General features: G+C 69.8%; 54 protein-coding genes (2 of these 54 running past the window's edge). 22 read left to right on the top strand and 32 right to left on the bottom strand.

Annotation, left to right across the window (positions count from 1 at the left end; genetic code table 11):
• The 3 genes in view from AB0383_RS29410 to AB0383_RS29420 are tightly spaced (each overlapping or abutting the next) and all read right to left on the bottom strand, a layout consistent with a single transcriptional unit that may run on beyond the window.
• On the bottom strand, positions 1-1438 hold the 5' portion of the coding sequence (locus AB0383_RS29410) for an FtsX-like permease family protein (RefSeq protein WP_366189086.1). The gene continues 836 nt to the left of window position 1, outside the view; 1438 of the gene's 2274 nt are visible here — the first part of the coding sequence; its start codon is at positions 1436-1438; its stop codon lies off the left edge, out of view.
• Positions 1435-2115, bottom strand: coding sequence for an ABC transporter ATP-binding protein (locus AB0383_RS29415; protein WP_364172397.1), 681 nt, complete (start codon positions 2113-2115; stop codon positions 1435-1437). Before AB0383_RS29415 ends, AB0383_RS29410 begins: the two co-directional genes overlap by 4 nt.
• On the bottom strand, positions 2112-2636 hold the full coding sequence (locus AB0383_RS29420) for a PadR family transcriptional regulator (protein ID WP_220244197.1): 525 nt from the start codon (positions 2634-2636) through the stop codon (positions 2112-2114). Before AB0383_RS29420 ends, AB0383_RS29415 begins: the two co-directional genes overlap by 4 nt.
• 290 nt (positions 2637-2926) lie before the next feature.
• On the opposite strand from AB0383_RS29420, the gene AB0383_RS29425 reads away from it, so the two are divergent.
• On the top strand, positions 2927-4108 hold the full coding sequence (locus AB0383_RS29425) for a thioester domain-containing protein (protein ID WP_366189087.1): 1182 nt from the start codon (positions 2927-2929) through the stop codon (positions 4106-4108).
• A 63-nt stretch (positions 4109-4171) separates the two neighbouring features.
• Here the strand turns inward: AB0383_RS29425 and AB0383_RS29430 are convergent, their stop codons facing one another.
• The 12 genes from AB0383_RS29430 to AB0383_RS29485 form a co-directional block, all read right to left on the bottom strand.
• On the bottom strand, positions 4172-4405 hold the full coding sequence (locus AB0383_RS29430; RefSeq protein WP_366189088.1) for a hypothetical protein: 234 nt from the start codon (positions 4403-4405) through the stop codon (positions 4172-4174).
• A 13-nt stretch (positions 4406-4418) separates the two neighbouring features.
• Positions 4419-5411 carry an alpha/beta hydrolase gene (locus AB0383_RS29435; RefSeq protein WP_364172388.1) on the bottom strand — a complete coding sequence of 331 codons (993 nt, stop codon included), beginning with the start codon at positions 5409-5411 and terminating at the stop codon, positions 4419-4421.
• 97 nt (positions 5412-5508) lie between these two features.
• A complete protein-coding gene (locus AB0383_RS29440; protein ID WP_366189089.1) occupies positions 5509-6762 on the bottom strand; it encodes a LuxR C-terminal-related transcriptional regulator in 1254 nt (417 codons plus the stop codon).
• The gene (locus AB0383_RS29445) at positions 6645-7430 is read right to left on the bottom strand and encodes an ATP-binding protein (protein ID WP_366189090.1); all 786 of its coding nucleotides are present in this window, start codon (positions 7428-7430) and stop codon (positions 6645-6647) included. Before AB0383_RS29445 ends, AB0383_RS29440 begins: the two co-directional genes overlap by 118 nt.
• 1 nt (position 7431) lies before the next feature.
• Entirely contained in the window at positions 7432-8373 is a 942-nt protein-coding gene (locus tag AB0383_RS29450; RefSeq protein WP_366189091.1) for an aldo/keto reductase, read from the bottom strand.
• A 14-nt stretch (positions 8374-8387) separates the two neighbouring features.
• The gene (locus tag AB0383_RS29455; protein WP_366189092.1) at positions 8388-9692 is read right to left on the bottom strand and encodes an epoxide hydrolase family protein; all 1305 of its coding nucleotides are present in this window, start codon (positions 9690-9692) and stop codon (positions 8388-8390) included.
• 320 nt (positions 9693-10012) lie between these two features.
• Entirely contained in the window at positions 10013-13513 is a 3501-nt protein-coding gene (car, locus tag AB0383_RS29460; protein WP_366189093.1) for a carboxylic acid reductase, read from the bottom strand.
• A gap of 237 nt (positions 13514-13750) precedes the next feature.
• Positions 13751-14308 carry a class I SAM-dependent methyltransferase gene (locus AB0383_RS29465; RefSeq protein WP_366189094.1) on the bottom strand — a complete coding sequence of 186 codons (558 nt, stop codon included), beginning with the start codon at positions 14306-14308 and terminating at the stop codon, positions 13751-13753.
• Between the two features lie 428 nt (positions 14309-14736).
• The gene (locus AB0383_RS29470; protein WP_364172378.1) at positions 14737-16215 is read right to left on the bottom strand and encodes an LCP family protein; all 1479 of its coding nucleotides are present in this window, start codon (positions 16213-16215) and stop codon (positions 14737-14739) included.
• Between the two features lie 259 nt (positions 16216-16474).
• Complete coding sequence (locus AB0383_RS29475) at positions 16475-18037, bottom strand: AMP-binding protein (protein ID WP_364172376.1); 1563 nt, start codon at positions 18035-18037, stop codon at positions 16475-16477.
• 16 nt (positions 18038-18053) lie between these two features.
• Positions 18054-19175 (bottom strand): DUF5938 domain-containing protein, encoded by a 1122-nt coding sequence (locus tag AB0383_RS29480; protein ID WP_364172374.1) that lies wholly within the window; start codon positions 19173-19175, stop codon positions 18054-18056.
• A gap of 66 nt (positions 19176-19241) precedes the next feature.
• Positions 19242-20045, bottom strand: a complete 804-nt coding sequence (locus tag AB0383_RS29485; RefSeq protein ID WP_364172372.1) for an SDR family NAD(P)-dependent oxidoreductase — start codon at positions 20043-20045, stop codon at positions 19242-19244.
• Positions 20046-20171: 126 nt separating this feature from the next.
• On the opposite strand from AB0383_RS29485, the gene AB0383_RS29490 reads away from it, so the two are divergent.
• From AB0383_RS29490 to AB0383_RS29500, 3 genes are all read left to right on the top strand, one after another.
• Positions 20172-20795: a TetR/AcrR family transcriptional regulator gene (locus AB0383_RS29490; protein ID WP_364172370.1), complete on the top strand. Its 624-nt coding sequence runs from the start codon at positions 20172-20174 to the stop codon at positions 20793-20795.
• A gap of 126 nt (positions 20796-20921) precedes the next feature.
• Complete coding sequence (locus tag AB0383_RS29495; RefSeq protein ID WP_364172368.1) at positions 20922-21977, top strand: Dyp-type peroxidase; 1056 nt, start codon at positions 20922-20924, stop codon at positions 21975-21977.
• On the top strand, positions 21974-22771 hold the full coding sequence (locus tag AB0383_RS29500) for a family 1 encapsulin nanocompartment shell protein (protein ID WP_366189095.1): 798 nt from the start codon (positions 21974-21976) through the stop codon (positions 22769-22771). The genes AB0383_RS29495 and AB0383_RS29500 overlap by 4 nt, the downstream gene beginning before the upstream one ends.
• Before the next feature lie 45 nt (positions 22772-22816).
• On the opposite strand, the gene AB0383_RS29505 is transcribed toward AB0383_RS29500, so the two are convergent.
• The 3 genes from AB0383_RS29505 to AB0383_RS29515 all read right to left on the bottom strand — a co-directional run bounded on the left by AB0383_RS29505 (position 22817) and on the right by AB0383_RS29515 (position 25560).
• Positions 22817-23746: a trypsin-like peptidase domain-containing protein gene (locus tag AB0383_RS29505; protein ID WP_366189096.1), complete on the bottom strand. Its 930-nt coding sequence runs from the start codon at positions 23744-23746 to the stop codon at positions 22817-22819.
• A 123-nt stretch (positions 23747-23869) separates the two neighbouring features.
• Complete coding sequence (locus tag AB0383_RS29510) at positions 23870-24373, bottom strand: MarR family winged helix-turn-helix transcriptional regulator (RefSeq protein WP_366189097.1); 504 nt, start codon at positions 24371-24373, stop codon at positions 23870-23872.
• Positions 24370-25560 (bottom strand): MFS transporter, encoded by a 1191-nt coding sequence (locus AB0383_RS29515; RefSeq protein ID WP_366189098.1) that lies wholly within the window; start codon positions 25558-25560, stop codon positions 24370-24372. Before AB0383_RS29515 ends, AB0383_RS29510 begins: the two co-directional genes overlap by 4 nt.
• 67 nt (positions 25561-25627) lie before the next feature.
• On the opposite strand from AB0383_RS29515, the gene AB0383_RS29520 reads away from it, so the two are divergent.
• Both AB0383_RS29520 and AB0383_RS29525 read left to right on the top strand, forming a co-directional pair.
• A complete protein-coding gene (locus AB0383_RS29520) occupies positions 25628-26617 on the top strand; it encodes an ArsR family transcriptional regulator (protein ID WP_364172359.1) in 990 nt (329 codons plus the stop codon).
• A 104-nt stretch (positions 26618-26721) separates the two neighbouring features.
• Positions 26722-27282 carry a M15 family metallopeptidase gene (locus AB0383_RS29525; protein WP_364172357.1) on the top strand — a complete coding sequence of 187 codons (561 nt, stop codon included), beginning with the start codon at positions 26722-26724 and terminating at the stop codon, positions 27280-27282.
• Here AB0383_RS29525 and AB0383_RS29530 read toward each other — a convergent pair.
• Entirely contained in the window at positions 27279-27503 is a 225-nt protein-coding gene (locus AB0383_RS29530) for a hypothetical protein (RefSeq protein ID WP_366189099.1), read from the bottom strand. The two genes, AB0383_RS29525 and AB0383_RS29530, sit on opposite strands and share 4 nt — an antisense overlap.
• A 304-nt stretch (positions 27504-27807) precedes the next feature.
• On the opposite strand from AB0383_RS29530, the gene AB0383_RS29535 reads away from it, so the two are divergent.
• On the top strand, positions 27808-28338 hold the full coding sequence (locus AB0383_RS29535) for a DUF4232 domain-containing protein (RefSeq protein ID WP_366189100.1): 531 nt from the start codon (positions 27808-27810) through the stop codon (positions 28336-28338).
• A gap of 78 nt (positions 28339-28416) precedes the next feature.
• Positions 28417-29298, top strand: coding sequence for an ion transporter (locus AB0383_RS29540; RefSeq protein WP_366189101.1), 882 nt, complete (start codon positions 28417-28419; stop codon positions 29296-29298).
• 214 nt (positions 29299-29512) lie between these two features.
• Here the strand turns inward: AB0383_RS29540 and AB0383_RS29545 are convergent, their stop codons facing one another.
• Positions 29513-30220, bottom strand: a complete 708-nt coding sequence (locus AB0383_RS29545) for an NUDIX domain-containing protein (protein ID WP_364172348.1) — start codon at positions 30218-30220, stop codon at positions 29513-29515.
• Positions 30221-30406: 186 nt separating this feature from the next.
• Here AB0383_RS29545 and AB0383_RS29550 point away from each other — a divergent pair, with 186 nt between their 5' ends.
• From AB0383_RS29550 to AB0383_RS29560, 3 genes are all read left to right on the top strand, one after another.
• A complete protein-coding gene (locus AB0383_RS29550) occupies positions 30407-31318 on the top strand; it encodes a 5'-methylthioadenosine/S-adenosylhomocysteine nucleosidase (RefSeq protein ID WP_364172346.1) in 912 nt (303 codons plus the stop codon).
• Positions 31318-33492, top strand: coding sequence for a hypothetical protein (locus tag AB0383_RS29555; protein WP_366189102.1), 2175 nt, complete (start codon positions 31318-31320; stop codon positions 33490-33492). The genes AB0383_RS29550 and AB0383_RS29555 overlap by 1 nt, the downstream gene beginning before the upstream one ends.
• Positions 33493-33728: 236 nt before the next feature.
• A complete protein-coding gene (locus AB0383_RS29560) occupies positions 33729-33956 on the top strand; it encodes a hypothetical protein (protein ID WP_364172344.1) in 228 nt (75 codons plus the stop codon).
• Positions 33957-33969: 13 nt separating this feature from the next.
• On the opposite strand, the gene AB0383_RS29565 is transcribed toward AB0383_RS29560, so the two are convergent.
• Positions 33970-34404, bottom strand: coding sequence for a cupin domain-containing protein (locus tag AB0383_RS29565; protein WP_364172342.1), 435 nt, complete (start codon positions 34402-34404; stop codon positions 33970-33972).
• Positions 34401-34928 (bottom strand): molybdenum cofactor biosysynthesis protein, encoded by a 528-nt coding sequence (locus AB0383_RS29570; protein ID WP_220244170.1) that lies wholly within the window; start codon positions 34926-34928, stop codon positions 34401-34403. Before AB0383_RS29570 ends, AB0383_RS29565 begins: the two co-directional genes overlap by 4 nt.
• A gap of 113 nt (positions 34929-35041) precedes the next feature.
• On the opposite strand from AB0383_RS29570, the gene AB0383_RS29575 reads away from it, so the two are divergent.
• Positions 35042-35821, top strand: a complete 780-nt coding sequence (locus tag AB0383_RS29575) for a hypothetical protein (protein ID WP_364172341.1) — start codon at positions 35042-35044, stop codon at positions 35819-35821.
• On the opposite strand, the gene AB0383_RS29580 is transcribed toward AB0383_RS29575, so the two are convergent.
• The 6 genes from AB0383_RS29580 to AB0383_RS29605 all read right to left on the bottom strand — a co-directional run bounded on the left by AB0383_RS29580 (position 35787) and on the right by AB0383_RS29605 (position 42473).
• Positions 35787-36014 (bottom strand): hypothetical protein, encoded by a 228-nt coding sequence (locus tag AB0383_RS29580; protein WP_364172339.1) that lies wholly within the window; start codon positions 36012-36014, stop codon positions 35787-35789. The genes AB0383_RS29575 and AB0383_RS29580 overlap by 35 nt on opposite strands.
• Before the next feature lie 168 nt (positions 36015-36182).
• Positions 36183-37538: a ricin-type beta-trefoil lectin domain protein gene (locus AB0383_RS29585; RefSeq protein WP_364172337.1), complete on the bottom strand. Its 1356-nt coding sequence runs from the start codon at positions 37536-37538 to the stop codon at positions 36183-36185.
• 384 nt (positions 37539-37922) lie between these two features.
• Positions 37923-39341 carry a GH1 family beta-glucosidase gene (locus AB0383_RS29590; protein WP_364172335.1) on the bottom strand — a complete coding sequence of 473 codons (1419 nt, stop codon included), beginning with the start codon at positions 39339-39341 and terminating at the stop codon, positions 37923-37925.
• A gap of 2 nt (positions 39342-39343) precedes the next feature.
• Complete coding sequence (locus AB0383_RS29595) at positions 39344-40189, bottom strand: carbohydrate ABC transporter permease (protein ID WP_366189103.1); 846 nt, start codon at positions 40187-40189, stop codon at positions 39344-39346.
• Complete coding sequence (locus AB0383_RS29600; RefSeq protein WP_366189104.1) at positions 40186-41169, bottom strand: sugar ABC transporter permease; 984 nt, start codon at positions 41167-41169, stop codon at positions 40186-40188. The genes AB0383_RS29595 and AB0383_RS29600 overlap by 4 nt, the downstream gene beginning before the upstream one ends.
• Positions 41166-42473 carry an ABC transporter substrate-binding protein gene (locus AB0383_RS29605; RefSeq protein WP_366189105.1) on the bottom strand — a complete coding sequence of 436 codons (1308 nt, stop codon included), beginning with the start codon at positions 42471-42473 and terminating at the stop codon, positions 41166-41168. The genes AB0383_RS29600 and AB0383_RS29605 overlap by 4 nt, the downstream gene beginning before the upstream one ends.
• A 171-nt stretch (positions 42474-42644) precedes the next feature.
• On the opposite strand from AB0383_RS29605, the gene AB0383_RS29610 reads away from it, so the two are divergent.
• Positions 42645-43673 carry a LacI family DNA-binding transcriptional regulator gene (locus AB0383_RS29610; protein WP_364172330.1) on the top strand — a complete coding sequence of 343 codons (1029 nt, stop codon included), beginning with the start codon at positions 42645-42647 and terminating at the stop codon, positions 43671-43673.
• Here the strand turns inward: AB0383_RS29610 and AB0383_RS29615 are convergent.
• Together AB0383_RS29615 and AB0383_RS29620 are read right to left on the bottom strand one after the other, a co-directional pair.
• On the bottom strand, positions 43651-43959 hold the full coding sequence (locus AB0383_RS29615; protein ID WP_364172329.1) for a hypothetical protein: 309 nt from the start codon (positions 43957-43959) through the stop codon (positions 43651-43653). The genes AB0383_RS29610 and AB0383_RS29615 overlap by 23 nt on opposite strands.
• On the bottom strand, positions 43949-44110 hold the full coding sequence (locus AB0383_RS29620; protein WP_364172327.1) for a sigma factor-like helix-turn-helix DNA-binding protein: 162 nt from the start codon (positions 44108-44110) through the stop codon (positions 43949-43951). Before AB0383_RS29620 ends, AB0383_RS29615 begins: the two co-directional genes overlap by 11 nt.
• A gap of 126 nt (positions 44111-44236) precedes the next feature.
• Between AB0383_RS29620 and AB0383_RS29625 the strand changes: the two genes are divergently transcribed.
• Genes AB0383_RS29625 through AB0383_RS29640 form a run of 4 tightly spaced genes read left to right on the top strand, consistent with a single transcriptional unit; the run spans position 44237 to position 49674 of the window.
• Positions 44237-45769: a hypothetical protein gene (locus tag AB0383_RS29625; protein ID WP_366189106.1), complete on the top strand. Its 1533-nt coding sequence runs from the start codon at positions 44237-44239 to the stop codon at positions 45767-45769.
• Complete coding sequence (locus tag AB0383_RS29630; RefSeq protein ID WP_364172324.1) at positions 45766-46293, top strand: hypothetical protein; 528 nt, start codon at positions 45766-45768, stop codon at positions 46291-46293. Before AB0383_RS29625 ends, AB0383_RS29630 begins: the two co-directional genes overlap by 4 nt.
• Positions 46277-48781, top strand: coding sequence for an Hsp70 family protein (locus tag AB0383_RS29635; protein ID WP_366189107.1), 2505 nt, complete (start codon positions 46277-46279; stop codon positions 48779-48781). The genes AB0383_RS29630 and AB0383_RS29635 overlap by 17 nt, the downstream gene beginning before the upstream one ends.
• The gene (locus AB0383_RS29640) at positions 48781-49674 is read left to right on the top strand and encodes a hypothetical protein (protein WP_366189108.1); all 894 of its coding nucleotides are present in this window, start codon (positions 48781-48783) and stop codon (positions 49672-49674) included. The genes AB0383_RS29635 and AB0383_RS29640 overlap by 1 nt, the downstream gene beginning before the upstream one ends.
• Here AB0383_RS29640 and AB0383_RS29645 read toward each other — a convergent pair whose 3' ends face one another.
• Together AB0383_RS29645 and AB0383_RS29650 are read right to left on the bottom strand one after the other, a co-directional pair.
• Positions 49675-50547, bottom strand: coding sequence for an oxidoreductase (locus AB0383_RS29645; RefSeq protein WP_364172318.1), 873 nt, complete (start codon positions 50545-50547; stop codon positions 49675-49677).
• Between the two features lie 58 nt (positions 50548-50605).
• Positions 50606-51796, bottom strand: a complete 1191-nt coding sequence (locus tag AB0383_RS29650) for a glycoside hydrolase family 3 N-terminal domain-containing protein (RefSeq protein WP_364172317.1) — start codon at positions 51794-51796, stop codon at positions 50606-50608.
• A gap of 176 nt (positions 51797-51972) precedes the next feature.
• Between AB0383_RS29650 and AB0383_RS29655 the strand changes: the two genes are divergently transcribed.
• The 5 genes in view from AB0383_RS29655 to AB0383_RS29675 are tightly spaced (at most 14 nt apart) and all read left to right on the top strand, a layout consistent with a single transcriptional unit that may run on beyond the window.
• Positions 51973-52566 (top strand): LuxR C-terminal-related transcriptional regulator, encoded by a 594-nt coding sequence (locus tag AB0383_RS29655; protein ID WP_364172315.1) that lies wholly within the window; start codon positions 51973-51975, stop codon positions 52564-52566.
• A gap of 14 nt (positions 52567-52580) precedes the next feature.
• The gene (locus AB0383_RS29660; protein ID WP_366189109.1) at positions 52581-53852 is read left to right on the top strand and encodes an extracellular solute-binding protein; all 1272 of its coding nucleotides are present in this window, start codon (positions 52581-52583) and stop codon (positions 53850-53852) included.
• Between the two features lie 8 nt (positions 53853-53860).
• Positions 53861-54769 carry a sugar ABC transporter permease gene (locus tag AB0383_RS29665; RefSeq protein WP_366189110.1) on the top strand — a complete coding sequence of 303 codons (909 nt, stop codon included), beginning with the start codon at positions 53861-53863 and terminating at the stop codon, positions 54767-54769.
• A complete protein-coding gene (locus AB0383_RS29670; RefSeq protein WP_220244152.1) occupies positions 54766-55593 on the top strand; it encodes a carbohydrate ABC transporter permease in 828 nt (275 codons plus the stop codon). Before AB0383_RS29665 ends, AB0383_RS29670 begins: the two co-directional genes overlap by 4 nt.
• Positions 55586-56304, top strand: the 5' portion of a protein-coding gene (locus AB0383_RS29675; protein WP_366189111.1) for a GH1 family beta-glucosidase. Its footprint extends 658 nt past the window's final position; the window shows 719 of its 1377 coding nt (coding positions 1-719); its start codon is at positions 55586-55588; its stop codon lies off the right edge, out of view. Before AB0383_RS29670 ends, AB0383_RS29675 begins: the two co-directional genes overlap by 8 nt.

The raw sequence follows: 56304 nt of genomic DNA on the forward strand, positions 1-56304 counted from the left end.
CCCGCGTCAGCCCGGCCACGCTCGAAACGCGCTGTTGCGCCTCGGCGGCCGTAGCCTCGTCCGCGATCACGCTCACGTGTGCCGCGCCCGGCCACGACGGATCCGTGTTGGCCTCGGTCGCCTCGGCCGCGAGCAGGGAGTTGAGGACGACCTGCAGCAGGATGCTGCCCGCCACTACGACGACCAGCCCCGACACGACCCGGCTCGGCGTACCGCTGTCGAGCTGCAACCGCCGCACGGCGAGCTGCCACGCGGGCGACCCGCCGCGCAGGCGGCCGGCGATCCCCTCGACGATCCACGGCAGCAGCACGGTCACGCCCACCAGTAGGAAGACGGATCCCACGGTGAGCGCGATCAGCACGCTGTCGCTGCCGTGCCCCGGTTCGGTCGCATACGCCGTGCCGATGAGCAGCACCCCCAGGCCGGTGATCACCCAGCGCCACCACATTCGCCGGCGCACCGGTTTGGCCTGGCGCACCACACCGAGCGGTTCGACGATCGTGCGCCGCAGCCCGAACAACGCCGCCCCGACGGCCAGCGCGGGCACGAGCACCAGCACCAGGACCGCGAGCGGCCACGGCGGCACGAAGTCCTCGCCGAACACGCGGTAGCCGAACAGGCCGAGAGACCCCAACGTCGGTCGCACCGCGAGGAACAGAGCCACGCCGAGCACCAGGCCGATCGTCGCGCCCAGCAGCGACTCCCCGGCCGCGACCCAGCGGATCTGCCGTGCGTCCACGCCGAGCAGCCGCAGCGCGGCCAGGCGTTGATCGCGTTGCGCCGCACCCATGCGCGACGCCGTGGTCACGAAGATCAGCAGTGGCAGCAGGAGCGCCACCACCACCGGTAGCACCGCGATGAGCAGCGAGGTCGCGACGGCCAGCCGCGGCGGTTGCCCGCCGCCGTAGCCGTAGATCGTCCGCACGTCCGGGCTCGACTTCGCGTCCTCGACCGTGGTGCCGTACCAGGCCGTGATCTCGCCCGCGTCGACGAGCCCGGGTTTGGCGATCGTGCCCGCCGGCGCCGCGGGCATCCGGGCCCGCAGACTGGCGCCGTCCGGGCCGGCGAGCAGGCGCGCGAGCTCGGGCGACACGATGAGCTCGCCGGGCTTCGGCACCGCGTTGAGCCCGGGTGGCACCGGCGCGTGCGGTCCACCGGCCGCGACCGAGCGCAGGTCCACGAAGTGGTTTCCCTGGATCGCCGACCACTTGACGACGTACAGCGGGTCGACGCCGGGCTTCGGCTGCGTGCTCTCCGCGGTCGCGGCCGCGCGGTCTTCCCGCGCGTCGACGACCGAGCTCACCGACGCCGCCGGCAGCAGCACCGCCACCACGAGCCCGATGCCCACCGCCGTCATGGCCAGGCGTAGCAGCGCCTGTCCCGACATCCGGCCGCCCCCGACGGCCAGCCGGAGGCCGAGAAGGAGGTTCGCGATCACTGCGCGAACTCCCGGTCCGCCACGCGCCCGTCGCGCACCACGATCTCGTGGTCCGAGTACGCCGCGACGCGTGCTTCGTGCGTCACGAGCACGACGGCCGCGTTGGTCTGCCGCGCGGCTTCGGTGAACATGCGCATGACCTTCTCGCCGTTGAGCGAGTCGAGCGCGCCCGTCGGCTCATCGGCGAAAACCACCTTCGGCTGGGTCACGAGCGCGCGCGCCACGGCAATGCGCTGCCCCTGCCCGCCCGAGACGTCGCCCGGGCGCTTGTCCGCGACGTCGGACACCTGCAGCCGCTCGAGCCACTCGCGCGCGACGCCCTCGGCCTTGCGCCGCGCGACCTTCGCCAGGCGCAGCGGCAGCGCGACGTTCTCCAGGCACGTCAGCTCCGGCACGAGCTGCCCGAACTGGAAAACGAAGCCGAACTCCGTGCGCCGCAACGCACTGCGCTCGCGGTCACTCATGGCGACGAGGTCGCGGCCGCCGTAGGTGATGGTGCCGGCGTCGGGGCGGACGATGCCGGCGAGGCAGTGCAGCAGCGTCGACTTGCCGGAGCCCGACGGGCCCATGATCGCGAGCACCTCCCCGGCCGCGACGGACACGCCGGCGCCGCGCAGCGCCTGTGTCGGGCCGAACGCCTTCTCCAGGCCATCGGCGACGAGCAGGGGTTCCGTCATGACCGCACCTCGCTCGCCAGTTCGTCGAGGCGCGCGGCCGTGAGCTCGAGCCAGCGCAGGTCGGCTTCGAGGTGGAACAGCGCGTGGTCGCAGATCAGCTGCGTCGCGAGGTCGCCCTCACGCTTGCGGCGTGTGAGCTCGCGCATCATTTCGAGGTGCTTGCTGCGTTGCGCGTCCAGCACGGTCGTGGCGCTGCGTCCGGACAGCAGCGCCAGCACGACCTTGGTGTAGAGCGTGTTCTGCAGGTACGGCTCGGGGTTCTCCGGCGTCGCGAGCCAGTGTTCGACGTCGGTGATGCCGGCGTCGGTGATCGTGTAGCGCTTGCGCTCCGGCCCGTCGCCGGCCTCGACGCCCGCGACCTCCACGAGGCCGTTTTTGAGCAGGCGCGAGAGTGTGGCGTAGACCTGCCCGTAGGCGAGTGGCCGGTCTTGGCCGAACTGTTCGTCGTACGCGCGTTTCAGGTCGTACCCGTGCCGCGGTCCTGGCTCGAGCAAGGCGAGCAGGGTGGTCCCCACTGACATGTCTGGTCCCCTTCGGATGATCGCTATACATCGAGACTATACATTGCGTGTATACGCAGGTGATCGGGGTGTGTCCGATTTGCTCGGTGGCGGTCCGTGAACGGCTTGGTGACGCCCAGGTGGACGACCCTTGCGGTGGTGGGGACCACCGTGGGTGGGCGTGTGAGCTGTCTGTATGCTTCCGCATCGCTTGACTGGGTGGATTCTCACCTGATTGGTGGCCGTCGTGATCGGGGTGTGTTTTCTCACGCGGCTCCGACTTTCTGGTTCGGGCTTGGATGGGAGAACAGATGCAGGTCAGGTCAGGTCTGGTGCGAGGCGGGATCGCGGCTGCCGCCGCGGCCGTCGCGCTGATGGCGGCCGCTCAGGGCGCCACCGCGGACACCGGCACAAAGGCTGAAGACGGCGCGGCTCGTGGGCGTCTCGTCCCGGGCGCGTTCACCAACGGTTTCGGTGTCAACCTGAACGAGAACGGCAAGGACCACTACTACGACACGGTCCTGTTCGGTCTCAAGCTCTCCGACGGCAGCACGCTGAAGCTGTACTGCGTCGAGATCGAGACGAACATCGACGAGCAGCAGGACATGCTCGAGACGCCGTGGGACAAGTACCCGAACCCGGACTCGCCGTTCAACAAGAACAACGCGAAGATCAACTGGGTCCTGCACTACGGCTTCCCGACTGAGGACCTCAAGGGCATCGAGGCCGAGCTGCAGGGCGTCACGCTGCACGATGGCCTCTCGCAGGCCGAGGCCATCGCCGCCACGCAGGCCGCCGTCTGGCACTTCAGTGACGGCAAGGAGATCGACCGCGACAAGCCGGTGCAGTTCGGCAACGCGGACAACGGCGCCGACGTGCTCGCGCTGTACGACTACCTCACCGGCAGCGACAACGTCGGCATCGGCCAGCAGCCGAAGCCGTCGCTGAGCATCACCCCGGCCTCGGCCAAGGGCGAAGCCGGTACCAAGATCGGCCCGTTCACCATCGCCACCACCGGTGACATCACCGACCTCACCACGCAGCTGCCCGACGGCGTCAAGCTCGCCGACGCCGACGGCAAGGCCGTGACGGAGGGCGAGGTCAAGGACGGCACCAAGCTGTACCTCGACGTTCCCAAGGACGCCAAGGCCGGCACCGCCGAGCTGGCGCTCAAGGCCGTCGGCCACCTCGACACCGGCCGCCTGTTCGTGGGCGAGAACTACGCCAAGCACCCGGCGCAGTCGCTGATCGTCGCGGAGTCGCAGAAGACCACGGTCGACACCTCGGCCACCGCCACCTGGACCGAAGCCGGCGTCACCCCGCCGACCACCCCGGCGGCGCCCGCCACCACCCCGGCCGCCCCGGCCGGCGGCTCGGCACCCCTGGCCAACACCGGCGTGGACGCCTCGCTGCCCATCGGCATCGGCGCGGCCCTCGTCCTGGCCGGCGGCGCGATGCTGGTGCTGGTGCGCCGTCGTCGTAGCAACGCCTGAGTGTTCTAGCTGAACGAAGAAGCGGGGGCCGGTCCATTGTGGACCGGCCCCGCTTTCGTGTGGTCAGGGGATTTTCAGCCGACGATCACTTCGGTGATCGCACCCTCGCTCGCCACCAGGCGCACGCGGTTTGTGCCGCATCGCCGCGTCGCGGGCGTGAGCGCCCGGCTGCTGGATGAGGAAACCGTGGCGGGTCAGCTCGATCACGGCCTTGCGGATCGGCATCCCGACGACGTCGGACGGGCGAAAGTTCGGATCGCGCGGTGGTCCGCCGTCGCGGATGCCCTTGTGGCCCATGGAGCCACGGTACTCAGAGCCGGTCCGCGTCGACGATCGCTTTGGTGAAGTCCGCCGGGGCTTCCTGGGGGACGTTGTGGCCGATGCCGGGCAGGACGCGGTGGTCGTACTTGCCGGTGAACTGCTTGCGGTAGCCCGAGCCGTCGGCGGCGGTGCCGTCGAAGTCGCTGGCGACGGTGATGGTGGGCAGGGCGATCTTGGGGCTTTGCTGGAGCTGGGCTTCGAGCCGGTCGTACTGCGGTTCACCGTGGGCGAGGCCCAGGCGCCAGCGGTAGTTGTGGACCACGATGGCCACGTGGTCCGGGTTGGTGAACGACTGGGCGGTGCGCTGGTAGGTCGCGTCGTCGAAGTCCCACTTCGGGGAGACGGTCTGCCAGATGAGCTTGTTGAACTCGGCGGTGTTACGCGTGTAACCGAGCACCCCACGTTCGGTCGAGAAGTAGTACTGGTACCACCAGCCGAGCTCGGCGGCGGGTGGCAGCGGGTCACGCTGCGTCTTCAGGTTGGTGATCAGGTACCCGCTCACGAGCACCAGCGCCTTGCACCGCTGCGGCCACAGCGCGGCCACCGCGCCGGCCGTGCGCGAGCCCCAGTCGAAGCCGCCGATCACGGCCTTGGGGATCTTCAGCGCGTCCATCAGCGCGATGACGTCGGCGGCGACGGCGGACTGCTGGGCGTTGCGGAACGTCGAACCCGAGCGGAACGTCGTGGTCCCGTAGCCGCGCAGGTACGGCACGATCACGCGGTAGCCCTGAGCCGCCAGCGCGGGCGCGACGTCGACGTAGCTGTGGATGTCGTACGGCCACCCGTGGAGCAGGAGCACCACCGGTCCGTTCGCGGGGCCGGCCTCCGCGTAGCCGATGTTCAGGACACCGGCCCGTACCTGCTTGAGCGGCCCGAAGGACGGGTGCCCAGTGGCCGCCGCAGCCGGAGACGCGACGCCGGCGACCGATGCCGTTGCCACGCCGGCGGCGAGTACCTGCGAAAACTGTCTCCTGCTGATCATCCGAAAACACTCCTGAGCTCGGAACCTTCTTCCGCGTTGTGACGGTAGGCAGTGGCGGGGTGGCTTCGCGCCCGTCAGATGACGCCGTGGGTGTACGTCATCCCTCGCGGCGCAGCGCGGCACCCAGCTCGCCGCGGGCGCTGATGCCGAGCTTCGGGAAGATCCGGTGCAGGTGCGTGCTCACGGTCCGGTGCGACAGGTACAGCCGCTGCCCGATCTCCCGGTTCGTGAGCCCCTCCGCGGCCAGGTGCGCGATGTTCAGCTCGTGCGCCGTGAGGTCGCCCAGCGCGTCCGGCTCGCGGTCCGGCGTCGCCTCGCCCGCGGCGCGCAGCTCGCGAGCGGCCCGATCGCTGGACGCCGTGACGCCCAGTGCGTCGAACGTCTCCCGCGCCGCCCGCAGCACCGGCCGCGACTCCGCCGCCCGGCGACGCCGTCGCAGCCACTCGCCGAACGCGAGCTGCAGCCGTCCGCGTTCGAGCGGCCAGCCCGTGAGATCGGCCTGCAACGCGACGCGGAACAGCTCCTCCGCGTCCTCGTCGGAGGCGAGTACGGCGCGGGCGTAGCGCAGGCCGTGGTGCAGCGCGGGGGACGTCGTCGGGGCCTGTTCGAGCTCGGCGATCAGATCGCGCACCACGTCGGCGCGATCGCAGTGGACGGCCGCCTCCGCCAGCTCGGCGACGACGTAACAGCGCAGCGCCAGCTGGTACGCGGGGTCTGCGGGATCGAAGACGCGCAACAACGCGGCCACGGCGTCCGCGTGCCGGCCCGAGCCGAGGGCGGCCAGACCGCGGGCGAGCTGCACCGTGGCCAGCACCGGCCGCGCGCCCGCCGCGAGGCCCACGCGTTCTGCCTCCGCGGCGAGCTTCTCGGCCAGATCGTGGTCCCCGCGCAACGCGGCGATCTCCGCCTGCACCGCCCTGGCCAGCCCGACCATGTACGGCTGGCGCGTTTCGTGCGCAAGCCGGCCGGCTTCTTCCGCGGCGGGCAACGCGGCCGCCAGATCGCCGAGCCGGGCGTGGCTCCAGGCCTGCACGGCCAGCGCGCGGCTCAGCAACCCGAGCCGGCCTTCGGCGCGGAGACCCGGTTGCGCGGCCAGGGAGAACCGGGCCGCGAGGTCGAACGCGCCCACCTGCAGCGCGGCGCTGCCGAGGAACCGGATCACGGTCGGGTCGGTGGTTCGGTCCACCAGCTCTCGCAACGCGGCCACCACCTGCGCCCCGCGCGCCAGCGGCGTCACGTACGCCGCGATCGCCACCATCCGCGGGTCGGCCGGGTCGACGGGCAGCTCGTCGGCGATCGCGGTGATGCGTTCGCGCGCCAGCGCGCCGGGCTCGATCCAGAAGCAGCGCATGGCGGTGCTCCAGAAGATCCGCATGGCCAGGTCGAGATCACCGTCCCGGGCGACCGTGCCTGCCAGGCGGCCAGCGTGAGGGAAGGGAGGTCGTCGAGGCGGGTGGGTTCGTCGTCGCGGGCCGTCGCGATCAGGACGACGGGCTCGGACTCGACGCGGCGGGCGAGGAACGCGAGCACGTCCTGGGTCGCGCGGTCGAGCCAGTGGACGTCTTCCAGCAGCAGGACCAGCGGCGTGGCAGCGGCTGCCTCGCTGAGGAGGTTGAGCACGGCGAGGCCGACGAGATAGGTCTGCGGCGCCGGGCCGTCGACGAGGCCGACGAGATAGGTCTGCGGCGCCGGGCCGTCGACGAGGCCGAGCGCGGTGCGCAGAGCCGTGCGCTGGGTGGCCGGGAGGGCGGTCGTGGCGTCGCGGAGGGGGTAGAGCAGCTGGTTGAGACCGGCGTAGGGGAGGTGCTGCTCGGGTTCCGCGCCCGTTGCGGTCAGGATCGTCGTGCGTGAGGGGCCGAGCTGCCGGCGGACGGTGGCGACCAGAGCGGACTTGCCGACGCCCGGTTCGCCCCGCACCAGCAACGCGCCGCCGCGTTCGCCGACGCCGTCGACCAGCTCCGCCAGGCGCTTCTGCTCCAGCTCCCGTCCGAACAGGACCGAATTCCTTTCCTCGACCACGCTAGGGCAACGGCTCGTCGCGGGCGGTGATCCACAGGCGGTACCACTCTTCGTGGGTGAGGGCCGGCTCGCGGTTCACGGCGTCTCCGCAGGCGCGGATGCGTTCGGGCCGGGTGCTCCCGAGCACCGGGGCGATCCGCGCCGGGTGGCGCATCAGCCACCAGAGGACGATGGTTTCCGGAGTTGTGTCGTGGTGGGCGGCGAGTTCCTTCACCAGCTGGGCGGTGGCCTCTTCGACCGGCGTGGCCTGGCGTTCTGTGTAGACACCCTGAGCCAGGGAACCCCAGGACTGGAGCTGAATTCCGTGCTCGACGCAGTATTCGAGGGTGCCGTGGGGAAAGCCGTTGGCGGCGGCCGCCGAGGTGTTCACCAGCACGCCCGACTCGACCCAGTCCCGTCGGGCGAGGCTCATCTCCAGCTGGTTGGTCACCAGCGGAAAGTCCACACGCGACCGCAGCGCGGAGATCTGGGCGGCACTCATGTTGGACACGCCGAAGTGCCGGACCAGCCCGTCCTCGCGCAGGCGGTGCAAAGCCTGCGCGACCTCGCCGAGGTCGGCCAGCGGGTCGGGCCGGTGCAGGAGCAGCACGTCGACGTACTCGGTGCGCAGCCGTTCGAGGCTCTGCGCGACGCGCGCCGTGATGCTCGCGCCGCGCAGGTCGTAGAAGCCGCCGTCGAGCCGGATTCCGCACTTGGTCTGGAGCACGATTCGCTCCCACAGCCCCGGCGTGCGCGCGAGCACCTCGCCGGACACGGCCTCCGCCTTGCCGTGGCGGTAGATGTCCGCGTGGTCGAAGGCGGTCACACCGATGTCGAGCGAGGCGGTGATCGCCGCCTCGGCGGCATCGACGTCGGCGGGCGCGTATGGTGCCGGGTCCCAGCTGCCGCCGAGACCCATGCAGCCGTACCACGCCGGGGGCGCGGGGGCGGTGATCGTGTCCACCCGCGCGAGTGTAATCAGCGAAGGAAGCGGAACGCCGCGCGAAGTTCTTTCGAGAACAGCTCCGGCTGCTCCCACGCGGCGAAATGGCCGCCGTTGTCGACCTGGTTGTAGTAGCGCAGGTCGTGGTAGGCGCGCTCGGCCCAGCTGCGCGGCGCGCGGTAGAGCTCGCCGGGGAACACGGTCACGGCGGCGGGGATCGAGACGTCGACGGCGTTGAAGTTGTTCGCGTTGTTCTCCCAGTAGAGCTGCGAGGACGACACGGCCGTGTTGGTGACCCAGTAGAGGGTGATGTCGTCGAGCATCTCGTCGCGGGTGAGCACCTTCTCGGGCACGCCGCCGCTGTACGTCCACGCGGCGAACTTGTCGTACATCCACGCCGCGAGGCCTGCGGGCGAGTCGGCCAGCCCGAAGCCGACGGTCTCCGGGCGGGTCACCATCATCGCCGAGTAGCCGGAGCCGCGCGTGTAGAGGGTGTTGAGCGAGTCGAACGCCACACGCTCCTCAGTGGACAGACTGGCCGGCGCGGGACCACCGTCGGTGAGGATCTTCGCGATCTCCGGCGGCACGGTCGCGGGCATGTTCACGTGGATGCCGAGCAGCCCGGCGGGCTTCTGCGCGGCGAGCACGTCGGAGACGACCGAACCCCAGTCGCCGCCCTGCGAGACGTACTCGTTGTAGCCCAAGCGTTTCATGAGCACGTCCCACGCCCTCGCGATCCGCGCCGGGCCCCAGCCGGCGGCGGTGGGCTTGCCGGAGAAGCCGTAGCCGGGCATCGAGGGGATGACGACGTGGAACGCGTCGGCCGCACTGCCGCCGTGGCGCGTCGGGTCTGTCAGCGGGCCGATCACCTTGAGCATTTCGAGGACCGACCCGGGCCAGCCGTGCGTGATGACGATCGGCAGCGCGTTCTCGTGCTTCGAGCGGATGTGCAGGAAGTGGATGTCGAGGCCGTCGATCTCCGTGGTGAACTGCGGGAGGGAATTGAGCTTCGCCTCGACCTTGCGCCGGTCATAGCGGGTGGTCCAGTACTTGACGAGGTCTTGGACGCGTTGGAGCTGCAGGCCTTGCGAATCGTCGGCGACGGTCTCCTTTGTCGGCCATCGCGTGGCGCGCAGCCGGTTGCGTAGGTCGGTGAGGTCGCGCTGTGGTACGGCGATGCGGAAGCGGCAGATGGCGCTGGTACTTGCTTTGGCGGTCGCAACGGTCGCGGCGTTCGCGGTCCCGGCCAGCAGCGTCGACGCGCAGGCCGCAACGGCCAATGCCCCCGCCGACGTGGCGAGGAATTTCCGCCGAGAATGCTCGGACGTGTTCTCGGACATCACTGTTTCTCCTCGACGGGAAAGAATGCGGGCCGGACGGCCGTTTCCGACGCTAGCCGTTCTTGATCATCGCGGCCAGCGCCCGCATCCCGCCGAGAAAAGATGGCGATTTCTGTTGCTTTTCTGGCGTTATTCGTGGGTGGGTATTACGGAGTTCTTGCGCCGTCGAGGCCGAAGGCGCCGGAGGGGCTGAGGTCCGCGAAGGAGACCGCCAGGGTGAGCGTTCCGCACCTGACGCGACGGCAAAGCCCGAGACCCTCGGATCCCGCCCGGAAAGCCCCGCCCGGCGCCAAGTTTCCCCGGCGCCGGGCAAGAGAACCTCAGATCAACCCGAGCTGCGACAGATCCGCCGCGTACTTCCGGATCAGCTCCACGGTCACGTGCGGGATGTCCTTGTCCGCGCCGATGCCGGCGTCCTGCACCGCCGAGCGGAAGTGGTCGGTCGGGATGCCCGCCCCGTCGACAGGGGAGGCCGGGGCCGAGAATGCGTGCAGCAGGGGCAACAGCGAGTGCTGCTTCTGCTTCTCCGGCAACCCGCGGATGGCCGTCTCGAAGCGGGCGAACCACTCGGCGTAGTCGTCGATGCGCTTGATCGGATAGCCGGCCGAGACGAGCCAGCCGACGTAGGTGTCGAGGGAGACGCCGTCCTCGTGGGGGTTGAGGACGTTGTAGGTGCGGTAGCCCTCGATCGCCTGGGTGCCCAGGGTGGTGATGGCCTCGGCGGTGAAGTCGGCGGGCAGGCCGTCGTAGTGGGCGGGCGCGGTCGAACTGTAAAACGATCCGGGCGCGATGCCCGTGACGATGAGGCTGAGCAGCAGCCGGGTGAACATGTCCGGGACGTTGAGCTGGCCGGAGTAGCGGCTGTGCGCCAGGATCATGTCGGAGCGGAACGTGGCGACGGGCAGGCCGAAGGCGTCGTTGGCCTCGCGCAGCAGGACCTCGCCGGCCCACTTGCTGGTGGCGTAGCCGTTGGCGTAACTGTCGTCGAGCACGCGCACGGGGCTTGTCACGCGGATGTCCGACACTTCGTCGGCCGAGGAGGCCTGGTCGGCGATCACGGCCACTGTGGACAGATAGGTGATCGGCTTCATCCGCGAGGTCAACGCCATCCGGATCAGCTCCGCGGTGCCCACCACGTTGGGGCCGAACAGCTGGTCGTAAGGCAGCACGTGGTTCACCAGCGCGGCCGGGTGCACGATGAGATCCACGGTGTCGGCCAGCCGGCGCCAGGTCGCCTCGTCGAGGCCGAGGTCCGGCTCACCGATGTCGCCCGCGAGCACCTCCAGGTGGTCGGCGGCCAGGTCGCGGAAGTGGCGCAGCAGCTTGGCGTCGCCGCTGTCGAACGCGTCCTCGAGCCGCCGGTGCGCGGCCTCGGCGGAGCTGCCGCGAACGAGGCAGATGAGCCGGCCACCCGATTCGGCCAGCCGTTCCAGCCACTCCAGGCAAAGGAACCGGCCGAGGTAACCGTTGGCGCCGGTCAGCAGCACCGTGCCGACGGTGCCGGTGGGGCGCGCCAGCGTCGAGGCGCCGTCCAGGGTGGCCGCGTCGAGGAACTTGTCGAGCGTGAGCGCGTCGGCGCGCGCCTCGGTGCTGCCCGCGCCGTGGACCTTGGCGAAGGAGGGCCGCTTGGCGCCCGACTCGCGTGCGTCCTCGATGTACGACGCGAGCTTGCGCAGGTCGGTCGCCGGGCTGATGACCACGCCGACCGGCACCTCGACGTCGAAGATCTCCCGCAGCAGGTTGGAGAACGTGAGCGCCGACAGCGAATCGCCGCCCAGCTCGACGAAGTGCGCCTCGGGGCTCAGCTCGCTCGAAGACGCACCGAGCAGCGCCTGCGCCGCCCGCACGACCGTGTCGAACACCGGCTGCGAATGCCCGACCTGCCGCAGTTCGCGCAGCTCGCTCGACTCGCGCTCGGCGATCTCGCGGTAGAGCTGTTCGAGCCGCTCGCTGTAGTGCTCCTTCAGCTTCGGCCGCGACAGCTTGCGGATTCCCGTGAGCAGCCCGTTCTCAGGACTGAACGGCTCGGTCTCCACGAGGAAGTCACGCGGGATCTCGTACGAGTTGAGGTCCGACTCCTTCGCGATGCTCTGCAGCGATTCACTCAGCTGGGCCTTGAGCTTTTCGCCGTCGGCAAACGCTTCCAGCGCGTCCGGCGTCGGCACGATCACCGCCAGCAAGTACGCGCGTTCACTGCTGCCGTACAGGTAGATCTGCCGGATCGACGACGCCGCCGCGAACTCGGCCTCCAGCCGCGACACGGCCACGAACTCGCCCTGCGACAGCTTCAGCACGTTCTTGCGCCGGTCGAGGTAGTACAGCGTGTCCGGCGCGGTCTCGACCATGATGTCGCCGGTGCGGTAGTAGCCGTCCTCGTCGAACACCTCGGCCGTGGCGTCGGGGCGCTTGTAGTACCCGGGGACCATGGATTTCGCCTTGAGCAGGAGTTCGCCGCGCGGGTGCGGGGTGTCCGTGGAGAAGTAGCCGAGTTCCGGGACGTCGTCGAGCTTGTAGTCGAGCACGGCCGGGCGCGACAGCTTGTGGTCCCACTGCACGATGCCGGCTTCGGTGGAGCCGTAGCCGTCGTGCAGCCGCAGGCCCAGTACCGACTCGATGAACGCTTCCATGTCGGCCGAAAGCGGCGCGGAACCGCAACCCGCCCACACGATCCGGCCGCCCAGGAAGTTCGCGCGCAGGTCGAGCTTGACCTCGGTTTCCAGCTCGGCGGAGTAGCCGGCGCCGAGCGCGCGGCGGTCGAGTTCGCTCTGGTAGTGGTGGAAGATCATGTCGCAGATGCGGGGCACCATCACGAGGTCAGTGGGCCGCGTGAGCGAGAGGTCCTCGAACAAGGTGGACAGATCACTCTTCGCCGCGAAGTGCACAGCGCCACCTTCGGCCAGGGTGCCGACGAGCAGCGCCCGGCCCATCACGTGGCTCAGTGGCATGAAGTTGAGGTTCACCACGGGAAACGAGGGGCGCCCGGGAAACAGGCCGTGCCACAGGTTGGCGACCAGGCGGTCGGTGTACATCGCGCCTTTGGGCGTGCCGGTGCTGCCGGAGGTGTAGATGAGCAGCGACAGGCGGTCCGGCTCCGCGTCGGACACCGGCGCGGGCGCCGTGGTGGCGCCGCGTTCGAGCACCGCACTCAGCGGCTCGACGACGATCGGGCTGTCGGCCGAGGCGAGCCGCGCCTTGGCGACCTCGAACGTCTCGCGCTCGGCGTCGACCTCGGGGTGGTAGTCGAACACCACCAGGCGCCGCACGGTCGTGCTGTCGAGCACGAGGTCCACGGCGGTGTCGAGGTTGTCCACATCGGACGCGAGGAGCTTCGGCCCGGTCTCGGTGACGATCGGCTTGAGCGTGCCCGCCGTCGCGCCCGCTTGCAGCGGCACGGACACCACGCCGGCGCGGACGCACGCGAGGTCGATGATCGCGTACTCGGTGCTCGTGAAGCCGAGCGTGGCCACGAAATCACCGGCCGCCACGGAGGCTTCGGCGTGGTGGGTCCACTCGCCCGCGATGGCGCACGCGCGCTGCCACGCTTCGCGGTAGGTCACGGTGTCGAACCGCGGCAGCAGCCGGCGCGTGGTGCGGCCCGTCGCCGGGTCGATCACCGCCTCCGTGGCCCGTTCGGCGAAGGCGGCGCGCTCGGCGTAGCCCGTCATCACCGTTTCGATCAGCTCGACCAGCGGCAGTCCCGGCCGTCGGATCGCTTCGGTGATCCTGGCGTCGGGGGCGACGTTCCGCAGCTGCGGCTCAGCCGCCAGCAGCTCCTCGACTCGGTGCTCGGTACTGGTGATCTCGGTCGGCGGGGTCGCCAATGCTCAGCCCTCCCTGGGTCGGCGTTCGTCCAGCGGGAGGCGCCGTCGGCTCCTTTTGGGCTAGTTGTTTGCGTCCCCTAAGTTTACTGATCGTGGTCGGCCGGACACCTGCTTGTGTTTGTGATCATGAACGCGTTGTGCTGTCTCGATCACGCCTGGTAGGAAAAACGGTCAATGAGCAACAAGACTCCCACGTACCCCGAGATTCTCTGACGGGGACGAACCGCGCAAACCGGATCAGGAGGGATTTCCGTTGCGCAGGAAGAAGTACGCGTAGCGCTCGTCCAGCTCGTTCTTCGGGACCAGGTGCACGGCGAGCGGCTGCAGGCCGCAGCGGGTGGTGGTCTGCCAGAACGTGTCGATGCCGTATGTGGTCATTTCGGCCAGCCCCGTGCGGTAGGCGCGGCGACGGGGTCCGGTGCGCCACGAACCGGGGTCGTACTTGATCTGGATCATCGCCAGGCCGTCGGGAGTCAGCAGCTGCCGGGCGATGTGCAGCAGGCGTTCGCCGTACTCCGGAGTGGGGATGAACTCGAAGACGTAGCAGGAGAAGAAGACGTCGACAAAACCGCCGACGGCTTCGAGCACTTGTTCGGGATTTGTGACGTCGATCGAGATCGGCAGGAACGGCGTGTCACACGCGGCTTTCACCTGGCGTTCGCATTCGTGCAACGTTTCCGCGGCGATGTCGACGCCGATGAATTCTTCCGCGCGCGGAGCGAAGTGGATCGCGTTCGCGCCACCGCCGCAGCCCCATTCCAGAACGCGGTGCCACGGGCCGGTGAAGCCCGCCATCCGGGCGCCCGCGTCGAACAGTTCGAGATGCTCGCGGCCGAGGTGCGACCACAGGTCGCTGCCCTGGCACGGACGCGTCGCGCCAATGTGCGTTGGCCTGCCAGCGATCCCCGCTCGGCCGGCGCCAGTAAGTCTGCGAGTCGGCAGAGATCCGCGATTCCGGCTGGCGGGCACCGACGGTCGCGAGCACACGCTGCGCGAACTCTTCGGCACTCGCGGCCACCCTTTTCGCGTTGGCCACCGAAAAGTGGTTCAGCAGGGTCTGGAAGTTGGCCGTTTTCTGTCTTTCGGACATGGCGGGAAACCCTTTTCGCCGTCGATTCGCTTCACTCGCTCAGTCCGAAACAGGGGAGTGAGCGTTACCGAAGCGCGCGAAATAAGAGCAATTCCCAGAATGCCCAAAAACGATTTATCGGGATGAAAGGGACTCAGTTCACGCAGGGGACGCCGTCGCCGGTGATCGCCGGTGGGGTCTGCGCGGGCGCGGGGCTCACATACGCCGCCGGGTGCACCTGAGGCGCTCCGCCGGTGCTCGACGAGCCGCTGGAGTCCTCGTAGTCCTTGCCCAGGAACACGCGGAAGTGGTCGTTGTCCAGTGAGGAGTCGGGGCTCACGGCGATCCCGCCGAGCGTCTTCGCGATCTGCGTCGCCTCGGTCTTCTGGCTGTGGCCGTAGAAGACGATCGACATCTTGCGGGTGGTCGCGTTGGCCACCGTGCCCTTGGTGTACCCGGCGGCCGCGAGCTTGTCGGCCACGCCCGCGGCCAGGCCACTGGTGTCCGACGCGTTGCGCACGTCCACGGTGTACTGGCTCAGGCTCGAGTCGCCCGGCGCGGCGGGCGCGTCCGACGAGGTTGCCGGCGTGCCCAGCTGCTGGCGCACGAACTGCTGCACCTGGTCGGGATCCACCTCCACCGCGTCGCCGTCCGACGGCGTCTTGAGCGAGATGTTCACGACCGGCACGGTGACGAACTTCAGCGCGCCCGCGCTCATCCCGTGCAGCTGCTGCGCGAACCCGACGATGTCCCAGCCGGAGTCGACCACCACGGCCTTCTTCACGGCCGTGATCAGGTTGTCCAGCTTGCCCGGGTCGGCGAGCGTGCCGGCCGACAGGATCGTCTTGGCCATGCTCGCCATGAACACCTGCTGGCGCTTGATGCGGTCGAGGTCGCCGTTGGGCAGTCCGTGACGCTGGCGCACGAACTGCAGCGCCTTCGCCCCGCCGACGCTCTGCGGGCCCGCCGCGAAGTTCGCGCCCGAGTACGAGTCGTGCACGGCCTTGCTCAGGCACACCGGCACGCCGCCGACGGCCTCGCTCAGGTAGTAGAAGCCGGCGAGGTTCACCGCCGCGTAGTGCGTGATCGTGAGCCCGGTGAACTGCTGCACGGTGTCGATCGCCGTCTTGGCGCCGGCCTGCGCGGAGTCCGTCTCCAGCTGGTTGCCGGACACACCCTGCGCGACCAGCTTGTTCTTCTCCGCGACAAGCCCGTAGGTGTACGCGGAGTTGATCTTGTGCTTGCCGTAGTCGCCGGCGATCTTCACGTAGGAGTCACGCGGGATGGAGATCGCGGTCGCCTGGCCGCCACCCGCGGGGATGTGGATGACGATCATGGTGTCGGTCGTGTCGCCACCGTCGTCCGCGCCGCCCGCGTGCAGCTGCGAGAGCACGTCGGCGGGCAGCGGATTGCCCTGCGCGTCGGTGCGCGTGTCGAGGCCGACCATGAGGATGTTCTGCTCGCCCAGCGGCGGCTGGTCGGTGCCGGTGATCACATCGGCCCTGGTCAGGCCGTCTGTGAGTGACTGCAGGGTCGACCACGCGTAACCGGTGCCGCCCAGCACGAGCAGGGACACGACCACGAGCACGACTTGGGCCGCGCGCAGCGGACCGGAGGCCTTGGTGCGACGCATCAGGGCTCCTCTTCTGCAGTTTCTCCGGCATACCGGGGCCCGACGCCGTCCGGTGCTCGAAATGCCAACGGTAGCGGCCCCGTTTCCGGCCTCGGCCGCGGGGCGTTTCCGATGTCGTAACGGGAGCGGACAAGACCGGACAAAGGTCTGTACCGGTGATTATTCGCGGTGGGCGCATAGTGTCCGCGCGGACACGCGAAATCGCCGCCGCGAGGACACGGGGTCTCCTCGCGACGGCGATCCGTCCGCTGGGTGCCGCTCAGCGGAGCAGCTGGGCCTTGACGTCCGTCTTCAGCACCTTGCCCACCTTCGACCGGGGGAGGTCGGGCCAGATCTCGACGACCTTCGGCGTTTTGACGCTCCCCAAGACTTCCTTCACGACGCCGCGCAGCTCGTCCGCGGACGCCGAACGTCCTCTGTGGAGCTGCACGACCGCCGTGACCTGTTCGCCCCATTTCTCGTGCGGCAGGCCTACGACGGCGCAGTCCTGCACTGCCGGGTGTGTCATCAGGGCCTGCTCGACTTCGGCGGAGTACACGTTGAAACCACCCGTGATGATCATGTCCTTGGCGCGGTCGACGATGTGGAGGTACCCCTCGTCGTCGAGGTAGCCGATGTCGCCGGTGTGGTGCCAGCCGTAGCGGCTGACGTCCTCGGTCGCGGCGGGGTTCTTGTAGTAGCCCGGCATCACGAGCGGCCCGCGCACCACGATCTCGCCGCGCGCGCCGGACGGCAGCAGGGATCCGTTGTCGGACATGATGGCGACGCGCGTGAGCGGCGTGGGCCGGCCCGCGGAGGTGAAGCGTTCGCGGGCAAGGGAACCGTCGGCGTGGAAGTGCTCGGCCGGCGCCATCGTCGAGATCATCATCGGTGCTTCACTCTGGCCGAAGAGCTGGCCCAGCACCGGGCCGATGCGCGTGATCGCCTCTTCGAGCCGCGCGGCCGACATCGGAGCGGCGCCGTACCACAGGCATTCCATCGAGCTGAAGTCCGTTGTGGACAGATCCGGGTGATCCAGGAGCAAGTAGATCAACGTCGGCGGCAGGAACGTGTGCGTGATGCGGTGCCGGTGAACCAGCGCCAGGAACTCGCCCAGGTCCGGCTTCGGCATCACGACGATCTCGCCGCCCAGCGTCAGCGCCGGGAAACACAGCACGCCGGCCGCGTGCGTCAGCGGCGCCAGCGCGAGATACCGCGGCCGCGGCGAGAACGGGTAGCTCATGAGCGTGAGCGCCGACATCGTCTCGACGTTGTGCCCGGTCAGCACCACGCCCTTCGGCCGGCCGGTGGTGCCGCCGGTGCCGACGAGCATGGCCACGTCGTCGGGCGGCGCGGCATCGAACGGTGACGCTTCCAACCCGTCGAGCCACTCCGTCAATGACACCGCGCCGGGCAACGACACCGCACCCGGCATCGAACCGTCCAGGCACACCACCGTTTTCACCGCCGGCAGGTCCGGCAGGATGCGGGAGACGAGCGATGCGAACGAAGACTGCACCAGCAAGCACGTGCAGTCGAACAGGTCGAGCAGCTCCCTGTTCTCGGCCGCCTCGTTGCGCGGGTTGACCGGGCACCAGACCGCCCCTGCGCGGCTGATACCGAAGACGCAGCCGAACGAAACCGGGTCGTTCCCCGAGAGGATCGCGACCTTGTCGCCCGGCCGCACGCCCGAGCGCGCCAGCGCCCGCGCGACCCGCCAGGACAGCTCCTGGACCTCGCCGTAGCTCAGTGAAACGCCGTCCTTCGTCAAGCCGCTGTAAGTCAGGCACGGCGCCGAAGCGCCCAGCGAGGCGCCCTTGTCGAGGTAGTCGATCAACCGCACCGCTCGTCTCCCCGGCTCACGCGTGCACGGTCAGCACGGGGTTGGACACGAGCCCGAACGACCGCAGCACCCCGAGCAGTTCCCGGTGCCCGAACGCCTGGCACGCCGACGCGAACCCGGCCCGCCGCGGCGGCTGCTGCAACAGCGAGTACGCGGCGTACGCCTGCAGCAGGCCCGTCTGCTTGTAGTTGCACGTCCCGTGGATCACGCAGTGGGCGCGGCCCAGCGGACCGGACGCGTGCACCGAGTCCAGCGACGTGTTCAGCCGCTGGTTCTCCCGCGGCGGCATCTCGTCGCGCACGGCGGCGGCCTGCTCGTGCAGCACCTTCAGCTTCTCTGCCTCCGGCAGGTCCTTCAACTGCTCCAGCACCGCGGCCACGATCATCGGCACGCCCTGCACCAGCGCGCGGTCGAACACGCCGCCGATGGCTTTCACGTTCGCCACGCGCGGGTCGCGCTTGAACCACACCGGGTGCGAAGTCCCGCCCCACGGCAGCGCGAGACCGGTTTCGTGGTGACCGGGCACGACGACGTCGTGCAGACCGCCGTCGGCCGGCCACTCCTGGTACTCGTTCTGTTCCAGGTAATACGCCGACGAAAGCGCCGCGTTGACGAGAATGGTGCGAGTCGACGCGACAGTCGGGTAGCCCTTCCAGAACACCAGGATGTCCAGGGTGTCCAGCCCTGGCGTCTCCAAGCAGATGTTCGCGGCGATCTCGCCGGTCGTGTACATCTGCGCGATACCCGGCGACAGCAGCAGCCCCCGGGCCGCCATGTCGGCGCCGTAGCGCTCCTCGGCCGAGATCAGCCAGTCCTGCTCACCGGTCGTGTCGAGGTAGTGCGCCCCCGACGCCAGGCAGGCCTGCACGACCTCGTGGCCGTACTCGCTGAACGGGCCGACGGTGTTGCACACCACCGACGCGCCCGCGAACAGCTCGGTGAGCGGGCCGACCTCGTGGGCCACCTCCACCACCTCGTGGTCCACGGTGTCGAGGCCGGGGATGTGGTCGAGCGACTCCAGAAGCCGCGCCTTGTCTCGCCCCGCGGCGACGAAGGGCACGTTGTACTCACGCAGGTATTCGCAGATCAGGCGCCCGGTGTAGCCGGAAGCGCCGTAGACGACGACGGGCTTGCTCACGACGGTTGTCCTTTCGCAGAGGTCGCTGGGGTCGCTGAGATCAGTGATTTCGGCTCGGGTTTCCGGTCACATGCCCATGCCGCCGTCGACCGGCAGCCCCGCGCCGGTGATGAACCGGGCGGCGTCGGAGGCGAGGAACACCACGGCGTCGGCCATGTCGGCCACCTCGCCGAGCCGGCCCGCCGGCGTCTGCCCGACCACAGCGCCGATCGCTTCCTCGACGCTGGGGAACAACCCCACCTCGACGACGTCGTTGGCCAGCTGGTTGCCCATCTGCGTGGGCACGAGGCCCGGGTACACGCAGTTCACGCGCACGCCGTAACCGAGCTTCCCGGCCTCCATCGCGGCCACGCGCGTGAGCCGGTCGACGGCCGACTTCGTGGCGGAGTAGCCCGCGATCCCCGGGAACGCGATGGTCGCGGCCACCGAGGAGATGTTCACGATCGAACCGCCGTTGCCGGCCGCGCCGCCGGGGCGCATCGCGCGGAACGCGTGCTTCACGCCGAGCACGGTGCCCAGCACGTTGACCTCGAGCATCTTGCGCACGTGGGCGGGGTCGAGGTCGGCGACGAGGCCGGTGATCTCGACGCCGGCGTTGTTCACCAGCACGTCGAGCCCGCCGTACTCGCCAACGACCGCGCTCACGGCCTGCTCCCAGCCCGCGTCGTCGGTCACGTCGAGGCGGACGAAGCCGGCCGTCGCGCCGGTCTGCTTGATCGAGTCGGCCGTCGCGCGGCCCAGCTCCTCCTGCACGTCGGCGATGACCACGGTGGCCCCGGCGTTCGCGAGCGCTTCGGCCATCCCGGCCCCCAGGCCCTGTGCCCCACCCGTCACCAGCGCGGTTCGCCCGCTGAGGTCGTACGAAACCATCGACATCTCCTCCTTGAGACATGCGGCGTACGTCACGGTAGCTAACTTTGGACAGTCGTCAAGATTTTCTTGGACAGTCGTCAAGGAATTTCCGCACCGGGCCCCGGGCCGCGCTAGACTCCCGGCGTGACGCAGGCAAAGGAGCGCATCTCGCGCCGGGGCGTGGACAAGTTCGCCCAGCGGCGCGAGCAGCTGGCGGAATCCGCGCTGCAGGCGCTCGCCGAGCTGGGCTACGCCCGCACGAGCCTGCGCGAGATCGCCCAGAAATCGGATTTCTCCCACGGCGTGCTGCACTACTACTTCGCCGACAAGGTCGAGCTGCTCACCTACGCGGTGCGCAAGTTCGAAGAGGTCTGCGTGACGCGCTACGACGACGTCGTGGCCGAGGCGCACACCGCCGAGGAGCTCGAACGCGGCTTCGGCGCGGCCATGGCGGCCACGCTGCGAACCGACGCCGTGATGCACCGCCTCTGGTACGACCTGCGCAACCAGAGCCTGTTCGAGGAGTCCTTCCGCGCCGACGTGCTCGAGATCGACGAGCGCAGGCAGGCCATGATCTGGCGCATCGTCGAGCGCTACGCCGAGCTGGCCGGCGCCGTGCCGCAGGTGTCCGAGGCGGTCGCGTACGCCACGTTCGACGGCCTCTTCCAGCAGTTTCTGCTCCGGCACCTGGCCGGGCGGGAGACCGCGGCCGACGAGCTCGGCGAGGCCGTGCCGCGCGTGGTCAAGCAACTGTTCTGCACGGCCTGACGGCGCGGGTTTCCCGGCCGTGTGAGTGCGGCGGGCGAATCCGGCGCGCCAGGCTAGGATTTCGGCGTCGGTTGTGCAGGCAGGAGGGCCAGTGATCGAGAAAGCGCGCTGCGCTGGGGGTGCGTGGTGACGGCGTCTGCTTCAGCCGAGCTGCCGCCGGAGCCGCAGCAGGTGGTCGGCCCGCTCACGCGCGCGGCGATCTTCCTGGTGGTCCGCGTGAACCCAGGCGGCGAGTCCGTGGCGAAAGACCTGCTGGCCGATCTGGCCGGATTGCAGCGTTCCGTCGGGTTCCGGTCGCTGGACGGTGGCCTCACGTGCGTGGCCGGCGTCAGCTCGTCGGCGTGGGACCGGATCTACGGCTCGCCGAAGCCGGCCGAGCTGCACGACCTGCCCGTGTTCGCCGGGGACAAGCACACCAGTGTGACGACCAAGGCCGACCTGCTGTTCCACCTGCGGGCCGAGCGCATGGACCTGTGCTTCGAGCTCGAGTCGCTGATCATGGCGCGGCTCGAGGGCGTGGTCACGGTCGTCGACGAGGTGCAGGGTTTCCGCTACTTCGACGCGCGTGACGTGCTCGGGTTCGTCGACGGCACCGAGAACCCGACCGGCCGCGGCGCCGTCGAGGCCGTGCTGGTCGACGACGACGAGGCGTTCAACGGCGGCAGCTACGTGATCGTGCAGAAGTACCTGCACGACATGACGGCGTGGAACAAGCTCACCACCGAGCAGCAGGAGCTGGTGATCGGCCGGCGCAAACTGTCCGATGTGGAGCTGTCCGACGACGAGAAGCCCGGCGACTCGCACATCGCGCTCAACGTGATCGAAGACGAAGACGGCAACGAGCTCGAAATCCTGCGCGACAACATGCCCTTCGGGCGCCCCGCGTACGGCGAGTTCGGCACGTACTTCATCGGCTACGCCAAGACGCCCTCGATCATCGAAACGATGCTGGAGAACATGTTCGTCGGCTCGCCGCCCGGCAACACCGACCGCATCCTCGACTTCTCGACACCGCTCACGGGCGCGTTGTTCTACGTGCCCACGGCGGAGTTCCTGGAAGACCCGACCGTCGCGGCTGTCCCTGCCGCGGCGGAAGAATCCGAGTCCGAGCCGGAGTCTCCGGCACCCCAGCCCGGCACCTCGCTGGGCATCGGCAGCCTGCGAAGGAGTCCCCGGTCATGAACAACCTGCATCGCGAACTCGCCCCGATCTCCGACGTCGCCTGGTCGGACCTGGAGGACGAGGCCCGCCGCACGTTCGCCGAGTTCGCGTCGGCGCGCAAGGTGGTCGACGTGGTCGTGGCCGACGACGTGACGCTCTCGGCCGTGGGCACGGGGCACGTCGAGGGCGTCGAGAGCCCGCTGGCGGGCGTGACCACGCGGCTTCGCACGGCGCAGCGGATCGTGGACCTGAAGGTGCCCTTCACGGTCTCGCGCGAGGCCGTCGACTCCGTGGAGTGGGGCGCGAAGGACCCGGACTGGCAGCCGGTGAAGGACGCCGCGCAGGCCATCGCGTACGCCGAGGACCGCATCGTGTTCGACGGCTTCGCGGGCGCCGGCATCGCGGGCATCCGGCCCGCGTCTTCGCTGAGCCCGGTCGCGCTGCCCGGCGACGCGAGCGCGTACCCGAAGGCGATCGGCGACGCGCTGGCGAAGCTGCGTTCGGCCGGCGTCGCGGGGCCGTACTCGGTGCTGCTGAGCAACGCCGCGTACACCGCCGCGATCGAGGCCGCCGACCACGGTTACCCGGTGCTGGAGCACCTGAAGCAGATCGTGGACGGCGACCTGATCCTGACGCCGGCGATCGAGGGCGCGTGCGTGCTCACGACCCGCGGCGGCGACTACGAGCTGCACTTCGGGCAGGACCTGTCGATCGGCTACACGAGCCACGACGCCGACAGCGTGCAGCTGTACTTCCGCGAGACGCTGACGTTCCTGGTCAACACGGCCGAGGCCGCGGTCGGTCTGACTGCCTGATTTCGAACGGGGAAGCCGCCTCGCGTGGGCGGCTTCCCCTTCGTTTCAGAGCTTTTCCGCTGCTTCGTAGAGGTTCTTCGCGTCCGCGCCGAGCGGGGCGCCCTCCAGGCTGAGGGTCTTGGACTCGCCGGTGGTCTCGTCGTAGTCGAGCTCGCCGCGGCTGGTGACCGAGAAGATCTCGCCGTTGCCGGTCCAGCGGTTGAAGCCGTCGAACCACGGGCCGCCGCTGGAACCGCCGGCCATGTCGCACGTGGACATCCAGTGGTCGGACGCGGTCGGGTCCTGGTGCGTGGGCAGGTCGCACCACATCAGCGCTTCCCCGAAGTACGCCTTCGAACCGGGGTAACCGACGATCGCGGCCTGCGTGGTTCCCTTGTGGTCGAAGGAAAGCCGCTGCGTGCCCGCGATCTGGGCGACGTGGCGGCCCTGCTGCTGGTCGAGCACGACCATGGCGACGTCGGGTTCGCTACCCGTGGTGTAGGAGTGCCGGAAGGCGAGCGCGCGCGTCGCGAATACCCCGTGCGGACGGCGGCCCTGGTCGTAGCCGGGCACGAACACGGAGTTCTTGATCGGGATCACCTGGTCCTCACGGTTCAGCCCGGCGTACGCGCAGTGCCCGGCCGTCACGAGGACGTCGCCACTCGTGCTCGGCACGGCGGTCGCGGTGCACCAGGTGTCCAACGGCGCCTCGCCGGGCGAGACCTCGCTGAAGAACAGCCGTCCGACGCCCTGCGGGCCCGGTCCTGACCAGCGTTTCGCGACCTGCTCCACGCGGTCGATCGTGTCGGCGCCGGCGGCCTTCATCTTCTCGGGTGTCCAGTACGCGAGTGCGGCCGCGCGGTCGGCGGTGCTGAAGGCGGTCACGTCGTTCTCACCGGCAGCCGAAGCGGCGGTGGTCGTCGTGGCAGCTGTGGCGGCGGTGGCCACCACGGCCGCGAGGGTCACCAGGGTGCGGCGGATCGTCAAGATCGTCATGACCAGGAGACGGCCGGGGACGCGGGCGGTTCCGACCCGGTCCAGTGAATTGCCCGATCTTGCGACTGTGTCGATCGTCACTAATCCGACCACAGTCACGGCCGAATGGCTTCGTAGCGACGGTTACGTGCCCGCGTGGGGGGTCGGCCTACTTTTGGCCGGATTAGTAAGGAGGGTGCCGCCGAGGGCGTCGAGGATCTTCTCGCACGTCGCGGCGAAGCGGGCGGCTTCGGTGGGCGAGACGACGTCGAAGAAGAGCCTGCGGACCTGCGCCACGTGGGCAGGGGCGGCGTCGACGATGGCCTGGTGCCCGGCGGGGGTGAGGCAGAACTCGGGGGAGCGCGCGTTGTCCGTGGGCTCACGGTAGACGAGGCCACGGCGTTCCATGCGCTTGAGATGGTGGGAGAGGCGGCTTTTCTCCCAGTCGGTCGACTCGATGAGCTCGTACGCGCGCATCCGCCCGTCTGGGGCTTCGGACAGGGTGACGAGGATCAGGTAATCGGCGCCGGAGAGGCCGAACTCGGTCTGCAAGTGGCGCGCGAGGGCGTGGTCGAGGCGCTGGCTCATCGCGAGAAACGAGCGCCAGGCACGCTGCTCGCCGTCGCCCAGCCAGCGCGGTTCTGTCATGAGGGGCGATGGTACCGGTGCCGGTTTCGCACCAGCACCGGCAAGGCGGCCAGCAACGCGAGACCGCGCACGGCGCCGGCGACGGGGTAGGGAACTCGCAGCCCGAAGGCCGCCGCGAGGAAGCCGCCGGTCAGCGTGCCGAGGGGGATGAGGCCCCAGCCGAGGAGCTTGTAGACGCTGGTGACGCGCCCGAGCAGCGGCGCCGGGACGAGGTCTTGGCGGAGGCTGACGGTGACGACGTTCCAGAGCGTGGTGACGAAACCGTTGAGGGCGAGGAAAACGCCGAGGACGGCGGCGTTCGGGCTGAGGCCGACGGCGGCGAAGACCGCGGCGTTCGCGGCGAGGCTGGTGACGAGTGCGCTGAGTGGCCCGATTTTCGCGACGATCCGGGCATTGACCAGACCACCGGCGACGCTGCCGACGGCCGCGGCCGCGAGCAGCGCGCCGTAGCCGCCGGGGCTGACGTGGAGGGTCTGGGTGGCGAGGAGGACGAGGGTCGCGGTGGCGAGCTGGCCGCAGAAGGTGTTGACGCCCAGGAGAATCGCGAGGGTGCGCAGCAGCCGGTGGTGCGCGAGCCAGCGGAGCCCTTCGGCGATCGGGGCTTTCCGGGTGGCTTGGTGCGCGCGGCGCGGCAGTTTCGCGACGAGCGCGGCGGACGCGGCGAAGGAAACCGCGTCGAGCCCGAACGGGAGGGCCGCGGCGAGCGCGAACAACGCGCTGCCCAGCGGCGGGCCGGCGAACTGGACGCCCACCGTCTTGACGACCTGAAGGGAACCGTTGGCGTGGGGCAGCAACGGTTTCGGGACGACCTCGGGCAGAAACGCCTGCGCGGCCGTGCCGAAGACGACGTCGCCGGCACCGAGGGCGACGGCCGTGAGGACCAGCAACACGATCGTCGCCTGGTGGCCGGCGACGAGCAGCGCCACGGCACCGGCGACGGCGGCTTGCGCGAGCTGCGCGCGCGTCATGAGCCGGACGCGGTCGTGCCGGTCGGCCCAGGCGCCCGCGGGCAGCGAGAGCAGCAACCACGGCACGTACTCGGCGGCGGCCACGAGCGACACGAGCCTCGGATCGCGCGTGACGGTGACGGCCAGCAGGGGCATGGCCGTGACTAAGGCGCCGTTGCCGACGTTGTCGATCCCGTTGGCCCACCACAGCTTCCGGTACCCCGCCGGCAGTTTCGTCACGACGGGGATCTTGGTGGCGCTGCGCCGGCGGCGACATGATTTAGCTTCATGCTACATACTCGGTGGCGTGGCGGACATCGTCGAGGTGGGCGTCGCCGAGCTGGCGGCGACGCGGTTCGCCGTGTCGCCGTTGTCGGAGACGGTGGCGGCATTGCTCCAGGTCATGGGGCGCACCCGGGGGCCGCTGCACCAGCCGTGGTTGCGGTGGGTGGCCGACGAGCTCGCCCGTGAGCCGCTCGACGTGCCGCTGGTCTGGGCTTTGCTGACCGCCAAGGGGTTGGGCTGGCCGAACTTTCTCGTCCCCGCTCCGGCGCACGCGACCAGCACGATCGACGACGATCTCGCCATGCTCGGGCGCACCGCGGCGCGCCAGGTGCGGGCCAGCATTTCGCGGGTTTTCGGGGACGATCCGCCGCCGATCGTCGCGGAGTTCGTGGCGCGTCCGGCCGCGGGGTTGCGCGTGCTGGCGGCCGAGTTGCGCGTGGCTTACGTTCGGCTGGTGGCGCCGCATTGGCCACGGATCCGGGCCGTGCTGGACGCCGACGTCGTCCACCGGGCGCGGCAGCTGGCGGTCGGCGGCGCGGAACGGCTGTTCGCCGATCTGCATCCGGAGCTGAGCTGGTCGGCGGGATGGTTGCGCCTCTCCGGGACGGGCCGGGACGTGGTCGTCAACCGGGGCCCGGGTGGTCTGGTGCTGATGCCGGTCGTGCTCGGCTCGCCCGACGTGCTGATCAAGCGCAACACCGCCACGCAGACCACCGTGCGGTATCCGGCACGCGGGGTCGGTGCACTGTGGACAGTCGGTGCCGCACCGGCCGGGGACGCCCTGGTCCGCCTGCTGGGCCGGGCGCGGGCCGAGCTGCTGGAAGCCTTGCGGTCGCCCGCGACGACCACGGATCTGGCGGTGTCGCGCGGTGTTTCGCCGAGCGCGGTGTCGCAGCACCTGCGCGTGTTGCGGGAGAACGGCCTGGTCGCGGGGCAACGGTCCGGGCGTTCGGTGCTGTACCTGACGACTCCGCTCGGCGAGGCGCTGCTCGGCCGGCGCGCTGTTACGTGATCCTGCGCAGCTGTTACGCGGCGCGGACATTCGCCTGACGGTCCGGGGACACGCGGGTTGCACCGTGGTCCGGGTGATCGTCGTGGGGTCATCCGGGAGTGGGAATGCCTGAAATGCGTGCCAAGTTCGTGCTGTTGCTGCTGCCCGCGGTGCTCGTCGCGGGGTGTTCGACGGCGGCGGCGGAGTGGCCGACGGGCGTCGCCTCGGGTTCTTCCGACCCCGACACCGATCCGGCGCAGGGCGGAATTCCGTCCGGGAAGTACCTCACGCCGTTCGACACGAGCTATCCGGCCGTGTCGAAGCTGGACCCGAACCTGCTGAAAGCGGTGCAGCAGGCGGCGACGGACGCGCGGGGGCGGGGGATCGAGTTCAAGGTGACTTCGGGGTGGCGGAGCAAGGCGTATCAGCAGCGGCTGCTCGAAGAGGGGATCCAGAAGTACGGGAGCCTCCAGAGCGCGCGCCAATACGTGAACACGCCGGAGAAATCGACGCACGTCTCCGGCAAGGCCGTGGACATCGGCCCGACCGACGCCGACGACTGGCTCATCCGCCACGGCGACGACTACGGCCTCTGCCAAGCGTATTCCAATGAGCTGTGGCATTTCGAGTTGCTCACGACGCCGGGTGGCACGTGCCCGGCGCCGTTGCCGAACGCCGCGGGTTAGCTTTCCTTGGTGCGGCGGCGAAACGTGTCGAGCAGGAAGCACGCGACCGGGTCGTCGCCGCGTTCCGGGGTGCCGAAGCCGGGTCCCGGTGGGGTGACCACGCGGCCGTTCGACGTGGTGAAGGCCGTGCCGGTGGCCGACGCCGTGGCCGGCACCGTCTCGAACGCCAGCGAGCCGCCGATCACGGCCAGCGCCGCGACCCCCTTGCCGATGGTCCTCATCCGCTCCTCCTCCGGTTCGTGACACCGAGCTTGGCACGCGAATTCGTCACCGGTCAAACAGGTTATGCATGAGGTAATACTTCGGTCAGGTCTTCGGCGCGCAGTCATCCTCCCGCGGCGTTCACTACCTGGTGGACGCCTGTGGTTACTCAAGGTTGCTTTCGTGGGGGCAATCCCACTTCGAGCGGTAATCCGTCCGTGGTGTGGGCATATTTCGAGTGAGCGGGCCAGGCCGGTGAATGAATCACCGGCGGCCGCGCTCCGCGGCGGATCGTCCGCTCGCGCACAGGGAGGGAGCCACCCCATGACCAGCACTCTTCGCCGGGCCGCCACCATCACCGCTCTGGCCGGCGCGGCCGCCGCCTCCGTCGCGTTCATCAGCGTGGGCACGGCGTCGGCCATGCCCACCGACTTCCGCTGCACCGCGGCTCAGGTCGACACCACCATCGTCGCCGGCGACCCGGGCGCCGGCCAGCGCTACGCGAACGTCGTGTTCACCGCGAAGCCCGGCGAGTCCTGCAACTTCCAGGGCGCTCTGCCGGTCTCCTTCACCGGCGCCGACGGCGTCACCGTCACCCCCGAGGCCGGCTCCTCGGACGCGCCCCTGGTGACCATCGCCGACGGTCAGCAGGCCACCATGCTCCTGCACTGGAGCGGCATCGAGGCGCCCGAGCACCAGGTCCAGCCCACCGCCGTCACCATCACGGCCCCCGGCACCACGACCCCTCGCGGCGACACCAGCGACCCGCAGATCACGCTGCCGTGGGACCAGTCGCCCCTCGACGCTTCCGCCGAGGCCCACAATGTCACGGTGGGACCGGTCATCGCCGCCTGACGCCGGGGCTCGTCGCACGGCCCGAGGGGTGCTGACGTGCCATGATCGGGCCACGCGGCGTCGATTCCTGGAGATGGCATGACCACAACCGGCCGGCGGGAGGCTGAGCTCAACAGCGGGATCCTCCCCGGCAACGTGCACGTGGACGACTGGGTGATGTTCGTGCTCGCCGTCGTCTCTGTCGGGGGCCTGGGCTACCTGCTGCTCGGCCCCCCGCCGCCGGCGGAGCTCGACGCGTGGTTCTTCGGCGTCGACTGCGTGGTCTGCGGCATCTTCCTGCTCCACTTCCTCTGGCGGTGGCGCAAGGTCGCCTGGCGCATGGCCTTCCTGACGCGCAACTGGTACGAGGTCTTCGCGATGATCCCGGTCGCGTACCCGCCGTTCGTCGCGCAGCACCACCTGATCGCCGGGCTGCTGCTGCTCATCCGCATCGGCCGCGCGGCCGACCGGGCCGTCGGGGAGCAGTTCTTCTACCGCCTGGTGGAGAAACTTTCCGACCCGATCGTGCGCGCCATCAAGAAACCCGTGACGATCGCCGTGCTGGACGAGGTCGTCAAGGTCCTCGAGACGGGCAACTACCCGGAGAACCTCGCGAAGTCCCTCAGCGAGAACAAGGTGGAACTCCGGGCCATCATCACGGAAAAACTCGCCGCCGACCCGCAGCTCGGCCGCCTGCGCCGCCTGCCTTTCCACGACGAGATCGTCCGCGCGGCCGTCGACGCTTCCTTCCGGGTCTTGCTGGAGGTCCTCCTGGACCCCCGCATCGACGACTTCTTCTCCGCCGTGGTGAGGGAAAACCGCGAACAGATCCGCCGCGCCGTTGCCCTCGGCCTGAACGAGTTGGACGACTCCCCGGACGAAGGCCTGCTCCGCACCCGGCCACAGCGCACTGCGGCACGGGAGTACGACCTCAGCCATCCCCGTCCGGAACCGACCAAACCGCCTGAGAAGCGGTGGTGACCGGAGGCGGCTGCTGGGGTGTGGCCGTGTCCAGCGTGCACCCGGTCAGCACGCCGCCCAGCGTCGCGCCGGCGGCGAAAGCGAGCGTGACGGCGCGGACCGCGTAGCCGGCCGTGCAGTGGATCTCCATGTCGACCCCATTCATGTCGATGTGACGATTATGGGATTCACGGTAGGCCTGACCGCCTTTAACGTCAAGGTGACGAGAATTTCGTCAGGAGCTGCGCAGCATCGCGGGGTGCAGGATGGTGGCCGGGCCGCGCCGGAACACGGCTGCGGGGCGGCCGGCCTGGCGTGACACCCGTTCACCGGTCGGTACCAGAAAACCCGGCACACTCATGATCTTGCGGTGGAAGTTTCGGGGATCGAGGGTTTCGCCCCAGACGATCTCGTAGACCTCGCGCAGGTCTGTCACGGTGAACTCGGGACCGCAGAACGCCGCCGCGAGCGTGGTGTACTCGAGCTTGCTCCGCGCGCGTTCCACGGCATCGGTGATGATCTTCTTGTGGTCGAACGCGACCGTCGCCCGCGGTCGCAGCACCTTGTCCACGGGCATGAGCACCGCCTCGCTCGCGTCTCCGCCCGCTGCGGGCTCCGGCAGGTTCGGCGAGAAGCCGAGGTAGCACACGGTGACGACCCTGCGACGCGGATCGCGCCCCGGTGTCCCGTACGTGCGCAGCTGCTCCAGGTGCAGATCCTTCGCGTGCAGCCCGGTCTCTTCTTGCAACTCGCGTGCGGCAGCGACGTCGAGGTCCTCCTCGGTTGAAGCGAGGAATCCGCCGGGGAGTGCGAGCGTCCCCTCGTAGGGCGGGATTCCACGCTTCACCAGCATGATCTGCAGCGCTCCGTCGTGGACTGTGAGCACGGCGAGGTCCACGGCGACGGCGACCTCGGGCGGGGTCCAGTCCTCGTCGTCAGGCATCGTCGGCGCATTCCGCGGCGCCCGGGCGAGTGTCCATAGTGCACAGTGTAGCCGCCGGGAAAATATTCGTCGTATTGACGAGAATGCGCCGTGCGGTCTACCGTGCAACTTGCACTCATCACCTCCCGCCGCCGACCCCGTCCGACCGGGCCGCCGGTCACCCCGTGCTGCCCGGGAGGAAACGCCATGACGGAAACGATTCGGAGTGACCCCATGATCGTCATCCTCACCGCGCTGGACATCGAGCACGGAGCGGTCCGTGCCCGCATGACCGGTGTGGAGCAGCGCAGCCACCGGGCCGGCACGCTGTTCGACGTCGGCACGCTCGACGACTGGCCGGGGTGCACCGTGGCCCTCGCGGTCACGGGCATGGGCAACGACAAGGCCGCCGCGCTCGCCGAACGCGCCGTCGCGGAGTTCTCCCCGGCGGCGATCCTCTTCGTCGGTGTCGCGGGCAGCCTGCGCGAATGGCTCCAGCTCGGCGACGTGGTCGTGGCGGACAAGGTTTACGCCTACCAGGGCGGCCGCAGTGTCGACGAAGGGCTGCTGAGCCGGCCGCGGGCCTGGGAGCTGTCCCACTGCGCGGACCAGATCGCGCGCTCACTCAAGCGCGACGGCACCTGGAGCCGTTGTCTGTCGGAGGAGATCCGGGGCAACACCCCGCGTGTCCACTTGGGACCGATCGCGGCCGGCGACGTGGTGCTCGACTCCAAGCTCTCCGACGTCGCGGACCTCTTGCACAAGAACTACAACGACGCCGTGGCCGTGGAGATGGAGAGCGCCGGCCTGGCGCTGGCCGGTCACCTCAACGCGAACATCCCGGCCGTCACGATCCGCGGTATCAGCGACCACGCCGGCGGCGAAAAGGAACTCACCGACCGCGAAGGCTGGCAGGGGCCGGCTTCCCGCAACGCCGCGGCCTTCGCCGTCGCACTGGCCGCTGCCCTCGACGACGGGCGAGACGGTGAGGGCAGCGCGAAGGAGGAGCCGGCGGTGCTGCCGAGTCCGGGGCCGACCCTGATCGCGCGGGACAACGCCCGCGTCCGGCACCAGATCGGTGTGATCAACGGCGGCGCGAATTTCGGTGGTGAGAAGTAATGAACCTCCCACCACAAGAGAGCGGCCCCATCGCCCAGGGCGACGCTCAGGTCGGCTACCAGATCGGCGCGATCCACGGTCCGACCACTTTCCACGACAACGGGACCTATCACATCAACCAGGAGGATCCGCCGGATCGGAAGTTCAAGGTCGCTCTCAACCACCTGCGGGGTGGTACCGCGCGTGCCGCCGAATCGATCTTCGCCGAACTGCTGCGGAACGGACACGCCGGCACCCAGATCGCCTACTACTACGCGCTCTCGGTCTTCAGTGAACGCTCGCTGAACGAGATGGGCGACGAAATGTACTCGCGGTACCAAGACGCGAACCGCACGGCGGCGCGGTTCCCGGACGACGAGTGGCGGGCCGCGCTCGCCGTGGTGGCCGATCTGCTTTCGTGCGTGTGGGGGCAGGAAAGCGGGGAGGCTCTCGAACAGACGGCGCTGACCAAGGCCATCGACAACTTCAACGCCCTGCCCATCGGCCGTCAGATCGAGATCACCCGGCACCTCGACATGATGCTCGGCGGGGCGATCCAGGACCACCTCGACGTGGTCGAAGCCGAGCGGGTGGCGAAGGCGCGACTGGGTGGTGGCAGAACGAAGCGCGCGTGGAAGTTCTTCGAGCCCACCCCGGCCAAGCCCAGGGTCCTCGGTGTGCCGCCGGTGAACGTTCCCGCGGCGACGTGGGCGCGGATCTGGCTGGGTGTCGCGGCGTTCGTGATCGCGGTGATCGTGGCGCTTGCTTCGATCGGTTCGGGAAACACGGCGCTCGGACTGGTCGCCCTGGTCATTTTCGGTGCCGGTTTCGGCGGTGCCCTGCGGTTCGGGCTCGACCGGGAGTTCCGGGCCAGGAAGCTGGCGTGGCTGGACGCCGAGCACGGATACACCTTGCAGCGACAGGCGATGGTGTCACCGGGGCACTGGGTTTCGACCGACTTCGTCCGGCAGATCCACGAGCAGGTGGACGCGCGGTTCTCCGAAGCCCGGCCGCACGTCGAAGGTCCGTGGCAGGCGGCGACCGAAGGGGTCCGCGAGTACCTCAAGTGGCGGTTCGTCACCCTCTACGGAAACGCCCAGGTCAAGGCCACCATGGTGAACTGGCTGATCCGGTGGCACGCGAAACGCGTCGCGGACGGCTGGCTGACCGGCACGAGGTTCGGCTATCGCGCGGCCTTGCTGCCGTCCTCGCGAACGGTCGCGCTGTTCCGCGTGGGTGCCGCGGCAGCGGTCGCCGGATTCGTGGGAATGGCGAGCTCGCAAGCCGGGTACGTCGGCGGCGCGGTCTTCGCGGCGGTCGGCGCGTTTCTCGTGTGGCGTCCGGTTGTGCAGGTCTATGCCGTGCGGCAGTTGCAGACGGAGCAGGAAGCGGCCGGCCGGCGATTGTTCGCCGAGGAGCAGCAGGGCTACGACGCGTGGCTGGCGGTGCTCTCCGATCGGCCGACGGACGCGGAGATGGCCGTGTGGCTGGACCTCGACAAGTCCCACCTCAAGACCGCGGCACTGCGCCGGGTTTCCCTCGCGAACCGCGACGTCGTCGCTCACGTGGTTCTCACGGAAGGCGATCCCTCCGCGCTGCGCGCCCGCGAATTCGGCGGGCCGATGCGGTACTCGAAGTACGTGGTTCTCGTGTTCCTCCTGACGCGCAGCGGCGTGCGGGAGATCGAGGTGGATCTCGACTTCCTGAACGCGAACGTCCACGACGAGCGGCGGACCTCTTTCCGGTACGACGCCCTGGCATCCGCGCGGGTGTCCGAGGTGGGCGTGCGCTACGCCGACAACAAGCGCTACATCGTGCGGTCCGACGACACCGCCGCGCACCTGGACAAGCACACCCTGCGTAAGCGGGCGTTCCGGCTGCGCCTGCTCGACGGGGACGACATCTCGGTGGTCGTCGAGACCTACCGCCGTCAGGTCGACGTGACCGAGGAAGAGGACGAGGCCCGGCTCAACTTCTTCGCGCTCGAGGCGTCCGGCATCGTCGGTGCGCTGCACGTGCTCGAAGCCGTCGCCGCCGAAGGCCGGGACTGGATCGCGCGGGAGCAGGAACGCCGCCGGCGACGGTCCGAGGACTGGCGCCGCGCCGGCGGGCCGAGGTTGCTAGCCGACGGGCTGCGTGACCCCTTCGGTGAAGACGGCCCGGAGGCGGGACCGCAGGTCCCCGAGCCACGATGACCCGGGGGAGGGAAACCCGGGGGCGGTCTTCGGGCCGCCCCCGGGCCTCGGCCGGCGGCGCCGTCAACCGCTGAACGAGTGCTGCACGCCCCGGCCCGGGCGGCCGACGGGCGGGAGTACGCTGAAGTCCTTCGTTGTCGTTGCTGCACAAGGGTGTGTTGGCGCGCACACGGGGTGTTCCGATCGTTTCCGAGGCAAGCTGGGGAGCGTCGGGAGCCGAGGCGCGGGTTGGAGACGTGAACGTGGTTGATAGTGGGCAGCAGGTGCAGCCGTGCCGACGGCAGGAGTGCTCGGAGGACTCGCTGTGGCGCGGGCTGTGCGCCGCGCACTGGAGCCGGTGGCAGCGTGGCCAGGACGCCCTCGAACTGGCCGACGACGACGTGCCGCCGCCGCCCGCGCAGGTGTGGTGGCCGCCGGAGCGCCAGGCGTTGCCGTTGAGCAGCCGGGTGCTGCCGGGGTCCTGACCTCGGAGGGGGATCAGCTCTGATCCGAAGGGATCTCCACCTCGGCCCACAAACTGGGCAGGTTCACCACGATCCCCTCCTGGCTGCTGCGCGCGATGATCACCACGGCGTCCTCGCCCGTGGGGTTCTCCTCGCGGTGCGGCACGTACGGCGGCACGAACACGTAGTCGCCCGGTGAGGTTTCCAGGCGGATCTCCGAAGGGCCGTCCGCGAAGACGAACACCGGGTGGCCCGACTGCACGTAGATGGCGGTCTCGGCTTCGCCGTGGTGGTGGTCGCCGGAGTTGGTGTGGGGCGTGACGTGCGTTTCGCCCATCCAGACCTTCTGCGAGCCCACCGTTTTGCCCGAGATGGCCTCGAGCCGGCGCATCCCGGTGGTCTGGTTGGTGTCCCCGGTCAACGAGCCGCCGCGGATGTGGCGCAACGGCTGGTGCCACTGGTCGGTCATCGGGCCTCCACAGTCGATTCCACCACCGTAAGGCGAGCCGGGCCCACGCGCAGCACGCCGTCGTCGAGCGGGACGCAGCGCACGCCGCCGCGGCCGCGCAGGCCGCGGAAGGCGCCGGGGGCGACGGAGACGTCCATCCAGGCACACGGGTTCGCCGGGCGGCGGGCCTGGAAACGCACGGGGCCGTCGCCGCTGTCCAGGGTGAACACGGCTCCCGGATGTGAGCGCGTGGCGGCGAGGTCGTCGACGCGGAAGCCGCGCAAGACGATGTTGCGGCGGGTCAGCAGCGGGTCCACCGGCCCGAACGCGTCGAGCGCCGCGACATCGAACACCGTCACGGCGGCGTCGCGGTGCGCGGCGTGGTTGAAGTAGCGGTCGCCGACCAAACCCAAGCCCGCGCGCACTTCCACGCACGAGCGGGACACCGGCCCGGGATCCGGCCGCGGGCCGTCGGACGGGCGGCCCTCGAACGCGTGCACCGGTGATACGAGCAGCGAAACGATCTCCACCGGCGTGCCGTCCACGCCCCGACCCTACCCGCGCCAGGATCACACGCCCTCCGAGCGCATCCGGGAAAAGGACAACCAGGATCAAACGGTGGTAGCGTCTTCCGCCACCAAACACGGGGGAGACTGCCGTGACCTGGTACGACCGCGTCTTCGTCGACACCGGACGCGCCGCCGCGATGTGGGCGGTGGTCGGGTTCCTCGTCACGTTCGTGGTCGTCCGCGGCATCACGCGCCGCATCCGCGCGAAGCAGCGAAAACCCCAAGGTAAAACCGGCCTGATCCGCGATATTCACATCGGCGGCGTCCACGTGCACCACCAGGTGTGGGGCATCCTGCTGGTGCTGGTCGTCGGCGCGCTCGAGTTCCGGTTCTCGCCCGACGCGCCATGGGGTGAGATCCTCGCCGCGCTGTTCGGGGTGGGCGCCGCGCTCGTGCTCGACGAGTTCGCGCTCTGGTTCTACCTCGACGACGTGTACTGGGCCGAAAACGGCCGCAAGTCCATCGACGCCGTGCTCATCGGCGGGTCTTTGGGCATCCTGCTGCTGCTCGAAGCGTCGCCGATCGGCGAGACGCGCGGGGAGTCGGCGATGTGGTCATACCTGCTGGGCATCGCCGTGCACCTGGTCACGGCACTGGTCTGCCTGCTCAAGGGCAAGCTCGCCACGGGCGTGCTGGGTGTCGTCGTGCCGCTGATCGCCCTGGTCGGCGCGCTGCGGCTGGCGAAACCCGACTCGGCGTGGGCCCGGCGCCGCTACGCCGGGCGCAAGCTCGACCGGTCGCGCCGGCGGTTCGGCGCCCGCTACACCGCGCGCCACAACCGCCTGCGGGACCTCTTCGGCGGAACCCCGACCCCGGACCTGAAGAAGAAACGCGTCAGCGGGAACGCGGGATCCGGCCGTCCGCACTGAGCATCCGCTGCAGCCGCGCACGCGCCATGCGGTGCAGCATCTCGCCGAGCTCCTCCGTCGCGATGCGGCCTTCGAGGTCCCGCCGCGTCGCGCGCACCACGTCCGCCACCGTCGTGGCGGGTACCCGTCCCGAAAACTCACCGGTCAACCAGACGCCGACCTCTTCCACCGCGTCGTGGCACTGAACGGTCATCGTTTTGCCTCGCTTCTGCTCGTGGGCTGGCCCCGACGTGGATTCGACGACCGGCCCCGCGAGCCATGACGGCAAACCGCGAGAAGTTCTTCAGAACAAGAAAAACCGGTGGGGAGCAAGGAAATCGCTCCCCACCGGCCTTGGTGAAACCGGAGGAAAATTACCGACTCAGAAGGACCACAACTGGTTCGCTGCTCCCGTGCACGTCCAGATCTGCAGCGGCGTGCCGTCGGCTGAACTGGGCCCGGTCGCGTCGAGGCACTTGCCGGAGCCCGTGTTCACCAGCTCGCTGGCCGAGTTGTGCGTCCACTGCTGCGCGGCCGTGCCGTTGCAGTCGTAGAGCCCCACCTTGGTGCCGTTGGTGGTGCCGGCCGCGGCGACGTCCATGCACTTGCCCAGCGCCTGCAGCGTCCCGCCGGTGGAGGTCCACTGCTGCGCGTTGGTGCCGTTGCAGGTGTAGAGGTCGATCTTCGTGTTGTTGGCGGAGTTGGCGCCGGCGACGTCCACGCACTTGCCGCCGTAACCCGTGATCTGCGTGCCGCCGGTCGGCGGTGGGGTGGTGCCGCCGCCACCGCCGGTGATGGCGTTGAAGATCCGCGAGTACGCGTACCCGGTGGCCCGGTCGTAGTCCTGGAGCTCCCAGAACGACAGCTCCTGCACGCCGTTCTGCGCCGCGAACGTCTCCAGCTGCTGCGCGTCCGACTGGCTGAACTGCGCGCCGTCGTCGTTGCGGCCGGCGATCGGCGTGAGGCCCATCTTGGCGTAGGCCGCCGACGTCGAGATGCCGTAGAGGCTCGCGAGCTGGCCCGCGGCCGTGCGCGCCGACGCGAGCGCATCCCCGAGCACCGGCTGGCCGTCGTAGAAGTCCATCACCATCAGGTTCACGACGCTGACGTTGAGGCCCTTGTTCTTGGCGTCGCGCAGGATGTCCATCTGCGTGGAACCGAGGCCACTCGGGTCGACGGCGAGGGTGTAGTCCACCTGCACGCTCGGGTTCTGCTGTTGCAGCGCCGCGAGCGCGGAGTTGCGGCGCGCGTTGGCCGCGGTGTCCTTGATGGTGTCTTCTTCGATGTCGAAGTCCAGGCGGGGCGTGCCGTACGTGTTGACCACGTTGGCGTAGGCCGCCGTGAGGCTCGAGGTGTTGGTGCACGTCTGCGCGATCTCACCGCCGGCGGCGCCGCCGAACGACGGAATCACGTTGCCGCCCGCGGCCTGCAGCGAGCTGATCTGCGATTTGAACGAGCCGACACCCGTGCCGTTGGCCTCCCACAGCTGGTTGCAGCCGGAGGAGGGCGTGAGGAACGCCAGGGTGTAGAACTTCGTGCCGGTCGCGTTCATGTCGGCGGCCATCTGACCGATGTCGCCGTCGCTGACCTGCAGGTACGGGGCCGAGTAGTGGGCGGGGAAAGCCGCGCCCGCGGCCGGGGCGGCCTCGCTCACGGCGGGGCTGACGGTGGCCATGGCGACGCCGGCCAGCACGGGCAGAGCCGCGGCAGCGAGCGTTCTGAGTTTCGAAATGCGCATTCCGTGAACTCCAGGGGGACGGGGAGGGAGAATTGCGCGCACGATTACCCGCGTCCGGCCGAATTGGCGAAAACGGCAGGGCCGGGTACGGGCGGGCAATTCCGGAGAAACGGTGGGGGACCGAATTGCCAGCCACTTCGTGCGTGTTGTGAAGAAAGTTATACCGGTCGTCCCAGTCCTTGGCAACGGGTTGCGGAGCGATCACAGCAGGTCATGGCCACATCCTGTCCGACAGGTTCAGACCAGACCGGGCCAGTGGTGCGCCCGGTGTCCACAAGGGTGAACACCGGGCGTCCTGTTTGTCGCATTGGTCTCTTTGGTTGTTCCGGTGAATGAAGCTTTGCGCTTTCCGGGTGAAACGTATTCGGGGCGGGGAAAGCCGGGTTAATTCACGCCCACGCCGCCGCGCGCGATCACTTCCGAGTACCACTGCGCGCTGCGCTTGGGCGTCCGCCGTTGTGTCGCGTAGTCCACGTGAACCAGGCCGAAGCGCTTGGCGTACCCCTCGGCCCACTCGAAGTTGTCCAGCAGCGACCAGTAGAAGTAGCCGCGCAGGTCCACGCCCTGGGCCAGCGCGTCGTGCGCCGCGCGCAGGTGCGCTTCGAGGAACGCGACGCGATCGGCGTCGGCGATCTCGCCGTCGTGCAGCACGTCAGGGTAGGAGGCGCCGTTCTCCGTCACATAGAGCGGCACCGGCCGATAGTCGCGGTGTACCTGCAGCAGCGACGTGGTGAGCCCGGCCGGCTGCACCTCCCAGCCCGAGTCCGTGAGCGGCGCGGTCGGGTCGGGGACGAAGTGCACGTCGGCCGCGCCGAGCCACTCCAGGCCCGCGGGTGAGCTGCCCCGCCGAGGAGAGCCGGCGACGCGGTAGCCGCGGTAGTAGTTCACGCCGAGCCAGTCGACCGGCGCGGCGATCACGGCCTCGTCGCCGTTGCGCACCACGTCGGCGAACCCGAACGGCGCGAGGTCCGCCACCACGTCGGCCGGGTAACCGCCGCGCAGCACGGGGTCGAGGAACAGCCGGTTCTGCTGCCCGTCGACGCGCCGCGCGGCTTCGGCGTCCTCGGGCGAGTCCGAATCCGCCGTGACCGGATACAGGTTGAGCGTGATCCCGGCGGGTACGCGAGGGGCGTCGCGGCGCAGCACGTCCATCGCCAGTCCGTGGCCGAGCAGCAGGTGGTGGGTCGTGGCGGCCGCGGCGGTGGCCGAAACGCGGCCCGGCGCGTGGATCCCCTTCGCGTAGCCGAGCATCGCCGCGCACCACGGTTCGTTGAGCGTCGACCAGCTCGCCACGCGGTCGCCGAGCACGCTCACGATCGTCTCCGCGTACTCGGCGAACCGGTAGGCCGTGTCACGCGAGGTCCAGCCGCCGAGGTCCTCCAGCCGCTGCGGCAAGTCCCAGTGGTACAGCGTCGCCCACGGCTGGATCCCCGCCGCCAGCAGCGAGTCGACCAGCCGGTCGTAGAAGGCGATACCCCGCACGTTCGGCACGCCGCCGGGCCGGATCCGCGGCCACGCCAGGGAGAACCGGTACGCGCCGAGGCCCAGCGAGCGCATCAGCTCCACGTCCTCGCGCGCACGCCGGTAGTGGTCGGCCGCCGGCTCGCCCGTGTCGCCGCCGCGGATCGCGCCCGGCCGGGTGGTGAAGGTGTCCCAGACGGACGGTTCGCGGCCGTCCACAGTGGTCGAACCCTCGACCTGGAACGCCGCCGTGGCAGCGCCCCAGACGAACCCGGGCGGGAACGCGAGGCCCGTCTGCGCGCACGCGGACAGGAGTTCGGCGGACAGGGGTTGTGGGGGCATGGTCACCCTTTCACGGCACCTTGCATGATCCCGGCCACGATCTGGCGGCCGAGCAGGAGAAAGACGATGAGGATCGGGATCGTCGCGAGCGTGGTGCCGGCGAGCACGAGCGAGTAGTCCACGTAGTAGCCGCTCTGCAGCTTCTCCAGCGCCACCTGCACGGTCGGGTTGCCGACGTCGAGCACGACCAGTGGCCACAGGAAGTCGTTCCAGGACATCATGAACGTGAACATCGCGAGGATCGCCGCCGCCGGGCGCACGGCCGGGAGGCACACGTTCCAGAAGATCCGGATCATGCTGCAGCCGTCCACGCGCGCGGCCTCGATGAGCTCGTACGGCACGGCGTCCACTGTGTACTGCCGCATCCAGAAGACGCCGAACGCGGTCACCAGGTTCGGCACGATCACCGCCTCCAACCCGCCGGCCCAGCCGAGCTTCGACATCGCGATGAACAGCGGGATGATGCCCAGCTGCGTGGGCACCGCGAGCGTCACCACGATGAACACGAACAACGCGTTGCGGCCGCGGAAGCGCAGCTTGGCGAAGGCGAACCCGGCGAGCGAGGAGAACAGCACCGTGGTGAGCGTGACCGTGCCGGACACGATCGCGCTGTTGGCCAGCGCCTTCCAGAACGGCACGGTGTCGAACACCCGCGCCGCGTTGGCGAAGAAGTTCCCGCCCGGCAGCAGCGGTGGCACGCGTTCGGTGAGCATCCCGTTGTCGCGGCTGGCGACGAGGAACGACCAGTAGAACGGGAACAGCGAGCCGAGCACGAACACGGCCAGCACCCAGTAGGTGGCCTTGCGCGGTTTGCCCAGCCGGCTCACCCGCGTGGTCAGCGTGGTCATTTGCCCCTCCGAGGGGTACGCGCGATCCGGCCGGTGAGCAGGTAGTTCAGGCCCGCGATGAGCACGATGATCAGGAACAGCACCCAGGCGATCGCCGACGCGTAGCCGAGGTCGAAGTTCTCGAACGCCGTCTGGTACAGGTACAGCGTCACCGTCTGGAACTGGTGGGTGGAGCCGCCGTTGTTCGAGCCGGGCATGGCGTCGAACAGCTTGGGCTCGGTGAAGATCTGCAGCCCGCCGATCGTCGAGGTGATGGTGACGAAGATCAGTGTCGGCTTCAGCAGCGGCAGCGTGACGTGCCGGAACCCCCGTACGGTGCCGGCGCCGTCGATCAGCGCCGCCTCGTGCAGCTCCTTCGGGATGGCCTGCATCGCGGCCAGCACGATCAGCGCGTTGTAGCCGGTCCAGCGCCAGTTGACCATGATGGCGATGGCCACGTGGCTCGCGAACCGGTTGGCCTGCCAGTCCACAGGGGACAGTCCGAAGGTCTGCAGGAGACCGTTCACGAGGCCGTACTTGGGGCCGAACAGGTTGGCGAAGATGATCCCGAGCGCCACCAGGCTCGCCGCGTACGGCAGCAGGATCCCGACGCGCCAGCCGGTCGCGCCGCGCAGCCGAGTCGACAGCAACGCGGCCAGGAGCACGGCGATGATCAGCTGCGGCGCGCTGGAGAGCAGGAAGATGCTCACGGTGTTCTCCAGCGAGTGCCAGAACTGCACGTCGGCGAAGAGCTCCTTGAAGTTGTCGAGGCCGATGAAGTCGGGGTTGTCGTCGCCGGCGTCCCAGTGGAACAGCGAAACGTACGCGGTGTAGAGCAGCGGGAACAGCCCCACGATGCCGAAGACGATGAAGAACGGTGCCACGTAAAGGTAAGGCGACGCCTTCACGTCCCACCTGGACAGCCGGTCGCGCAGCCCCGGCCGGGGTGCGGGTCGCCGCACCCCGGCCTGCGTGCCCTCGCGCGTGACGGTGGTCGTCACCGCGCGAGCTTCTTCGCGCCGTCCACGAGCTGCTGCCAGCCGTCGGCCGGCGACTTGCCCTGCTCCACGGCCTGGAGCGCGGGAGCCGTGACGTTCTCCTGGATCTGGCCGTCGTTCGGGCCCTTGTACTGCGGCTTCGCGACCTTCTTGGCCTGCGCCACGAACAGCTCGCCGATCTTCGCGCCGCCGAAGTACGCGTCGGTCTGGTTCAACAGCTCGGGGCTCTCCAGTGCCTTGACCTGGCTCGGGAACGTGCCCTTCGCCTGGAAGGCCTTGAGCTGCTGCTCCGGCGCCGTCAGCCATGCGGCCAGCGCCGCGGCCTCACGCGGGTGCTTGCTCTGCGTCGGCACGGCCAGGTACGAGCCGCCCCAGTTGCCGCCGCCACCGGGGAACGCGTCGGTGACCGCCCACTTGCCGGCGTTTTCCGGCCCGGCCTGCTCCTTGACCACGCCGAGCATCCACGCGGGACAGACCTTCGTGGCGAACGCGCTCTGGCGGAAGCCGGAGTTCCACTCGTTGCTGAACGCGGTGAGCTTCGCCGACTCGCCCTTCCCGACGGCGTCGGTCACCTTCGCCCACGCGTCCTTGATGCCCTGGGTGGACTCGACAGTGAGCTTGTCGTCCTTGTCGAGGTAACCGACGGGCAGCTGGTTGACCATCGCGTTGAAGTTCTGCGCGGCCGAGTCGAACCACGCCTTGCCGGTCTTCTGCGCGTACTGCGCACCCGCCGCGAAGTAGCTGTCCCAGGTGGCGAACATGGTCTTCACGGACGCGTCGTCCGTCGGCAGGCCGGCCTGCTGGAGCAGGTCCTTGCGGTAGCACATCGCGTCGGGCCCGATGTCCGTGCCGTAGCCGATGAGCTTGCCGTTCTTGTCCTTGCCGGCGTCGTACTTCCACGACAGCCAGCGGTCCGGGCTCGCGTCGGCCGGGCCGATCTGGGTGAGGTCGTAGAACTTCGACGACTTGCTGAGGATGTCGGAGAGGTGGCCTTCCTCCACGGCCTGCACGTCGGCGAGGCCCGAGCCCGCCGCGAGCTTGGTCATCATGTCCTGCGCGTACGGGCCGCCCTGGCCCGTCTTGCGGTGGGTGATCTTGATGTTCGGGTGCAGCCGCTCGTACTCCGGGATCAGCGCTTCGTAGCCGAACTCCGTGAACGTGGCCAGCGTGAGCTCCACGTGCTCGTCCGGCCCGGCCGCCGCCGGGATGTCGCTGCTGCTGCCACCGCCGCCACCGCACGCCGCCACGGCGAGCGCCGTCATCGTGATGCCCAGCGTGAGTGCCAGGCCCTTCCGGAACGTTGTCACCGTCGTCAACCCCTTGAAGGTTCAGTTTCTGGGAGCGCTCCCAGACGGTTGACGAGTGTGGGTCCGCTGGAGTTCCATGTCAAGAGTGGTTATCGGAGCGTGCCCTTCCGGGAGCGCTCCCTGAATCGTGCGGCTAAGCTGTCCGGCGATCACGAGTGGAGGGGTGGTGCAGTGGCGCCTCGGTCCGAGGACGAGCGCCCGACGCTGGAAGACGTCGCGGCGTTCGCCGGTGTGTCGCGCTCCACCGCTTCGCGGGCGTTGAACGACGACACCTACGTCAGCGCGCGGTCGCGCGAAAAGGTGCTCGCGGCGGCGCGCGATCTCGGCTACTCGCCGAACCAGGCCGCGCGGTCGCTGGTCACGCGGCGGACGGGCGCGATCGCCGTGGTGCTGTCGGAACCCGAGGCGCGGCTGCTCGACGACCCGTACCGCACGGCCGTGATGCGCGCCGGCTACCGCGAGCTGGCCGACGTCGGCTGCCAGATGGTGCTGATCTTCAGCGACACCCGCGAAGACCTCACACGCACGGTGCGCTTCCTCGAAGGCGGCCACGTCGACGGGGTGCTCGTGTTCGCGCCGCACCGCGCCGATCCGCTGCCCCGGGCGTTGCGGCTGCTTCGCGTGCCCGTCGTCTTCGGTGGTCAGGCGGCCGACCTGCGCCGCGGCGTGCACGTGGTCGACTTCGACAACGAGGGCGGCGCGCGCCTCGCCGTGCAGCACCTGGTGTCGGCCGGCCGCCGCCGCATCGCGACCATCGCCGGGCCCCAGGACCAGGGCGCACCCGTCGACCGCCTCGCGGGCTGGCGCAAAACCCTCGTCGACGCCGGCCTCGACCCGGCGGACCTCGCGGAGGAAGCCGACTTCACCCTCGCCGGCGGCGCCCGCGCCATGGCTTCGTTGCTCGACCGCGTGCCCGACCTCGACGCCGTGTTCGTGGCCAGCGACATGATGGCCGTCGGTGCCCTGCGCACGCTTTCGTCGGCAGGACGGTCCATTCCGGACGAGGTCGCCGTGGTCAGCTTCGACGACAACGCCACGCTGGCGCCCGAGATGACCCCGCCGCTGACCTCCGTGCACCAGGACCCGCGCGAGCAGGTGCACGCGATGGTGGAGACGCTGATGAACCTGCTCGACGGGAAGGAACCCCAGCCGCGTCAGCAAATCCTGCCGGTGTCGCTCACCGTCCGCGAGTCGAGCTGAAGTCCGTCAGGCCGACGAGGTAGGTGCGGTCCGCGTCGAAGCGCACGACGAGCTGGACACCGTTCGTGCCTTTCGGCATGTACGCGGTAACGGGCGAGCCGTCGAGGTTGTGAGCCGCCGACGCGGCCGCGACGAGCACGGCCCCCGTGCGGCCGAGGCCTCGTGGCCGGAGCCGCGCTCGGGCGCCACGGGGTGTCGGGCACGGTGCCCGCCCGCGCAAGGTGGCGGCGTCCTCCAGCTGGGAACGGCCGGGACGTTCCGGCTGATCGCGCAGGTCAGCGTTCATGCGGGCCGTCCTTCATCCGGCGTCGGAGGGTGGCCAGGGCGCGGTGGGCCGTCGACTTCACGGTGCCGGGTGGCACGCCGAGCGTGCGCGCGATCTCGGCCTCGCCGCGTCCCTGGCGACGACGATCGGCCCGGATCTTTCTGGTGCTCATGCGGGGTATCACGCGTTGGGTGTCGGCAGGCTCCACCGGCTTCCGGTGACCTGGGTCACGTCCACGACGTGGCAGCAAGAGGACGATCGGGACCCCTCCCGGCGACCTCGGCCTAACTTCTGCGCCATGGGTGCGAACGAGAGCCGCGGGCGGGCCGCGGCCGGGCGGTTGCGGGCGATCGCGACGCCGCAGCTGTACCGGCGCAACCCGTTCCGGATCACGGGGCTCAACGCGACGGCGTCGCGGCGGACCGTGCGCGAGCAGCGGCTGCGGGTGCTCGGCGTGCTCGACGTCGGCGGCGCGCGGCCGACCGGGGTGCCGGCCGACTCGACGCCGGAGGAGATCCGCGCGGCGTTCGACGCGCTCGGCAACACCGAGCACCGGTTCGTCGACGAGCTGTTCTGGACCTGGGGCACTCCCGAGGACTGCGGGTGCCCGCCGCAGTTGCACGACAAGCACGACCTCGCCGTCGCGGCGCACTCGGCCGCGCTCGAGGCCGAAACCGAGCACACCGAGGACCACCCGGCGCCGCTGTGGGACGAGGCCGCGCGCAGCTGGGCCGTCACGCTCAGCAGCGAGGCCTTCTGGGGGCACCTCGCCCACCGCGTGGAGAGTCTCGGCGACCGGCGGCTCGACGAGTCCACAGTGGATGGTATTCGCGGCGCTCTGCCGGGCGCGCTCGTCGCCCCGCTCGTGGCGCTCACGGCCGAGTCGAGCGAACCCCACCGGCTCGTGCGGTACCTGCCGCTCTTCGGCGGCGACAAGCACACCGTGGCCGACGCTCGCAGCGAAGCCGCCGAACCCACCTACCAGCGCGTGGAGAGCCTGCTGAAGGAGCTGCGCACGCTGCTGGACCAGGGCAAGGCGCGCACGGCGGCCGAGCGCGCGCTCGCGGAACTCCCCGCGCCGCTCGACCGGCTCGAAGACCTGGTGCCGCGCAAGGACTTCCGGCGCACGGCGAGCGTCACCGAACTGGCGGCGGTCTCGCTGAACAACATCGGCGTCGCGCTCGCCGATTCCGCCGGCGCGCACCACGCGCTGACGAAGGACGTCTTCGCCCTCGCGACGCGATACAGCACGGACCCGGACACGCTCGCCACCGTCAAGCGCAACCGGCAGGGCGCTCTCGGCGCCGGCCGGGTCAGCGCCCCCGTCGACGTCGGGCACCTGTGGAACACCGTGACCGGCTACATCAAGCGCGGCCGCTACAGCGACGCGACCCTCGTGCTGAACACGATCATCGAGGTCGCGCCACGCTCCGAGGACCGTGAGCAGGCTCGCCGGATGATGGTCCAAATGCGACAGCTGCAGGACGGCGGACCTCCACGACGCTACGTCTCCGCGGCACGGGTGTTCCTGGCGCTGCTCCACGTGGCCTTCGGCGTCACCCTGCTCGCGACGCTGCTGACCTCGCCGTTGCTGCCGGTGTTCCTGATCGGCGTGCCCGGCCTGGTCGGGGCTCTCGGGCTGGCCACGGACGCGTCGGCCGGCCGCGGGCGGCTGCCGGGCCTGCTCGTGACCGATGCGGTGGCGGGGCTGGTGCTGTGGCTGGTGGATTCGACCGGCACGCCGATCCCCGCGTGGATCACGGTGGTGACCGCGGTGCTGCTGCTCGTGGTGGGGACCGTACGCGTGCGCACGGAGAGGACAAGGGTGTGACGAACACCGAAGACCGGCGCCAGCGCCGGCACCACCGGGAGTTCCGCATCGAGGAACCCTTGTGGGGAGCGGAAGAGCGGGCTCGGCTGCGAGAGCTCGCTGACCAGGTCTCGGCCCTGCTCACGGCCACGAAGGGTTCTGCCGCTGAACCGGCGGGGCCCCGGCTGTCCGAATCGGACCTGGCCGTCGCGGCGACGGCGTTGTGGCGGGCGCGCAAGAAGCTCACCGGAGTGCACGACCGTGTGGCGAAGCAGGCGGGCCGGTACCTGTCGGCGAGCCAGGAGGCCCTCGACGCGGCGGGCGTGCTGATCCAGGACCACGACGGGGACCCGTTCGACTCGGGGCTCGCGCTGGAACCGCTGGTGTTCCAGGACGAACCGGGCCTCACGTCGGAGCGCGTGGTGGAGACGGTGCGGCCTTCGGTCTACCTGGCGGGGCGGCGGATCCAGATGGGGCAGGTCATCGTGGGGTGCCCGGTCGCCCCCGGCACTACGGCGGAGGAAGCTGATGCGGGACACCCGTGACACCATTGATTTCGGCATCGACCTCGGCACGACGAACAGCGCGCTCGCCGTGCTGGACGGCGGCCAGGTCTCGGTGGTCAAGAACAACGTGCAGGGCGACTACACGCCCTCGGCCGTGTGGATGCCCAAGCCTGGCCTGATCCAGGTCGGCGCGGCGGCGAAGAGCCGCCGGGAACGCGACTCGGACAACGTCCAGATCGAGTTCAAGCAGGCCATGGGCTTCGCCGACGCCCGGCGCACCTTCGCGCGCGCCGGCGTGTCGATGACGCCGGTCGAGCTGTCGGCCGAGGTGCTCAAGTCGCTGCGCGGCGACGCCGCCCGCCGGTTCGGCGAACCGCCCGCGGCCGCGGTCATCACCGTGCCCGCCGCCTTCGCGCTCAACCAGACCGAGGCGACGAGCGAAGCGGCGAAGCTCGCCGGCTTCACGGTCCCGTGCCCGCTGGTGCAGGAGCCGACGGCGGCCGCGTTCGCCTACGGCTTCCAGAACGAGAGCCGCGGCGCCTACTGGATGGTGTTCGACTTCGGGGGCGGGACGTTCGACTCGGCGGTGGTCAGCACAGTCGACGGCGAGCTGTCGGTGCTCCACCACGCGGGCGACCTCGGCCTCGGCGGCAAGAACATCGACGCGGCCATCGTGAGCAGCCTGCTCGCGCCGGCCGCCGCGAAAGCGTTCAAGCTGGCCGACTTCACCATCGAGAACCCGTGCTGGATCCGCAACTTCGCGTTCCTGCGCGCGGCCGCGGAGTCGGCCAAGATCGCGCTGTCCTCGACCGACCAGGCGCAGATCATGGCGGAGCTGGACCTCGGCGACGGCGCGCTCGAGCTGTTCGAGTACACCCTGCGGCGCGAGGACGTCGACCGGCTCGCGTCGCCGTTCTACCTGCGCGCGGTGCACCTGTGCCGCGAAGCGCTGGCGAAGGCGAACCTGCGGCCCTCGGACATCGACCGGCTGCTGCTCGTCGGCGGCCCGACCCTGGCCCCCGGGCTGCGCGAGCTGCTCGCGGATCCGGCCGACGGTCTCGGCATCGAGCTCGACCACAGCCAGGACCCGAGCACGGTCGTCGCGCGTGGCGCCGCGATCTACGCCGGCACGGTGGCGTTGCCGCGTGCGAAGGTCGTGCCGAAGCGTGGTGAGTTCTCCGCGACCCTGTCCTACCCGAAGACCACGAGCCTGCTGTCCGTCCCGGTCTCGGGCCGGTTCGAGACGTCGGGTGGCGCCGACTGGAGCCGCTTCCGCGTGGTCCTGAGCGATTCGCAGCGGCAGCCGCAGTACCGCAGCGCGGAGATCACGCTGTCTCCCGAAGGCACGTTCACCCTCGACGTGCTGCTCAAGGAGCTGGTCTCCAACCGGTTCGAGGTCGAGCTGATCGACCCGGTGGGGGCGCGGGTGCCGGTGAACCCGCCGGGGTTCACGATCACCCACTGGGCGAACGAGATGCAGGGCCAGACCGTGGTCAACAGCGTCGGCCTGACCGAGGCCGACGGCACGTTCACCCCGATGCTGATGAAGAACCGGCCGCTGCCGGCGGAAACCACGCAGGTCTTCTTCTCGACCGCGAGCGTGCACCGCGCGGAGGCCGGTTCGGTGATCCGCATCCCCATCGCCGAAGGAGAGTTCCGGCGCGGCGAGCGCAACAAGCAGGTCGGGCTGATCGAGATCAAGGCTCAGGACGTGCGCCGCGACCTGCCGCGCGGCAGCGAGATCCAGGTGACCTTCGAGATGGACGAGTCGCGCCTGGTCTCGGTCACCGCTTTCGTGCCGTTGCTCGACGCGGAGTTCGAGGCCGCCGTCGAGCTCAACAAGACCGCGGTCCCCGAGGCGCCGGCGCTGCGCCGTCAGCTCAACGAGCTGGAGGCCCGCCACGAACAGCTGCGGTCCGAGGCCGAGACGGCGCGCTCGGATCGCGCTCGCGGCCTGCTGACGCGGCTCGACGAGCGGGGCACGGTCGCGGCGGTGCGCGAGGAAGTCACCTCGAGCGCGACCGACGAGGGCGCGGCGGTCGCGGCCGAGCAGCGGATGCGGGAGGTGCAGGCCGAGCTGGACGACATCGAGGAGGAACTGCGCATCCCCGACGTGATGGCCCGGCTGCGCGACCAGATCGCGCACTGCCGGGAGCTCGTCGAGCGCGTCGGCTCCGAGGAGGACCGCACCGAGCTGGCCGACATCGAACGCCGCTACGAGACCGTGCGCGACAGCCGCGACGCCGCGGCCGCCGAACGCCTCTCCGACCGCGCCACGGACCTGCAGGTGGTGCTGCTGCGGCGCGACGGCTCGCTCGACGAGGAGATCTTCAACGCCCTGCGCGCGGCGCGCAACCGGATGACCGACCCCGCCCGCGCCCGTGAGCTCATCCGCGAAGGCGAGTACGCCGTCAATACGAGCAACTGGGCGGCGCTGACGGACGTCAACCGCCGGTTGCGGGCCCTGCTGCCACCCGATCCGGGTGGCGCCGGTTTCGACGGCATCCTGCGACAGGAGCGTTCGTGATGAGCGTGTTCAGCGGGCTTTCCGAGGAGCTGACGATCGCGGAGGCGGCCGACCTGGCCCGCCTCGGCGAGTACGCGGCCGCCGCCGAGATGTTGCAGCGCGCCGCCACCGACGACGTGGCGCGCTTGGATCTGCTGGCCCGCGTCCACGCCCAGGCCGGTGATCTGGAGCAGGCCGACGCCGCGTGGGCCCGCGTGCTGGAGCTGGCGCCGGAGTCCGAGCCGGCGCTGGCGGGACGGCGGCTGATCGCGAAGATCCGTTCGGGGCGGCTGCGCAAGCGTCCGGTCGGCCGTCGGCTCGCGGTCGCCGGCGCGGCGGTGGTCGTCGTGGCCGGAATGGCGGTGATCGTGGCGACGCTGCCGTGGTCTTCCCCGGAACCCGCGCCGACGGCCGCACCGCCCGCGACGACCAGCCCCGCCGTGCAGGCCGAGCTGGACCGGTTGCACGCGTCGCAGTCGAAAGCGGCCGAGGCGGAGCAGAGCCGTCAGCAGAAGCTCACCGCGCTGGCGTCGCACCTCGGTGGCGACGGCGTGCAGGTCACGACCGGCTCGGCCGTCACCATCACCTTCGACCGCGGGCTCTTCGGCCCCAACGCGATCAGCCCCAGCGCCGACGGCCGTCGCGAACTGGAGCGGTGGGGCGCCGTCCTCAAGGGACAGGACGTGCGGGTCACCGTGATCGGCCACGGCGTCGCCGTGTCCGGTGGCCCGGCCACGGGCGGCTCGTCGACCGCACTGGCCCGCGCGGCTTCGGCGGCCCGTGTGCTGGCGACGGCGAGCGGCCTGCCGCTCACGACGTTCGCGATCACCAGTGCCGACCAGGCCACGCCCGTGCACGAGGGCACGGACGCGGCCGCGAACCGGACGGTGACGCTGGAGGTGACCCCGGCGTAGTCAGACGCCGATCGCGTCGAGCTCGGCCACGACGTCGGCCGGCAGCTCGAGCGCGGCGGCCGCGACGTTCTCCCGCAGATGCGCCATCGACGACGTGCCCGGGATCACGGCGATCGCGGGCGAGCGCTGCAGCAGCCACGCCAACGCGACCTGCATCGGCTTCGCGCCGAGCCGCGCGGCACAAGCGTCGAGCGCCGCGGACTGCAGCGGGCTGAACCCGCCCAACGGGAAGTACGGGACGAACGCGATGCCGAGCGCGGCGCACTTGTCCACGAGGTCGTCGTTCTCGCGGTGCGCGAGGTTGTAGGCGTTCTGCACGCACACCACCGGCGCGATCTCGCGCGCGACGTCGAGCTGCGCGCCCGTCACGTGGCTCACGCCGAGGTGACGGATCAGGCCCTGGTCCCGCAGCTCGGCCAGCACTGAAAACGGTTCCACGATCGACACGTCGACGGGGTAGCCGCCCGTTTCGTCGCCCAGGCGCAGGTTCACGACGTCGAGCGCTTCGACGGCCAGGTTGCGCAGGTTGTCGTGGACGGCGGAGATCAGCTCGTCGCGCTTGAGCGCGGGCGGCCAGCCGCGGTCGGCGCTGCGGCGCGCGCCCACCTTTGTCACCAGCACCAGCTCGTCCGGGTAAGGCGCGAGATTGGTCCGGATCAGCTCGTTGACGGTGTGCGGGCCGTAGTAGTCCGACGTGTCGATGTGCGTGATGCCCAGCGCCAGCGCCTCGCGCAGCACCGCCGACGCCTCGGCGAGGTCCTGCGGCGGCCCCCAGACCCCCGGGCCGGCCAGGCGCATCGCGCCGAAGCCCATCCGGTTCACGGTCAGCTCGCCGAGCTGCAGGGTGCCGGCCGCCGTGGCGTCCGTCGTCATGTGGTGCTCCTCCCGGGACGGTGATCCGGCCGCCAGCGTAGTCCGGAGTGGACTGCGATCAGGTGCATGCGTGCTTCGACTTCAGCACCCGCTTCACCGACGCCGCCACGCGATCGGCGGGCAGCTCGCCGCTCGACACCGCCTTCACCAGCCGGTCGAGCACCGCGCCGACGTCGCCGTTGCCCGAGGAGAACAACGCCTCGTCCGCACCGGCCTGAAGCGCCTTCAGTACGGCGTCGGGCAGCGGGTACTGGTCGGTGATCGCCTTCATGCCGCCGAGGTCGTCGGTGATGATCGGGCCGGTGAAGTGGTAGTCGCCGCGCAGCAGCTGGTAGGCGGCGGGGGAGATGGACGCGGGCACGCCGCCGGTGAGACCCGGCACGTCGAGGTGGCCCACCATCACTTCCACGGCGCCGTAGTCGGCGATGTTCTCGTACGGCTTGAGGTCCACCTTGCGCAGCTGGTCGAGCGGCGGCGTGGTGACCGTACCCTTGTGCGAGTCGCCGGATCCGTGGCCGTGGCCGGGGAAGTGCTTGAGCACCGGCGTCACGCCGCTCTGGCGCAGGCCCTCGGCGAACGCCATCGCGTACTGGCGCACCTTGGCGGGATCCGAGCTGTACGAACGGTCTCCGATCACCGCGTCGTCCGGTTCGTCGCTCACGTCGGCGTCGGGCGCGTAGTCGACGGTGATCCCGCGCGCGTGCAGCTGCTTGCCCCGCTGCACGCCCAGCGCGCGGACTTCGGCGGGCGTCTTCGTGGCGGCCAGCTCGCGCGCGCTCGGCATCGAGCCGTCGAGGTCGTCGATGCGCTGCACGCGCCCGCCCTCTTCGTCGACGGAAACGGACACGGGGATCTTCGCGACCTTCTGCACGGCGTCGAGCGCGTGGTTCTGCAACAGCGTGGTTTTATTTCCTCCCACGAAGAACCCGCCGATCTGCTGCTGCTGGACAAGTTTTGTCACCGCCGCCGGATCGGCGGCGTCGACACCCGGGACGACCAGCTGCGCCACCCGCGTGCGTACGTCGAGTGAAGCGATCAGTGAGTCGCATGAAGACGGTGAAGCCGGCCGTGAAGACGGTGGCTGCGCCGGCTCCGAAGACACCGTCGGCGCGGCGCTCGTGCTCGGCTGAGCACCCGGTTCCGTCAGCGCGGTACCGGAAACCGTGTGGGCGGAAGCACATCCGGCGAGGGCGCCGGCGACCAGCACGGCGCCGCCGATCGCCGCAGGTAGCCGCTTCCGTGCGGGCATCTTCATGAATTCCTTACATGTTTGTTCCCGGTGTCGACGCGACGCTAGCGGAACCCCTGGTGGGAGCCCAACTTCACGTCGTGAAGAATGACTTCATCGCGGCTAGAGAATTCGTGAAGCCGCTGTCTCCAGACTGGCAGACACGGGATGAGTGTTTCTTCAGGGAGGTAGCAGCGATGGATCAGGTCAGGGTGGCGGCGTGGGCTTCGGATCCCATCGCGCTCGCGGGGCTCATCGACCACTTGCAGGCGCGACCCGAGGTGCAGGTGCTGCCCGGCCCGCGGCGCGGGGAAGCGGCGGTGCTCGTGTTCGCCGCCGGCCGCGTGACGCCGGAGCTGAAGGCCGCCCTGCGCGCGGCCGCCTCGGAGACGCCGGCCGCGATCGTCCTCGTCGCCGGGTACGTCGACGCCGACGAGCTGCCGGAGCTGGCCGCGTGCCACGTCGTGGCCGTGCTGCCGCGCGAGGCCATCGCGGGCGAGGCGCTCGTGCGCAGCATCACCGCCGCCGCGTCGGGCCGGGAGACCTCGCTGCGCGATCTGCTGGGCCAGGCCGAGAGCCTGCAGCACACCGCGGGCGGTGCCGCGCTGTCGCCTCGCGAGGTCGACGTGTTGCGGCTGATGGCCGAGGGCTGGGACACCGCGGAGATCGCCGGGAAGCTCTGTTACTCGGAACGGACCGTGAAGAACGTCATCTACGGGATGACCAATAGGCTGAAGCTGCGCAACCGACCGCATGCCGTCGCCTACGCCCTGCGCGCAGGTGTTATCTGAGGGAAGCTCACCCCGTGCGAAAGCTGACCCGGCGCCCGGCCGTCGCCGTCCTGACGACCGCGCTCCTCCTGCTGGTAACCGCTTGCAGCGGCGGCTCCGCCGCCGAAGGCGGGAAGATCAAGCTGACTGTGGCCACCTTCGGTGAGTTCGGTTACGGCCCGCTCTTCGCCCAGTACGAGAAGGATCATCCGAACATCGAGATCCAGAGCCGGGTCACCGACTTCGACACGCACTTCAAGACCCTCGCCACGCAGCTCGCGGCCGGCCACGGCGCGGCCGACATCGTCGCCATCGAGGAGCAGCAGATCCCCAAGTACCTCGGGGTGAAGGACAAGTTCGTGAACCTCGCGGACTACGGCGCCGACCAGCTGCAGAACCAGTGGGCGGCGTGGAAGTGGGCCCAGGGGACCAAGGACGGCGACGTGCTCGGCCTCGGCACCGACATGGGCAGCCTCGCCATGTGCTACCGCCGCGATCTCTTCCAGCAGGCCGGCCTGCCGACCGACCGCAAGGCCGTCGCCGCGCTCATGCCGACCTGGGACGCGTACGCCCAGCTGTCACAGCGCTTCACCGACAAGCTGCCGAAGGTGAAGTTCGCCGACTCGGCTGGAACCGTTTACACGGCGATGCTGAACCAGTCGCCGGAGAACTACTTCTCCTCGCGCGACGATTCCTACATCGCGGACAAGAACCCCGCCGTGCGCAACGCCTTCATGCTCGCCGGCACCCTCGCGCAGAAGGGCCAGACGGCCGGCGCGACCACCTACACGCAGGCCTGGAACGTCGCGATCAAGCAGGGCAGTTTCGCCACCATCGCGTGCCCGGCCTGGATGCTCACGCAGATCAAGGAAGCCGGCGGCGACGGCAACACCGGCAAGTGGGACGTCACGACCGTCCCGGGCGCCAGCGGCAACCAGGGCGGCTCGTTCCTCTCGATCCCGAAGCAGAGCGAGCACCCCAAGGAGGCCTACGACCTCGCGAAGTGGCTCACGGCGCCCGAGCAGGAGAAGAAGATCTTCCTCTCCGACGGCATCCTGCCGAGCGAGCCGGGCGTCTACAAGGACCCGCAGGTCGTGGCCCACACCGACCCGTACTTCTCCGGCGCGCCGATCGGCCAGATCTACGCCGCGTCCGCCGATACCCTTCGTCCCAACTACCGCGGCCTGTACGACGCCGACGTCCGGCCGGAGTTCGGCCGGGCGCTCGGGCGGATCGAGGACGGGTCCGAAAAGGTCGACGCGGCCTGGGCGGACGCCGTGAAGCTCGGCCGCGAGGCGATCAAGTAAGGCCCCGCATGCGCGGCCCCCTGTCGGCGCGTTGGGACCGCAAGGTCACGCCGTTCCTCTTCATCGCCCCGTTCTTCGCGGTGTTCGTGGTGTTCGGGGCGTTCCCGCTCGTCTACACGGCCTGGGTGTCCCTGCACGACTGGGACCTGCTCGCCGGTGACCAGGGCGGGTTCGGGCTCGCGAACTACGCCGAGCTGTTCACCGACGGCCGCTTCTACAACGCGCTGTTCAACACCACGAGCATCTTCCTGCTCGCCGCGATCCCCGAGTTCTTCCTGGCGCTCGGGATCGCGGCGCTGCTGAACCGGCCGCTGCGCGCGGCGACGTGGTGGCGCACCGGCGTGCTGCTGCCCAACGTGGTGTCGGTCGTGGCCGTGGGGCTTGTGTTCGCGCAGCTCTACAGCCGCGATTACGGCGTGGTCAACGAGGTGCTCGGCTGGTTCGGGATCGACCCGATCTCGTTCCAGGCGCGCAAGTGGTCCTCGCACCTGGCCATCGCGACGATGGTGATGTGGCGCTGGACCGGCTACAACTCGCTGATCTACCTGGCGGCGATGCAGGCCGTGCCGCAGGACCTGTACGAGGCGGCGGCGCTCGACGGCGCTTCGCGCTGGCGGTCGTTCTGGTCGGTGACGGTGCCGGGCATCCGGCCGACCATCGCGTTCACGGCCGTGGCGGGCACCGTAAACGGGCTGCAGTTGTTCGCCGAGCCGCAGCTGTTCGACGCGACGGGCTCCAGCGGCACGGGCGGTAACGACCGGCAGTTCCAGACGCTCACGATGTACCTGTACGAAAAGGGTTTCGGCAAGTTCGACGCGGGCTACGCGTCGGCGCTGTCGTGGGTGATGTTCGTGTTCTGCGTGCTGTTCGCGTTCTTCAACTACCGGCTGGTGCGCCGGTTCGTGAGCGCGCCGTGATGCCGCGGCGGCGCGCGGGCGCGTGGGTGTACGTGGTGCTCGTCGGTGTGGTCGGTGCTTCGCTGTTCCCGCTGTACTGGTCGTTCGTGATCTCCACCCGCGACAACTCGGCGATCGGGGAGACCTCACCGCTGCTGCTGCCGGGCGGGCACCTGTTCGAGAACATCCGGCGCGTGTTCGACACCGTCGACTTCTGGCTGGCGATCGGCAACTCGCTGATCGTGGCCGTGACGGTGATGGTGTCCAATGTGGTCCTCGCGAGCCTGGCCGGGTTCGCGTTCGCGCGACTGAGGTTCCCTGGCCGCAACAGTCTTTTCCTGTTCGTGGTCGGCTCGGCGATGGTGCCGGCGCAGCTCGGCGTGATCCCGCTGTACCTCGTGGTCGGCGACTTCGGCTGGTACGGGAAGCTGGAGGCGGTGATCGTACCGGCGCTGGTGAGCGCGTTCAGTGTGTTCTGGATGCGCCAGGCGTGCGAGGGCGCGGTGGCCAGCGAGCTCGTGGACGCGGCCACTGTGGACGGTGCGTCGGTGGTGCGCACGTTCTGGCACGTGGCCCTGCCCGCGATCCGGCCGCAGGCCGCGGTGCTGGCGATGCTCACGTTCATGGCCACGTGGAACGACTACTTCTGGCCGCTGGTGGTTCTCGACCCCAACGAGACGCCGACCGTGCAGGTGGTGCTCTCGCAGCTGGCCAGCGGCTACTACACCGACTACGCGCTGATGCTCACGGGCGCGACGCTCGGCGTGCTGCCGGTGATCGCGCTGTTCCTGGTTCTGGGGCGTTACATCGTGCGGGGAATCCTGAAAGGTGCTGTCCATGGCTGAGCTCGAGTTCCCGTCCGGCTTCTGGTGGGGCGCGGCGACCGCGTCGTACCAGATCGAAGGCGGGGTGACCGAGGGCGGTCGCGGACCGTCCATCTGGGACACCTACAGTGCGACACCGGGCAAGGTTCTCAACGGCGACACCGGTGCGGTCGCGTGCGACCACTACCACCGGTATGGCACGGACGCCGCGTTGTTGTCCGAGCTGGGCCTGCCCGTTTATCGGTTCTCGGTGGCGTGGCCACGCGTGATGCCCGACGGCCGCACCCGCAACGCCGAGGGCCTCGCGTTCTACGACCGACTCGTCGACGAGCTGCTGAGCCGCGACATCCTGCCGGTGCTCACGCTGTACCACTGGGACCTCCCGCAGGCCATCGAGGACGCGGGCGGCTGGCCTTCGCGGGACACGGCCTACCGGTTCGCCGACTACGCCGCCGTGGTCCACGACGCCCTCGGCGACCGCGTGCCCCAGTGGACGACCATCAACGAGCCGTTCTGCGCCGCGTTCCTCGGCTACGGCAGCGGCGTCCACGCGCCGGGCATCCAGGACTACGACACGGCGTTGGTCGCCGCGCACCACCTGCTGCTGGGCCACGGCCTGGCGATGCGGGCGTTGACGGAACAGGCCCGTCCCGGGCAGGACTTCTCGGTCGCGTTGAACTTCGCGCCCGCGCTGGCCGACGGTGATACCGATGCCCACCGCGAAGCCGTGCG

Source organism: Amycolatopsis sp. NPDC051373 (assembly GCF_040689465.1).
Lineage (GTDB): Bacteria > Actinomycetota > Actinomycetes > Mycobacteriales > Pseudonocardiaceae > Amycolatopsis.

Coding starts and splice junctions, on each gene's coding strand:
- AB0383_RS29415 (WP_364172397.1), bottom strand. CDS start 2,115: ATGACGGAACCCCTGCTCGTCGCCGATGGCCTGGAGAAGGCGTTCGGC.
- AB0383_RS29420 (WP_220244197.1), bottom strand. CDS start 2,636: ATGTCAGTGGGGACCACCCTGCTCGCCTTGCTCGAGCCAGGACCGCGG.
- AB0383_RS29425 (WP_366189087.1), top strand. CDS start 2,927: ATGCAGGTCAGGTCAGGTCTGGTGCGAGGCGGGATCGCGGCTGCCGCC.
- AB0383_RS29430 (WP_366189088.1), bottom strand. CDS start 4,405: ATGGGCCACAAGGGCATCCGCGACGGCGGACCACCGCGCGATCCGAAC.
- AB0383_RS29435 (WP_364172388.1), bottom strand. CDS start 5,411: ATGATCAGCAGGAGACAGTTTTCGCAGGTACTCGCCGCCGGCGTGGCA.
- AB0383_RS29440 (WP_366189089.1), bottom strand. CDS start 6,762: ATGCGCTGCTTCTGGATCGAGCCCGGCGCGCTGGCGCGCGAACGCATC.
- AB0383_RS29455 (WP_366189092.1), bottom strand. CDS start 9,692: ATGTCCGAGAACACGTCCGAGCATTCTCGGCGGAAATTCCTCGCCACG.
- AB0383_RS29465 (WP_366189094.1), bottom strand. CDS start 14,308: ATGGCGGGCTTCACCGGCCCGTGGCACCGCGTTCTGGAATGGGGCTGC.
- AB0383_RS29470 (WP_364172378.1), bottom strand. CDS start 16,215: ATGCGTCGCACCAAGGCCTCCGGTCCGCTGCGCGCGGCCCAAGTCGTG.
- AB0383_RS29485 (WP_364172372.1), bottom strand. CDS start 20,045: ATGGTTTCGTACGACCTCAGCGGGCGAACCGCGCTGGTGACGGGTGGG.
- AB0383_RS29500 (WP_366189095.1), top strand. CDS start 21,974: ATGAACAACCTGCATCGCGAACTCGCCCCGATCTCCGACGTCGCCTGG.
- AB0383_RS29505 (WP_366189096.1), bottom strand. CDS start 23,746: ATGACGATCTTGACGATCCGCCGCACCCTGGTGACCCTCGCGGCCGTG.
- AB0383_RS29510 (WP_366189097.1), bottom strand. CDS start 24,373: ATGACAGAACCGCGCTGGCTGGGCGACGGCGAGCAGCGTGCCTGGCGC.
- AB0383_RS29525 (WP_364172357.1), top strand. CDS start 26,722: ATGCCTGAAATGCGTGCCAAGTTCGTGCTGTTGCTGCTGCCCGCGGTG.
- AB0383_RS29530 (WP_366189099.1), bottom strand. CDS start 27,503: ATGAGGACCATCGGCAAGGGGGTCGCGGCGCTGGCCGTGATCGGCGGC.
- AB0383_RS29535 (WP_366189100.1), top strand. CDS start 27,808: ATGACCAGCACTCTTCGCCGGGCCGCCACCATCACCGCTCTGGCCGGC.
- AB0383_RS29540 (WP_366189101.1), top strand. CDS start 28,417: ATGACCACAACCGGCCGGCGGGAGGCTGAGCTCAACAGCGGGATCCTC.
- AB0383_RS29545 (WP_364172348.1), bottom strand. CDS start 30,220: ATGCCTGACGACGAGGACTGGACCCCGCCCGAGGTCGCCGTCGCCGTG.
- AB0383_RS29550 (WP_364172346.1), top strand. CDS start 30,407: ATGACGGAAACGATTCGGAGTGACCCCATGATCGTCATCCTCACCGCG.
- AB0383_RS29555 (WP_366189102.1), top strand. CDS start 31,318: ATGAACCTCCCACCACAAGAGAGCGGCCCCATCGCCCAGGGCGACGCT.
- AB0383_RS29565 (WP_364172342.1), bottom strand. CDS start 34,404: ATGACCGACCAGTGGCACCAGCCGTTGCGCCACATCCGCGGCGGCTCG.
- AB0383_RS29580 (WP_364172339.1), bottom strand. CDS start 36,014: ATGACCGTTCAGTGCCACGACGCGGTGGAAGAGGTCGGCGTCTGGTTG.
- AB0383_RS29585 (WP_364172337.1), bottom strand. CDS start 37,538: ATGCGCATTTCGAAACTCAGAACGCTCGCTGCCGCGGCTCTGCCCGTG.
- AB0383_RS29590 (WP_364172335.1), bottom strand. CDS start 39,341: ATGCCCCCACAACCCCTGTCCGCCGAACTCCTGTCCGCGTGCGCGCAG.
- AB0383_RS29595 (WP_366189103.1), bottom strand. CDS start 40,189: ATGACCACGCTGACCACGCGGGTGAGCCGGCTGGGCAAACCGCGCAAG.
- AB0383_RS29615 (WP_364172329.1), bottom strand. CDS start 43,959: ATGAACGCTGACCTGCGCGATCAGCCGGAACGTCCCGGCCGTTCCCAG.
- AB0383_RS29620 (WP_364172327.1), bottom strand. CDS start 44,110: ATGAGCACCAGAAAGATCCGGGCCGATCGTCGTCGCCAGGGACGCGGC.
- AB0383_RS29625 (WP_366189106.1), top strand. CDS start 44,237: ATGGGTGCGAACGAGAGCCGCGGGCGGGCCGCGGCCGGGCGGTTGCGG.
- AB0383_RS29635 (WP_366189107.1), top strand. CDS start 46,277: ATGCGGGACACCCGTGACACCATTGATTTCGGCATCGACCTCGGCACG.
- AB0383_RS29640 (WP_366189108.1), top strand. CDS start 48,781: ATGAGCGTGTTCAGCGGGCTTTCCGAGGAGCTGACGATCGCGGAGGCG.
- AB0383_RS29645 (WP_364172318.1), bottom strand. CDS start 50,547: ATGACGACGGACGCCACGGCGGCCGGCACCCTGCAGCTCGGCGAGCTG.
- AB0383_RS29650 (WP_364172317.1), bottom strand. CDS start 51,796: ATGCCCGCACGGAAGCGGCTACCTGCGGCGATCGGCGGCGCCGTGCTG.
- AB0383_RS29655 (WP_364172315.1), top strand. CDS start 51,973: ATGGATCAGGTCAGGGTGGCGGCGTGGGCTTCGGATCCCATCGCGCTC.
- AB0383_RS29665 (WP_366189110.1), top strand. CDS start 53,861: ATGCGCGGCCCCCTGTCGGCGCGTTGGGACCGCAAGGTCACGCCGTTC.